This window comes from Saccharopolyspora shandongensis, assembly GCF_900106995.1.
GTDB lineage: Bacteria > Actinomycetota > Actinomycetes > Mycobacteriales > Pseudonocardiaceae > Saccharopolyspora > Saccharopolyspora shandongensis.
In genome coordinates this window covers 114,787-171,231 of the sequence record NZ_FNOK01000005.1, presented here as the reverse complement: position 1 = coordinate 171,231, position 56,445 = coordinate 114,787, and the positions used below count along the sequence as shown (strand labels likewise).

The 56,445-nt window shown below is 70.8% G+C and carries 57 protein-coding genes (2 of these 57 cut by a window edge); 18 read left to right on the top strand and 39 right to left on the bottom strand.

The window, feature by feature from the left end; genetic code table 11:
* Both smc and BLW84_RS07345 read right to left on the bottom strand, forming a co-directional pair.
* Positions 1-2,451, bottom strand: the 5' portion of a protein-coding gene (gene smc / locus BLW84_RS07350) for a chromosome segregation protein SMC (RefSeq protein WP_245760996.1). It extends 1,272 nt beyond the left edge of the window; 2,451 of the gene's 3,723 nt are visible here — the first part of the coding sequence; the start codon lies at positions 2,449-2,451; the stop codon falls past the left edge of the window.
* 225 nt (positions 2,452-2,676) lie between these two features.
* The gene (locus BLW84_RS07345; protein ID WP_093262731.1) at positions 2,677-2,970 is read right to left on the bottom strand and encodes an acylphosphatase; all 294 of its coding nucleotides are present in this window, start codon (positions 2,968-2,970) and stop codon (positions 2,677-2,679) included.
* A 145-nt stretch (positions 2,971-3,115) separates the two neighbouring features.
* Here BLW84_RS07345 and BLW84_RS07340 point away from each other — a divergent pair, with 145 nt between their 5' ends.
* The 3 genes from BLW84_RS07340 (at position 3,116) to BLW84_RS07330 (ending at position 4,696) form a co-directional block, all read left to right on the top strand.
* Positions 3,116-3,592: a hypothetical protein gene (locus tag BLW84_RS07340; RefSeq protein ID WP_093262729.1), complete on the top strand. Its 477-nt coding sequence runs from the start codon at positions 3,116-3,118 to the stop codon at positions 3,590-3,592.
* Positions 3,589-3,777, top strand: coding sequence for a hypothetical protein (locus BLW84_RS07335; RefSeq protein WP_093262727.1), 189 nt, complete (start codon positions 3,589-3,591; stop codon positions 3,775-3,777). The genes BLW84_RS07340 and BLW84_RS07335 overlap by 4 nt, the downstream gene beginning before the upstream one ends.
* 94 nt (positions 3,778-3,871) lie before the next feature.
* Positions 3,872-4,696 carry an NBR1-Ig-like domain-containing protein gene (locus BLW84_RS07330; protein ID WP_093262725.1) on the top strand — a complete coding sequence of 275 codons (825 nt, stop codon included), beginning with the start codon at positions 3,872-3,874 and terminating at the stop codon, positions 4,694-4,696.
* Between the two features lie 30 nt (positions 4,697-4,726).
* Here the strand turns inward: BLW84_RS07330 and BLW84_RS07325 are convergent, their stop codons facing one another.
* The 8 genes from BLW84_RS07325 to BLW84_RS07290 form a co-directional block, all read right to left on the bottom strand.
* Positions 4,727-5,149, bottom strand: coding sequence for a hypothetical protein (locus BLW84_RS07325; RefSeq protein WP_093262723.1), 423 nt, complete (start codon positions 5,147-5,149; stop codon positions 4,727-4,729).
* Positions 5,150-5,718: 569 nt separating this feature from the next.
* Positions 5,719-6,342: a nucleoside/nucleotide kinase family protein gene (locus BLW84_RS07320; RefSeq protein WP_093262720.1), complete on the bottom strand. Its 624-nt coding sequence runs from the start codon at positions 6,340-6,342 to the stop codon at positions 5,719-5,721.
* Between the two features lie 81 nt (positions 6,343-6,423).
* Positions 6,424-7,227: an ESX secretion-associated protein EspG gene (locus tag BLW84_RS07315; protein WP_093262715.1), complete on the bottom strand. Its 804-nt coding sequence runs from the start codon at positions 7,225-7,227 to the stop codon at positions 6,424-6,426.
* 2 nt (positions 7,228-7,229) lie between these two features.
* Complete coding sequence (locus BLW84_RS07310) at positions 7,230-8,474, bottom strand: PPE domain-containing protein (protein ID WP_093262713.1); 1,245 nt, start codon at positions 8,472-8,474, stop codon at positions 7,230-7,232.
* An 8-nt stretch (positions 8,475-8,482) separates the two neighbouring features.
* Entirely contained in the window at positions 8,483-9,055 is a 573-nt protein-coding gene (locus tag BLW84_RS07305; protein WP_177226335.1) for a DUF3558 domain-containing protein, read from the bottom strand.
* 41 nt (positions 9,056-9,096) lie between these two features.
* Entirely contained in the window at positions 9,097-9,468 is a 372-nt protein-coding gene (locus BLW84_RS07300; RefSeq protein WP_177226334.1) for a hypothetical protein, read from the bottom strand.
* A 112-nt stretch (positions 9,469-9,580) separates the two neighbouring features.
* Positions 9,581-9,895, bottom strand: coding sequence for a DUF397 domain-containing protein (locus tag BLW84_RS07295; RefSeq protein WP_093263084.1), 315 nt, complete (start codon positions 9,893-9,895; stop codon positions 9,581-9,583).
* Between the two features lie 23 nt (positions 9,896-9,918).
* Positions 9,919-10,710, bottom strand: a complete 792-nt coding sequence (locus tag BLW84_RS07290) for a helix-turn-helix domain-containing protein (RefSeq protein ID WP_245761011.1) — start codon at positions 10,708-10,710, stop codon at positions 9,919-9,921.
* 185 nt (positions 10,711-10,895) lie between these two features.
* On the opposite strand from BLW84_RS07290, the gene BLW84_RS07285 reads away from it, so the two are divergent.
* The 5 genes from BLW84_RS07285 to BLW84_RS07265 all read left to right on the top strand — a co-directional run bounded on the left by BLW84_RS07285 (position 10,896) and on the right by BLW84_RS07265 (position 14,218).
* Positions 10,896-11,141, top strand: a complete 246-nt coding sequence (locus BLW84_RS07285; RefSeq protein ID WP_093262710.1) for a hypothetical protein — start codon at positions 10,896-10,898, stop codon at positions 11,139-11,141.
* Between the two features lie 202 nt (positions 11,142-11,343).
* A complete protein-coding gene (locus BLW84_RS07280) occupies positions 11,344-11,835 on the top strand; it encodes an SseB family protein (RefSeq protein ID WP_093262709.1) in 492 nt (163 codons plus the stop codon).
* Positions 11,836-11,861: 26 nt separating this feature from the next.
* Positions 11,862-12,182, top strand: coding sequence for a hypothetical protein (locus tag BLW84_RS07275; protein ID WP_143060882.1), 321 nt, complete (start codon positions 11,862-11,864; stop codon positions 12,180-12,182).
* Positions 12,182-13,747, top strand: coding sequence for a putative T7SS-secreted protein (locus tag BLW84_RS07270; protein ID WP_093262707.1), 1,566 nt, complete (start codon positions 12,182-12,184; stop codon positions 13,745-13,747). The genes BLW84_RS07275 and BLW84_RS07270 overlap by 1 nt, the downstream gene beginning before the upstream one ends.
* Positions 13,748-13,804: 57 nt before the next feature.
* Complete coding sequence (locus BLW84_RS07265) at positions 13,805-14,218, top strand: hypothetical protein (RefSeq protein ID WP_093262706.1); 414 nt, start codon at positions 13,805-13,807, stop codon at positions 14,216-14,218.
* A gap of 61 nt (positions 14,219-14,279) precedes the next feature.
* Here BLW84_RS07265 and BLW84_RS07260 read toward each other — a convergent pair whose 3' ends face one another.
* The 7 genes from BLW84_RS07260 to BLW84_RS46045 all read right to left on the bottom strand — a co-directional run bounded on the left by BLW84_RS07260 (position 14,280) and on the right by BLW84_RS46045 (position 22,432).
* Positions 14,280-14,960, bottom strand: coding sequence for a response regulator (locus BLW84_RS07260; protein WP_093262705.1), 681 nt, complete (start codon positions 14,958-14,960; stop codon positions 14,280-14,282).
* Positions 14,957-17,506, bottom strand: a complete 2,550-nt coding sequence (locus BLW84_RS07255) for a sensor histidine kinase (protein WP_093262704.1) — start codon at positions 17,504-17,506, stop codon at positions 14,957-14,959. The genes BLW84_RS07260 and BLW84_RS07255 overlap by 4 nt, the downstream gene beginning before the upstream one ends.
* A gap of 136 nt (positions 17,507-17,642) precedes the next feature.
* Complete coding sequence (locus tag BLW84_RS07250) at positions 17,643-18,245, bottom strand: potassium-transporting ATPase subunit C (protein ID WP_093262703.1); 603 nt, start codon at positions 18,243-18,245, stop codon at positions 17,643-17,645.
* Between the two features lie 86 nt (positions 18,246-18,331).
* The gene (kdpB, locus tag BLW84_RS07245) at positions 18,332-20,401 is read right to left on the bottom strand and encodes a potassium-transporting ATPase subunit KdpB (RefSeq protein WP_093262702.1); all 2,070 of its coding nucleotides are present in this window, start codon (positions 20,399-20,401) and stop codon (positions 18,332-18,334) included.
* Entirely contained in the window at positions 20,398-22,059 is a 1,662-nt protein-coding gene (kdpA, locus tag BLW84_RS07240; RefSeq protein ID WP_093262701.1) for a potassium-transporting ATPase subunit KdpA, read from the bottom strand. Before kdpA ends, kdpB begins: the two co-directional genes overlap by 4 nt.
* Complete coding sequence (kdpF, locus tag BLW84_RS07235; protein WP_093262700.1) at positions 22,059-22,154, bottom strand: K(+)-transporting ATPase subunit F; 96 nt, start codon at positions 22,152-22,154, stop codon at positions 22,059-22,061. The genes kdpA and kdpF overlap by 1 nt, the downstream gene beginning before the upstream one ends.
* Positions 22,151-22,432, bottom strand: a complete 282-nt coding sequence (locus BLW84_RS46045) for a hypothetical protein (RefSeq protein WP_143060881.1) — start codon at positions 22,430-22,432, stop codon at positions 22,151-22,153. Before BLW84_RS46045 ends, kdpF begins: the two co-directional genes overlap by 4 nt.
* 154 nt (positions 22,433-22,586) lie before the next feature.
* Here BLW84_RS46045 and asnB point away from each other — a divergent pair, with 154 nt between their 5' ends.
* Entirely contained in the window at positions 22,587-24,422 is a 1,836-nt protein-coding gene (asnB, locus tag BLW84_RS07230) for an asparagine synthase (glutamine-hydrolyzing) (protein WP_093262699.1), read from the top strand.
* A 354-nt stretch (positions 24,423-24,776) separates the two neighbouring features.
* Here the strand turns inward: asnB and BLW84_RS07225 are convergent, their stop codons facing one another.
* The 5 genes from BLW84_RS07225 to BLW84_RS07205 all read right to left on the bottom strand — a co-directional run bounded on the left by BLW84_RS07225 (position 24,777) and on the right by BLW84_RS07205 (position 31,561).
* Positions 24,777-26,225, bottom strand: coding sequence for a sensor histidine kinase (locus tag BLW84_RS07225; protein WP_093262697.1), 1,449 nt, complete (start codon positions 26,223-26,225; stop codon positions 24,777-24,779).
* The gene (locus tag BLW84_RS07220) at positions 26,222-26,938 is read right to left on the bottom strand and encodes a response regulator transcription factor (RefSeq protein ID WP_093262694.1); all 717 of its coding nucleotides are present in this window, start codon (positions 26,936-26,938) and stop codon (positions 26,222-26,224) included. The genes BLW84_RS07225 and BLW84_RS07220 overlap by 4 nt, the downstream gene beginning before the upstream one ends.
* Positions 26,939-27,109: 171 nt before the next feature.
* Positions 27,110-29,251, bottom strand: coding sequence for an ArnT family glycosyltransferase (locus BLW84_RS07215; protein ID WP_093262692.1), 2,142 nt, complete (start codon positions 29,249-29,251; stop codon positions 27,110-27,112).
* Positions 29,248-30,501 carry a bifunctional glycosyltransferase family 2/GtrA family protein gene (locus BLW84_RS07210; protein ID WP_093262690.1) on the bottom strand — a complete coding sequence of 418 codons (1,254 nt, stop codon included), beginning with the start codon at positions 30,499-30,501 and terminating at the stop codon, positions 29,248-29,250. The genes BLW84_RS07215 and BLW84_RS07210 overlap by 4 nt, the downstream gene beginning before the upstream one ends.
* A 460-nt stretch (positions 30,502-30,961) precedes the next feature.
* The gene (locus tag BLW84_RS07205; protein ID WP_093262688.1) at positions 30,962-31,561 is read right to left on the bottom strand and encodes a CGNR zinc finger domain-containing protein; all 600 of its coding nucleotides are present in this window, start codon (positions 31,559-31,561) and stop codon (positions 30,962-30,964) included.
* A gap of 62 nt (positions 31,562-31,623) precedes the next feature.
* Here BLW84_RS07205 and BLW84_RS07200 point away from each other — a divergent pair, with 62 nt between their 5' ends.
* On the top strand, positions 31,624-32,025 hold the full coding sequence (locus BLW84_RS07200) for an SRPBCC family protein (protein ID WP_093262687.1): 402 nt from the start codon (positions 31,624-31,626) through the stop codon (positions 32,023-32,025).
* A gap of 99 nt (positions 32,026-32,124) precedes the next feature.
* On the opposite strand, the gene mutM is transcribed toward BLW84_RS07200, so the two are convergent.
* The 8 genes from mutM to rsmD form a co-directional block, all read right to left on the bottom strand.
* The gene (gene mutM / locus BLW84_RS07195) at positions 32,125-33,015 is read right to left on the bottom strand and encodes a bifunctional DNA-formamidopyrimidine glycosylase/DNA-(apurinic or apyrimidinic site) lyase (protein ID WP_093263081.1); all 891 of its coding nucleotides are present in this window, start codon (positions 33,013-33,015) and stop codon (positions 32,125-32,127) included.
* A gap of 53 nt (positions 33,016-33,068) precedes the next feature.
* Positions 33,069-33,815: a ribonuclease III gene (gene rnc / locus BLW84_RS07190; RefSeq protein ID WP_093262686.1), complete on the bottom strand. Its 747-nt coding sequence runs from the start codon at positions 33,813-33,815 to the stop codon at positions 33,069-33,071.
* Between the two features lie 14 nt (positions 33,816-33,829).
* Positions 33,830-34,012, bottom strand: coding sequence for a 50S ribosomal protein L32 (gene rpmF, locus BLW84_RS07185; RefSeq protein ID WP_093262685.1), 183 nt, complete (start codon positions 34,010-34,012; stop codon positions 33,830-33,832).
* A 2-nt stretch (positions 34,013-34,014) separates the two neighbouring features.
* Positions 34,015-34,587, bottom strand: a complete 573-nt coding sequence (locus BLW84_RS07180; protein WP_177226333.1) for a YceD family protein — start codon at positions 34,585-34,587, stop codon at positions 34,015-34,017.
* Between the two features lie 163 nt (positions 34,588-34,750).
* Positions 34,751-35,485: a DivIVA domain-containing protein gene (locus BLW84_RS07175; RefSeq protein ID WP_093262684.1), complete on the bottom strand. Its 735-nt coding sequence runs from the start codon at positions 35,483-35,485 to the stop codon at positions 34,751-34,753.
* 197 nt (positions 35,486-35,682) lie between these two features.
* Entirely contained in the window at positions 35,683-36,108 is a 426-nt protein-coding gene (locus BLW84_RS07170) for a guanyl-specific ribonuclease (RefSeq protein WP_093262683.1), read from the bottom strand.
* 111 nt (positions 36,109-36,219) lie between these two features.
* Positions 36,220-36,702, bottom strand: a complete 483-nt coding sequence (gene coaD, locus BLW84_RS07165) for a pantetheine-phosphate adenylyltransferase (protein WP_093262682.1) — start codon at positions 36,700-36,702, stop codon at positions 36,220-36,222.
* Between the two features lie 77 nt (positions 36,703-36,779).
* Entirely contained in the window at positions 36,780-37,340 is a 561-nt protein-coding gene (gene rsmD / locus BLW84_RS07160; RefSeq protein WP_093263076.1) for a 16S rRNA (guanine(966)-N(2))-methyltransferase RsmD, read from the bottom strand.
* Between the two features lie 197 nt (positions 37,341-37,537).
* On the opposite strand from rsmD, the gene BLW84_RS07155 reads away from it, so the two are divergent.
* The 6 genes from BLW84_RS07155 to BLW84_RS07135 all read left to right on the top strand — a co-directional run bounded on the left by BLW84_RS07155 (position 37,538) and on the right by BLW84_RS07135 (position 43,550).
* Positions 37,538-39,592 (top strand): HelD family protein, encoded by a 2,055-nt coding sequence (locus BLW84_RS07155; protein WP_093262681.1) that lies wholly within the window; start codon positions 37,538-37,540, stop codon positions 39,590-39,592.
* Between the two features lie 60 nt (positions 39,593-39,652).
* The gene (locus tag BLW84_RS07150) at positions 39,653-41,068 is read left to right on the top strand and encodes an alpha/beta fold hydrolase (RefSeq protein WP_093262678.1); all 1,416 of its coding nucleotides are present in this window, start codon (positions 39,653-39,655) and stop codon (positions 41,066-41,068) included.
* Between the two features lies 1 nt (position 41,069).
* The gene (locus tag BLW84_RS07145; RefSeq protein ID WP_093262674.1) at positions 41,070-42,152 is read left to right on the top strand and encodes a sensor histidine kinase; all 1,083 of its coding nucleotides are present in this window, start codon (positions 41,070-41,072) and stop codon (positions 42,150-42,152) included.
* Entirely contained in the window at positions 42,149-42,802 is a 654-nt protein-coding gene (locus tag BLW84_RS07140) for a response regulator (protein ID WP_093262669.1), read from the top strand. The genes BLW84_RS07145 and BLW84_RS07140 overlap by 4 nt, the downstream gene beginning before the upstream one ends.
* Before the next feature lie 89 nt (positions 42,803-42,891).
* Entirely contained in the window at positions 42,892-43,131 is a 240-nt protein-coding gene (locus BLW84_RS46040) for a DUF6364 family protein (RefSeq protein ID WP_143060880.1), read from the top strand.
* Positions 43,128-43,550: a PIN domain-containing protein gene (locus BLW84_RS07135; protein ID WP_093262668.1), complete on the top strand. Its 423-nt coding sequence runs from the start codon at positions 43,128-43,130 to the stop codon at positions 43,548-43,550. The genes BLW84_RS46040 and BLW84_RS07135 overlap by 4 nt, the downstream gene beginning before the upstream one ends.
* A gap of 53 nt (positions 43,551-43,603) precedes the next feature.
* Here the strand turns inward: BLW84_RS07135 and BLW84_RS07130 are convergent, their stop codons facing one another.
* Positions 43,604-46,981: a pyruvate carboxylase gene (locus BLW84_RS07130; RefSeq protein WP_093262667.1), complete on the bottom strand. Its 3,378-nt coding sequence runs from the start codon at positions 46,979-46,981 to the stop codon at positions 43,604-43,606.
* Positions 46,982-47,294: 313 nt separating this feature from the next.
* Here BLW84_RS07130 and BLW84_RS47280 point away from each other — a divergent pair, with 313 nt between their 5' ends.
* Positions 47,295-47,453: a hypothetical protein gene (locus BLW84_RS47280; RefSeq protein WP_177226332.1), complete on the top strand. Its 159-nt coding sequence runs from the start codon at positions 47,295-47,297 to the stop codon at positions 47,451-47,453.
* Positions 47,454-47,564: 111 nt separating this feature from the next.
* On the opposite strand, the gene recG is transcribed toward BLW84_RS47280, so the two are convergent.
* The 6 genes from recG to BLW84_RS07100 all read right to left on the bottom strand — a co-directional run bounded on the left by recG (position 47,565) and on the right by BLW84_RS07100 (position 54,424).
* Positions 47,565-49,802 (bottom strand): ATP-dependent DNA helicase RecG, encoded by a 2,238-nt coding sequence (gene recG / locus BLW84_RS07125; protein ID WP_093262665.1) that lies wholly within the window; start codon positions 49,800-49,802, stop codon positions 47,565-47,567.
* A gap of 84 nt (positions 49,803-49,886) precedes the next feature.
* The gene (locus BLW84_RS07120; protein WP_093262664.1) at positions 49,887-50,348 is read right to left on the bottom strand and encodes a hypothetical protein; all 462 of its coding nucleotides are present in this window, start codon (positions 50,346-50,348) and stop codon (positions 49,887-49,889) included.
* Positions 50,349-50,448: 100 nt separating this feature from the next.
* Positions 50,449-51,333: a CPBP family intramembrane glutamic endopeptidase gene (locus BLW84_RS07115; RefSeq protein ID WP_093262662.1), complete on the bottom strand. Its 885-nt coding sequence runs from the start codon at positions 51,331-51,333 to the stop codon at positions 50,449-50,451.
* 11 nt (positions 51,334-51,344) lie between these two features.
* Positions 51,345-52,295 carry a DUF1648 domain-containing protein gene (locus tag BLW84_RS07110; protein ID WP_093262660.1) on the bottom strand — a complete coding sequence of 317 codons (951 nt, stop codon included), beginning with the start codon at positions 52,293-52,295 and terminating at the stop codon, positions 51,345-51,347.
* A 50-nt stretch (positions 52,296-52,345) separates the two neighbouring features.
* Positions 52,346-52,684 carry a GntR family transcriptional regulator gene (locus tag BLW84_RS07105; RefSeq protein WP_093263073.1) on the bottom strand — a complete coding sequence of 113 codons (339 nt, stop codon included), beginning with the start codon at positions 52,682-52,684 and terminating at the stop codon, positions 52,346-52,348.
* A gap of 189 nt (positions 52,685-52,873) precedes the next feature.
* Positions 52,874-54,424, bottom strand: coding sequence for a DAK2 domain-containing protein (locus BLW84_RS07100; protein WP_093262658.1), 1,551 nt, complete (start codon positions 54,422-54,424; stop codon positions 52,874-52,876).
* Positions 54,425-54,713: 289 nt separating this feature from the next.
* Between BLW84_RS07100 and rpmB the strand changes: the two genes are divergently transcribed.
* Positions 54,714-54,905 carry a 50S ribosomal protein L28 gene (gene rpmB, locus BLW84_RS07095; protein WP_093262649.1) on the top strand — a complete coding sequence of 64 codons (192 nt, stop codon included), beginning with the start codon at positions 54,714-54,716 and terminating at the stop codon, positions 54,903-54,905.
* 59 nt (positions 54,906-54,964) lie between these two features.
* Here the strand turns inward: rpmB and BLW84_RS07090 are convergent, their stop codons facing one another.
* Positions 54,965-55,552 carry an Rv1733c family protein gene (locus BLW84_RS07090; protein ID WP_093262647.1) on the bottom strand — a complete coding sequence of 196 codons (588 nt, stop codon included), beginning with the start codon at positions 55,550-55,552 and terminating at the stop codon, positions 54,965-54,967.
* 346 nt (positions 55,553-55,898) lie between these two features.
* On the bottom strand, positions 55,899-56,445 hold the 3' portion of the coding sequence (locus BLW84_RS07085; protein WP_093262645.1) for a uracil-DNA glycosylase. Its footprint extends 128 nt past the window's final position; 547 of the gene's 675 nt are visible here — the last part of the coding sequence; its start codon lies off the right edge, out of view; the stop codon is at positions 55,899-55,901.

Sequence of the window (56,445 nt, the reverse complement as noted above, 5' to 3'; positions counted from 1 at the left end):
CAGCTGGTCGGCGCGTCCTTGCACGGCCCGGGCGCGCTCCTCGGCGGTGCGCTGTCCGAGGCGGGCGTCCATTTCCTGCTGCCGCACGGCGTTGAGCTCGGTGCCCAGCCGGTCGCGTTCGCCGGTGTCCGGCTCCGCCGCTTCGTCCTGTTCGGACTTGACGATGCTCAGCCGCTCTTCGAGTTCGGTGAGCTTGACCAGGGCTTGTTCGCGGGATTGCTCGACCTTCACCCGCTGCTGCCGGATCCGGTCGACGTCGGCGACGGCGGCGCGGGCGGCGCGTTGCAGGCTGGAAAGCCGTTCGGTGCTGCGGGCTCGCCGCACCTTGGCGTCGTTGATCTGCTCCTGCACGGCCCGCACTTCGGCGCGCCGCGCTTCTTCTTCGGCCCGCGCGCCTTCCAATGCGGCGGAGTGCTGTTCCAGGCGGCGCCCGGCGGCGGCGAGTTCGCGCTCGGCTTCGTCGACAGCGGCCTGCACCTCGATGGTGCTCTGCCGGTCTTCGGAACCGCCGATCGCCCAGTGCGCGCCGAGCACGTCGCCGTTCGCCGTCACGGCGCGGACTTCGGGGTGGCGCTGCACGAGTTCCTGCGCGTCGGCCAACTCGCCGACGACCGCGACCTTGTCGAGCGCCCTGGCCACAGCCCCGCGCATCCCGTCTGGCGCGGTGACCAGGTCAACCGCCCAGCGCGCGGAGCCGGTCAGCTGCGGCCATCCAGATCGGTCGACGTCCACGGCGGAACTGATGAGCAGCCCGGCCCGGCCCGCCTCGTCCGCCTTGAGCAGTTCCAGGGCCGCCACCGCGTCTGTGACACCGCGAACGGCGACGGCGTCGGCGACCGCGCCCAGCGCCGCGGCGAGCGCGGCCTCCGCACCCGGTTCGACGCTGAGCAGCGCCGCAACCGTGCCGAGCAGGCCCGGCACGCGGTCGCCCGACGACATCAGCGCGCCGGCGCCGTCCTTGCGCTGCAGGCCCATCGACAGCGCTTCGACCCGCGCCTTCCAGGACGCGATCTCCCGCTCCGCGGTCCGCTCGGCCTTCACGAGCTCCTCGACGCGGGCGCGCGCCGCGTCGCGCGCTTCGGCTGCGCCTTCGCGGCGTTCCTGCAGCCCGGCGTCGTCGGAGTCGTAGCCGCCGCTCTCCTCTTCCGCGTCGGCCTGCGCGCGTTCCGCTTCCTCGGCCCGCCCGGTGGCTTCTTCCAGCGAATCGGACAGCCGCTCGATCTCGTCGGCCGTGTCGCTGACCTTGCTGCGCAGCGATTCGACCTGGCCGGACAGCCGGGCAGCGCCCTCTCGGCGGTCGGCGATCGCCCGCACCGCGGCGAGGTGCGCCTGTTCGGCCTGCTTCAGCGCGGATTCCAGCTCCGAGCGGCGCAGCACGACCTCGTTGAGCACCTCGCGGGCCTCTTCGACCTGCTCGCGGAGCTCGATCTCCTGCTCCGCGGCCTCTTCCGCCTCGGCGTCGAGCTGATCCGGGTCGCGGCCGGGGCGGTGCTCCTCGGTCTGCGCCGTCAGATGCCGGTGGCGCTCGGCGGCCAGCCGCAGCGTGCCGTGCAGCCGCTCTTCCAGCGCCGACAACCGGTACCAGGTCTCCTGCGCGCGGGTCAGCCTCGGCGCGTCCGCGGCGACCTGCTCTTCGAGGGTCTTCTCCTCGGACTGCGAGAACTGCAGGGCGCGCTCGACCTCGGTGCGCTTGGCGCGCGCGGTTTCCTGGTCCGCTTCGTCGCGGGCCAGGTCGGCGCGCGCGGTGATCAGGTCGTCGGCGATGAGGCGCAGCCGGGAATCCCGCAGGTCGGCCTGCACGGTCTGCGCCTTGCGGGCGATCTCGGCCTGCTTGCCGAGCGGTTTGAGCTGGCGGCGCAGCTCGCTGGTCAGGTCGGTCAACCGGGTCAGGTTGGCCTGCATCGCGTCGAGCTTGCGCAGCGCCTTCTCTTTGCGCTTGCGGTGTTTGAGCACGCCCGCGGCCTCTTCGATGAGCCTGCGGTTCTCGTCCGGCTTGGCCTGCAGGATGCTGGCCAGCTGGCCCTGCCCGACGATGACGTGCATCTCGCGGCCGATGCCGGAGTCCGACAGCAGTTCCTGCACGTCCATCAGCCGGCAGGTGTTGCCGTTGATCTCGTACTCGCTGGCGCCGTCGCGGAACATCCGGCGGGTGATGGAGACCTCGGTGTACTCGATCGGCAGCGCGCCGTCGGAGTTGTCGATGGTCAGCGTGACCTCGGCGCGGCCCAGCGGGGCGCGGCCCGCGGTGCCCGCGAAGATCACGTCCTCCATCTTGCCGCCGCGCAGGTCCTTGGCGCCCTGCTCGCCCATCACCCAGCGCAGCGCGTCGAGCACGTTGGACTTGCCCGAGCCGTTGGGGCCGACGACGCAGGTGATGCCGGGTTCGAAGCGCAGCGTGGTGGCCGAGGCGAAGGACTTGAACCCCTTCAGCGTCAGGCTCTTCAGGTGCACGGCTGCGATCGGCCTTCCCGTGTTTCGTCCGGTTCACCGGCGGTCACGTCCGGTGAAGCCTACCGCTGCAGCCCCTCGCGACTGCGCAGAACCGCTGGTTGCGGCGATTTTCCCCGCGCACCGGGCACCGGAAGATCAACGCCGGGTGCGCCCCGGACCCGTGCGTACTTTTGGTTGTTATAGCGACACAAAGTACGCACGGCTTCCGACCAGGCGAAACCGCTGTTAGCGCTCGACGAAACCGGTCAGCCCGCCCTTGGGCTCGGACCACTGCTCGGCGACGTGGTCGACGTACCCCGGGGTTTCACCGGAGCGCAGCGCCGCCAGGAGCTTCGCGCAGGCCTCGCGGGACCCTTCGGCGACCACCTCGACCCGGCTCCCCGGCCGGTTGGTCGCGCTGCCCACCAGGCCGAGCTCCAGCGCCCGGGAACGCGTCCACCAGCGGAAACCCACGCCCTGCACCCGCCCGTGCACCCAAGCGGTCAGTCGTGCCTGTTGCGAATCGGTCACGCCCGGCATGATGCCGCACGATCACCGCGCGCGCGGCGTTGGCTCGCGTCGACGACCGCGGTTGCTCGGGCTGTCGGTATGATCCGCCCGATTCGGCTGGGAGCCTGGGGTTTCGGGGCACCCGGCGCAGGCCGCCCGACGAGTGGGGCACGCAATGGACCCGATGTTGCCGGACGACCCGGACGCCCGGCCAAAGCAGCTGGTGATGCTGGCCGCGGCCGGCATCGCGGTGGCCACCGTCTTCGCGACGACCGCCGCGATGGTCGCCGGTGCGCAGCAGCACGACGAGGCGACGCCGGACTTCACGCTGAAGCCGACCGCCACGTCGCGGCCGGCGGAGACGTGGACCACGCCGCCGCTGATGCCCCCGGCGACGTTGAGCGGCAGCGCGACTTCGGAGACGTCCACGACCGCCAGCCGGACCACGTCGTCGACCACGCTGACGAGCACCGAAGTCTCCAGCGACTTCCCGGTTCCGCCGTCGCCGCCGGAGCAGCCCGCGCCGCCGACGCGGCCGACGGTCACCCCCACCAAGCCGCCGACGACGAGCAAGCCGACCCCGACGACCACCACCGAGGACCCGGTGCCGACGGACACCACCGGGTGGGAACCGACCGGGGACGACGCGTGACGCTGGCCGTCCACGCGTGCCGGTCGCTGTGCTCGTGGCATCGGACACCCAAGGAGCTCAGCGGGTTTCCGCTGCTGGCCTGCCGCGGCTGCGGCTCCCAGTGGATCCGCAGCGAGCCGTGGACGCCGATCGACCACACCGGCCGGATCCCCGACGACGTGCGGGCGGAACTCGCCGAGCGCTGACGCTACGCGCCCACCCGTGCACCCATCGTCACGGAACCGTGCTAGTAAATGTCGCGTGGCGGTCAGAACACCAGCGCACGGGCGAGGTCGAACGATGGACGAGGCGGCGGCGAGCACCGGCAAACGCGGCCGGAAGCAGCAGCGCCCCGACCCGGCGGACGGCCCGGTCGCCGAATTCGCGTTCCGGCTGTGCGAGCTGAAGGAGGCCGCGGGCGATCCGTCCTACGACCGGATGCGCGCCGAGTTCGGCGCGGCGGCGTCGAAGTCGGCGCTGTCGGCGGCGGCCCGGGGCCGGGATCTGCCGTCGTGGGAGACGACCTGGGAATTCGTCCGCAGCCTCGCGGTGAACGCGCTCGGCCAGGAAGCCGAGTCCGTCCGTCGCGAGTGGACTCGCCACTGGGAGGAGGCCCGGGCGAGTGGTGCTGCCGAAGTGGTTCCCGATCCTGCTCCGACTCCTGCTCCTGCACCGAAGCGGCGCTGGCCGCTGATCGTGCTCGCGGTCCTGGTCGTGCTGGCGGCTGGTTCGGGCGTGTTCTTCTGGCTGTCGCCGCCGCAGCGCCCGATCCCCGGCGACGCCTCGTTCATGCTGGGCGAAGACCCGCCGGACGGGATCGAGGTCAAGGCCGGCGGGAACTTCGTCAAGACCTGGGAACTGCGCAACATCGGCCAGGTCCGCTGGACCGGCCGCTACCTCGAGCAGGCCGGCCGCGAAGGCGGATCGCAGTGCACCGCGCCGCACCGGGTGTCGATCGCCGTGGTCGAGCCGGGGCAGGCGGTGCGGCTGAGCGTGCCGGTGGCGGCGGGCAGCGTGCCGGGGCGGTGCAAGATCGCGTGGAAGATGGTGGACGAGAACGGGGTGCTGTTCTACCCGGCGAGCGCCCTGCGCCCGATCTACTTCGACGTGGCGGTGGTGCCGTGAGCCCGCCGCCCGGGCTCACGGCACGCCCGGTCACTTCTTGATCTCGATGCAGGCGTGTTCCGCCCGGACCTTGCCGTTCTCGACCAGCGCGCCGCACACCTTGGTGCCGTTCTTGAACTTGCCGCCGCCGGGCTTGAAATCGACCCAGACCCGGCCGAGGCCGCACTTGGCGTGCCCGGTGTCGGAGTACTTCCGGCCGTCCGCGTAGGTGCCCCAGACCTTGAAGTCGGCGTTGCAGGTGTAGTTCTTGATGTCGATCGAGGCCTGGATGTTCTTGACCGTCGTGCTCTCACCGTCGACGGTGGTGCACAGGAGAGCCGGATCGGTGCGCAGATTGGTGCCCGTGCATCCCTGCGCACTCGCCGAAGCAACCGGCGCGACGACGAGCATCCCACCCAACAGCACAGCACCCGAAGCGCCGATTGCGAAAACGCGAGCCAGCTTGCTGGTCATGATTGTTCACTCCTCGCTGAGACCGTTCACCCGGGAGCTTCGCGATTCGGCATCTCCGCCGAACGCAATCGCTTCTCCGGGCTTTGGAAATGCCGTCCGGAACCGGACTGGGGCCAACATAGCCAGCATTCCGGCGGACTTTCCAGCCAACAATGAGCGAATGAACGAACCAATTGACCAGCGGCCAATCATCAATGTTTTCGCAGCTCAGCAAGTTGTCCAATAGATCACCTGGACATTGACGACGAGCCACTCCACAGGCCCGCCGACAACATACTACCCCATTTTTGAAATTTATTGAGGGTTTTTCATCCTGGTCAACCCGCAGCCGCGGGCCACAAAGGTGCACATCGATGGGGTGCCGCATGCGCCGCAGGCGCATAGCCCACCTACGACACCTGCACCGCCGCGGGTTCTCAGAGGCTTCCTGGCGAGGACGGCCCCTCCGCCGTGTATTGGACATACATCAGGAGGGGCACCCACAGACCAGGGAGCCTCTGAGGTTCCGCCACCCGCACCGCCACGCAAACTGAGGTTGGAAAAACCTCATTCAGATACGATTCGTGAAATCATTCGGGGTCGCCGGCGACGACCAGATCGGCCCGGTCTCGACTCGCCGAGATGATGGCGGCGTTGCGCTCGTCGCTGCGGTGAACCCATTCCTCGGCTTCCTCCGGAGTCCGCCCGTAACCGATGTGCCGATCGATGAGCCGCCGCACCCGGACATCGTCGTCGGGCGCGAGGAACCACGCCTCGTCGAGCAGTTCCCGGACCGCCGACCACGGCGGCGAATCCAGCAGCAGGTAATTGCCCTCGGTGATCACCAGCGGCACATCGGGATCGACGGCGATGGCCCCGGCGTAGGACTCCTCGATCTCCCGGTGGAACTCGGGGGCGTAAACGGTGCCGGGCCCGCATTCCCGGATCCGCCGGAGCAGCGCGACGTACCCGGCGGCGTCGAAGGTGTCGGGAGCGCCTTTCCGGTCGGCCCGCCCGAGCCGCCGCAGCTGGCCGTTGGCCAGGTGGAAGCCGTCCATCGGCACGAGAACGGCGGCGCCGCCGAGCTCTCGGACGACCCGCCGGGCGACGAACCCCTTCCCGGCCGCGGGAGCCCCGGCGATCCCCAAGATCCGCCGCTGCCCGCTGCCGGCCAGCGCCCGAGCCCGCTCGACCAACTCCGAATACCCGACCACACCACACCTCCACCGAGTCCCGCCCAGGCTAAGAGATGGCTCTGCGCGGCGGAACAGGATGTGCCAAGCGGCGGCGACGACTCAGTCGTCCCAGATCTCGGCCAGGAGTTCTCGGGTGTACTCCGCGATTCTCGCGTTGTCCGCCGGGGCTATCGTGCTCCAGCGGCGGCCGTCTCCGCTGGGGCGGACCACGTGGCTGTAGCGGCCCTTGCCCGTGTCGTGGAACGCCACCACCCTGTTCGCCCGCTCCGGCCTTCCGCCTCGGTTCGGGCAGACCTCCACGCCGAACTGGCCCCGGATTCCCATTCCGTCCGCCATGTTCGCCACGTCCGCCGCGTCGTCCGGGGCGATGCCCAGGGACCGGAGTTCGTCGGTGAACAGCAGCGGGTTGTTCGGGCCCGCGTAGTCGCTGGCTTCGCGGAGGATCTCGTTGGGCAGGCTCACCGCTCGGCCCGGCCCCGGCGCCATGTCGCCCGCCACCGACACCGCCGCCTCCACCAGCGAACTCGCCCGGATCGGGGTCAGCTCGACGATGTCACCATCCACAATGGCCAGCAGGCCGGTGCCGCCGTTCGCCGACGCCAGGGCACGAATCGAGCGGTCCGCCCAGATCCGCACGTCGATGCTGCGCTGCGGCCGGTCCAGCAGGCCCAGCAGGTCCGCGAAGTCGACGTCGACGCGGTCGCGGTGCGGCTCCGCCAGGCGGCGCTTGCGGAGCCCGGCCCACACGTCCGCGACGAGCTGCGCGCGCTCCGAGTAGGTCGCTCCCGGGCTCGGCACGTTGAGGATGATGTGCCGGCGCTCGGTGAGCTTCTCCGCCTCGCAGACCACATCGAATTCCAATGCGGACAGCACGATCGGATCGGCTTCTGCTCCAGGGCGCAACGTCAGTCCCGCTTCTTCGGCTCGTCGTCGGGGGAATCCTCGTCGGCTTCGTCGTCGGGCTCGAAGTGCCCGAGCACCGGCGGTGCGACCAGCCGCTCGTCGTCGAACGGGGTTTCGTCGGCGACGTACTTGTTCTCGTGCTCCGCGTCTTCGCTGCGCTTGTCGCCGCGGGTCGCCGCCGGTCCCATCATCGAACCGGCCGCCGGGCGGCTGCCCGGCGTGTTGCCCGCGGACCGCCCGGCCACCGTGTCGCCGGGCCCGCCGCCGATGCCGGACGAACCGCCCCGGCTCAGCCCGGAAGCCGAGCCACCGCCGGCCGATGCCGCGGCCGGGCCCCGGCCGCCGAGCATCCTGCTCGCGGCGTAGGCGCCGATACCCGCGACCGCCGCACCACCTGCGGCGATGCCGAGCACCGTGCCGGGGTTGATGCCGCTGCTCGTCGCGGCGGCCTCCGGAGTCTGGTCCGCCTCGCCGCCGGTCTCGCGCTCGTCCGGGTGCCGACCCGTGCTGCTGCGGTCGGCGGGATCCTGCGCACCCACGCCGTCGCCGCGCTTGATTCCGCCGCCGATGTTACCGCCGCCGACGACGACACCGGACGTGCCCGGGTCGACCGCCGAGCCGCCGTAGTAGCCGCCGACCGAACCCACGCCGACGGTCGGCATGCTCGTCCCGGACGCCGACTGCGCGGACACCGTCGCGGGCGGCATCTCGGGCAGCGGCTGGTAGGAATCGGCCTGGCTGACCGAGGTGTTGCGGTACGAGCTGAGCGCGGCCTGCGCGGCCTGCTTCTGGCCCTCGATGTTCTTGGCTTCTTTGTCGTAGTCGCTCTCGTAGCCGAAGGCACCACCGGCCCATTCGAGCGCGTTCTCCGACTGCTTGTGCTTGAGCTCGTCGTTGTTCGGCAGCCCGTTGCGGGCGGACTCGTAGCCCCGGCCCTGCGCGTCGACGCTGTCCGCGGATGCCTTCAGGGGATCCGGGGCATCGGCCATGAAGACGGACTGCTGCTGGGTCGCCGCCGCCGCGAGGCTGCCGGCGTTGCCCTCCCACGCGATCTGCAGCTTGCCGAGCTCGCGCCGCAGCGTGTCGTCGAGATCGACGACCACCTTCACGCACTCGTCCAGCGCGCGCACCGCGCCCTGCATCGACTCCGCGCCGCGCCCCTGCTTGATCTGCGTGATCCATTCCTGGAGCTGGGGGATGTCCATCCCCTCGAACCGGATGTCCCGGATCGGATCGATGCTGGTCACGACTCCCCCTAGCTACCCTGCAAGGTCGTCACGGCCGCCTCGGCGGCCTGCTTCGCCCGCTCGCACATCTGGTCGTTGTCCATGCCGCCGGGGGTTTGGAGCATCATGTTGATCCAGAGCGTCTGGCCTTCGGCCGCGTCGACGAACACATCGCAGCCAAGGCTTTCGCCACCAGCGATCTGTCCCTGCACGGCGCCGAAGCCGTTGATCTCGAACGCCTTCTCGGATTCCGGCGACGAGTTGACCTCCGACATGAACGACTGGATTCCCTCGGGCACCACCCGGAGAGCAAATCCGAACTGGGCATTTCCGGCTTCGCCGAGGAAAGCGCAGCCGTTGTAGTTGTTCCCGTTCCTCTGCACCGGCCTACCGGAGCCACCGATCTGCAGCGACTGCTTCTGCTCCGACTTCAGCCAGGCGCAGATCTCGGCGTCCTGCTTGCCGGCGATCGCCAGATCTCGCGGCCGTTGCGGCAGATCCAGTGAAGAGCTCTTCGTCGTCGGAGCCGAAGTGGCAGGCGGCTCGGAGTCCGGGTCCGGGCCGTTCACCGTGCAACTGGTCAGCGCTGCGACCGCAGCCACCGCGATCAATCCGTACCCAAGACGCGCCCGCACCAGACCCCTCACATCTGCCTCTGCTGCATTTGGAACGACGCCTTGATCTCATCGTCGGTGAAGCCGTACTGCTTGGCCGCCTCGCCGACTTGGTCTCCCAGGTCGATGACGTTCTCCACGTACTGCACCAGCCGCTGGAAGTGGGAATCCGGATTGCCGATGAGATTCGCGGTCCAAACCGACGAAGCAGTCTTGCTGATGTCATCCGCAGCAGGCGATGACACCCGCAGGCTGGGTGCAAGCTCCATCAACTTGAACTTGGCGTCCTCCGCTGCCATCAGGATGGCCTTGCGGACCTCGAGGACGTTGTCCTTGTTGACGGTGATGGTCTGACCGGCGCCACCGGGAACCGGCGGCGAAGGTGGTGCTGGCGTCGTCATCGCGGGAAACCCCCAGGTCGCGGCGTCTGATCACCCGGTCGAAGGCCGACCCTAGCAGCGCGACTTCCCGCCACGCACCAACTCTCAAAAACTTCACACCAACCCAACGGGCCTATGCGCGGACCCGCATGAGCCCACCGACGAAGTCGGCCCACCGAGCAGCGGAAAAGACCAGCACACCGCCACCTCGATCCTTCGAGTCCCGAACCCCGACGACAGCGTCCCGCCGGGCGACCTCGACCCAGTTGGCGGTGTTCGCGCTACGACTCGACTTCTGCCAGGCGACTTCCACGCAGTTGGAGTTGGCTGAGCTGCGGTTGGACTTCTGCCACACGTCCCCGACAAATGCGACTTCCACGCAATTCGAACTTGCAGTACTGCGGCTCGACTTGCGCCAGACTGCAGCAGATAGGCCACGAGGACTCATGTCTGCATGATGGCACGCGGCGATCACCCCATGAGGGCTTGAACGAACTTGATCGAGTCATCCGGTTCTCTCGCCTTGCTGACAAGCTGATCCCACGCTGACGAGTACACGGCCAACTGGTCTTCCTCGTCCATGAACAAGTTGACCGTCTTGTGCTCGAGCAGCACCAAGCTCGCTTCAGAGCCGTACTCCAAGATCGCGAAGGGGCCGTTCAACCCCGGATGCAACCCAACGTCGTGGGGCATCACCTGGATCGTGATGTGCGGCCGCGATGCCGCATCAACCAGATGCCGAAGCTGTCGCTCGAGCGCGCCACCTGGACCGACCGGACGGGTCAGGGCGGTCTCTTCGATGATCGCGTGCAAGTGAACCGGCTCCTCCTTGTCGAGGAGGCCTTGCCGAGCCATCCGCGCAGATACCAGCGAATCAACTTCCCGAGGACTCAACTGGCCAGTCGCGTCGATGATCGCCCTGGTGTACTCCGGCGTTTGCAGCAAACCAGGAACAACCAGGGGCTCGTAGTTCAAGAGCGCGTTTGCTTCGTCTTCGAAATCAACCCAGGTCTGCCAGTCCTCCGGTAGATTCGCATTACTCAGCCGCAGCCAGCCGCGTTCCTCGGCATGACGGGCTATGTCCAGGAGCTCGACGCGACGTTTCTTCGACAGCCGGTAGAAGTCGAGCAGTTTCTCCAGGTCGTCCAGGTAGATCCCACTCTCGCCGCTCTCGAAGCGACTGACCTTGCTCGCCGACATTCCGATCGCCCTCGCGAGCTCAGCCGCAGTCAACCCCGCAGCGATGCGCTGCTTGCGCAGCACATGCGCCAACCGCCGAGAGCGAACCGAAGGGCCTGCACGACGCGCCATTGAAACCTCCTTGCATCGATGGAAAACGGTATCGCCGCGACCTCCGATGATCCATCACCGAATCGTGTACTTGAGAGAAGAAATGCACGCAACCGATTATTTCTAGTGTCCACCGGATTCAACATCGGGAGGTTGAGATGGCCAGCAGCGCTGGGGAGTCTCCGGTCCAGGAGTCGCAGCCGCGGCGGGAGTGGTTGTTGCGGTGCCGGGATTCGCGCGGGGAGCTCGCGGTGTGCTCGATCGGCGTCGGGGCGGGCGAGCTGGGGGTGTGCGGGCCGGACGACACCGAGTCCTTCCGCCTGCACCCGTGGGAAGTAGCGGCGTTCCGGCGCGCCTTCGACGAGGCCATCGCCCAGGTCGAGGCCGACCTCGCGGCCCGCTGACCAGGCGCATCACCACCCGTGCGTACTTGGTGTCGCTATAGCGACACCAAGTACGCACGGGTCACTTACCGCCGAACGGAGCAACTCGGACCGTGATCTTCTCGGCACGGTGAGTGATGATCAAATGGGCATCGACACCTGTCCGCTTGGGTACTGTTCCGCCCCGTTGATTCCATGATCCGCGCTGGGGAGGCGTGGCTCCATGACGCTTGCACAATGCCGTCCTGGCACGGGTTTTCCCAGCCAGGGCGTACTCCGGCTGACCGGTTCGATCTTCGACGAGCCGGAGCCTGGACCTGCCGCCGAGTTGCTCGACGCCCTGCGCCTGTTCCGCACCGACCAGGCGACCATCCCGCAGCTCGCCGCTGCCCTGCGCGGCACGACGGTCTACGTGGCGGTGTCCGATGAGGACGGTGGCTTCGCGCTGCCGACCGGTCGTGACGGCGGGCTGTCCTGGCTCGGGGTGTTCACCTCGCTGAGCCGGATGGCCGAGTTCTACCGCGCCGCCGGCCGCGGCGCCGACACCGTGCGCTATGGCGAGCTGACCGGCGCCGAACTCATCGACCAGTGCCTTCCCGCGCTGCCCAGGGGCACCGGACTGGTCCTCGATCCGGGGAGCGAGCACGGCACGGCGCTCGCGCCGGTTCGCGGGCTCGTGCCCGACGAAATCGCACTGACTGAAAGCGGAAGGTGATGGCGCACAACGGTTTCACCGTAAACGTGGGCGCCCTGGAGAGCGCCGAATCGGGCATCCGGGACGCCGTGGCCGAGCTCGGCGAGATGGCCGGGTGGGGATTCGCATCCGGTGGCGCGCAGGGCATGGGCGTGCGGGAGAAGATGCTGGACTCCGCCCCGCACATCGGGCCCGGCTCGCTCGGCGCCGCGCTGCTGGCTTTCGGCGACGCCTGGGAATTCGGCATCCGGTACCTGGTCGAAGACGGCAACGCCGCCGTCGACGCGCTCGGCGAGGCGCGCGCCGCCTACCAGCAGATGGATGCCGAGGCGCAGCAGAAGCTCGTCGAGACGTTGCGAGAGGGCTGATGGTCAGCAACAGCACCACCTTCGAACAGGACGTCGCCGAGGCCGGGCACGAACTGCACAAGCTCGGCCAGCTGGCCGGACTGGTCGCACAGGACGTCATCCCGGGTGATCCGGCTACGGTCGCCGAAGTCGGCGAACACCTGACCAAGCTCGGCGGCGCGTTCGACCGCGCCGGTCAGGGCATCAAGTCGATCGACTCCGGCGGCTGGACCGGCCAGGCGGGCGACGCTTTCCGGGAGAGCTACCTAGACAAGGCCCCGGCGGAGTGGTTGGCGGCGGCCGACGCGTTCGGCGACGCGGGCAAGGCCGTCCTCGACTACCAGAAGGTCCTCGCCGAGGAGAAGGAGAAGGCCGCGCGCGCCAAGGAGGAACTCGACCGCGCGAACGAGGCGTCCCTGGCCGCGGCGAAGCAGCACAACGCGGCGGTCAAGGCGTACGAATCCGGGAGCTCGGACGTCGCGCCGGGCGCGTTCGCCGATCCCAACGCCGAGGTTCGGGCCCGGGCCGAAGCCCAGATCGCCGCGGCCAAGGCTGCCGTGCAGGCGGCGGACGAGCAGGCCACCCGGATCGTCCTGGAAGCGGTCCAGGCCGCGCCGGCGAAGCCGAGCAAACTCGCGCAGATCGGCGCGAACCTCGTCGACGGTTTCCAAGGAGCGGGAGATCTGCTCTACGACTTCGGCGCGGGCGCCGTCGAGGGCGTCGTGGGCGTGGGCACGGGCCTCTGGGGCCTCGGGGAGGCATTCCTCTACAGCCAGCCCGGCATGTGGGGCATCGACCCCGAAGGCAAGGCGGCGTTCGACAAGGCCGCCTCGACCACGTTGATGTCGGTGGTCGAGAACCCCTACCAGGCGGTCAAAACGGTCGTCGACGTGGACGGCTGGAAGCAGAACCCGGCGAAGGCCCTCGGCTCGATGGCCCCGGACGCGGTCGCCTCGGCCTTCGGCGGCGCCGGCGTGGCCACCAGGGCGACCAAGATCGCCGGCAAGATCGGCGAAGGCCTCGGTGACATGGGCAAAGCCACCGACGTGGCCAAAACGGCGGACCGCCTCGGCGACACCGCCCGCCACGCCCCGGAAACGCCCACGACCCCGTGGGGCGACTACGACTCGCTGCCCACGGACCGCCCCTTCCCGGACGCGCCGTCGAATCCGTACGACAACCACGCCCCGGAACACGACAAGCCCTTCGGCCCGCAGGGCAGCCAACCCGAACCACCGCCGGAACCGTCATACAGCCCCGGCACGGACACGCCGGGCCGCCCGAGGCCGGACTGGGACGACGACATGCCCGACAGCTGGATGGACGACGGCCACCGGCCCGATCCGCACGACGCGCCGGATCCCCATCCGCACGAGCCGGAGGCGCCACAACGCCCAGAACCGCCATCCGAGCCGCTACCTCGCACCGAGGCCGATCTTCTGCAAGAACTGCGGTCCATCGAAGGGGTCAAGGAAAAGCTCTCCCAAGCCCTGGACCAGGGGCCACCGCCCGCGAGGGCGGCTGAGATCCGCAGCGAGCTATCGCGGCTCGTCGAACGTGAAAACCTGCTTCGCAGCAGGCTCTGACCAACCGAACGTCCAGGAGGAGGAAACATGCAACCGACACCGCAGGGGGGAGCTCCGGTGTCCCGGTTGGTCCGGGTGTGGGCCAAGCATCCCGAGACCGGCGAGCCAGGCGCGCTGGACGCGCGGGTGACCTGGCAGGTGATCGGCGACGACGTGCAGGTGTGGGTGACCGTGGGCGCCAACACCTACACGGAGACGAGCGCGAACCTGTTCTACGCGCTGTTCATGGTTCGGCTCAACCACCTGGAACCGAACTGGATCATGCTGCTCACCCAGGGGTGCCGCTACGACGTCTGGTCCCCGAACGCCCTCGATCCCCGGTACTTCCCCGGAGATCGGGGCGTGATCGAAGTTCCTGGGCGGGGCGTCGTCGAGACCGTGGACCTGCTCGCGCCGTCGATGCACGACTCCAACAAGGTCGTCCGCTCCGACGAGCAGATGAAGTACCACAGCCAGACCGTCGGCGCCTAGCTCCATCGAGCGAGGTTGGTGATCGGACCTCAGGCTTGGTTCCGCGCCTGAGGTCCGGAGGTCAGGGTTCGAAGCGGTAGCCCATGCCTGCTTCCGTGATCAGGTGGCGGGGGTGGCTGGGGTCCAGCTCCAGCTTCCGGCGGAGTTGGGCCAGGTAGACGCGGAGGTAGTGGGTTTCGTTCGCGTACTGGGGGCCCCAGACCTCCTTGAGGAGCTGCTTCTGGCCCACCAGGCGGCCCCGGTTCCGGGCCAGGACCTCCAGCATGCCCCACTCGGTCGGCGTCAGGTGCACCTCGACGCCTTCGCGCAGCACCTTCTTCGCCGACAGGTCCACGGTGAACGTCGCGGTCTCCACCACCGGTTCGTCGGCCGCCTCGCCGGCGCTCGCGCGCCGGACCGCCGCGCGCAGGCGCGCCAGCAGCTCGTCCATGCCGAACGGTTTCGTCACGTAGTCGTCCGCCCCGGCGTCCAGGGCGTGCACCTTGTCCGTGGAGTCCGTGCGCGCCGACAGCACGATGATCGGCACCGTCGTCCAGCCGCGCAGGCCCGCGATCACCTCGTTGCCGTCCATGTCCGGCAGGCCGAGGTCGAGGATCACCACGTCGGGCTTGCCGTCGATGGCCGCGCGCAGCGCGGACGACCCGTCCGTGGCCGTCAGCACCTCGTAGCCGCGCGCGGTCAGGTTGATCCGCAAGGCGCGCAGCAGCTGCGGCTCGTCGTCGACAACCAGGACCCTCGTCATCGCTTCCCCTGTCCGTCAGCGGCGACCACCGGGAGTGAGAGCACGATCGTCAACCCGCCGCCGGGGGTGTCCTCGGCCCGGATCGTGCCGTGCATCGCCGTCATGAAACCCTGCGCCACGCTCAGGCCGAGCCCGACCCCGGCCACCCCGGTGTCGCCGCGCTCGCCGTGCTCGCCGAGCCGCTCGAACGGCGCGAACGCGGACTCGGCCGCGTCTTCCGGCAGGCCCGGCCCGTGGTCGACCACGCGCAGCTCGACCCGCGCCGCGTGCTCGCTCGCCCGCACCCTGATCCGGTCGCCGTTCGTGCGCCCGTACTTCAGCGCGTTCTGCACCACGTTGGCCACCACGCGCTCCAGCAGCCCGACGTCGGCGAGCACCGGCGGCAGGCTCTCGTCGATGTCGACGTCGATGTGCTGCTGCCCGTCCAGCCCGGCCAGCGCGCCCGCGACGACCTCGTCGTAGCTCACCGGGCGCAGCCGCGGGGCGATCGCGCCGGTCGCGAGCCGGGAGGAATCGAGCAGGTTGTCCACCAACTCGGTCAGCCGGTCCGAGGATTCCTCGACGCCGGCGAGCAGGTCGGCGGTGTCCTCTTCGGACAGCTGCAGGTCGGCGGCGCGGAGGCTGCTCACCGAGGCCTTGATGGACGCCAGCGGGGTGCGCAGGTCGTGGCCGACCGCCGACAGCAACGCGGTGCGCAGCTGGGTGGCGTCCGCTCGCCGCTGGGCCTCCTGCGCTTCCGCGGCCATCCGCTGCTGGCGCAGCGCGACCAGCGCCTGCCCCGCCGCGCCTTCCAGGACGGCGCGCTCCGCGGCAGGCAGCGGCCTGTTGCCCGGGCGCTTGAGCACCAGGTGGACGTCCGGGTTGACCTCGATGTCCACATCGGACTGCTCGGGTTTGGTGCAGGGCGGCGCCCCGGTGGAGGCCGCCACGTGCCAGCCGTCCTTGGTGCGTTCCAGCAGCGCCGCCGAGGTGAGGCCGAAGTTCTCCACCACCTTCTCCAGCAGCCGCGCCAGCGGATCGGGATGGGTGAGCACGGTGCGGGCGTAGGACGTGAGCAGCGCGGCTTCGGTGCGGGCGTTGGTGGCCTGCTCCGCCAGCCGCGCGGCCCGGTCGACCATGATCGCCACCAGCATGCCGACGATCATCATGGCGACCAGCGTCACGAGGTTCTGCGGCTCGGACACGGTCAGCGTGTACAGCGGCGGCGTCAGGAAGAAGTTCAGCAGCCCGCCGGAGAGCAGTGCGGCGACTATCGCCGGGGCCATCCCGCCGACCAGCGCGACGATGACGGTGGCCAGGAAGTAGCCGACGACGTCCGTGGACAGCGCGACGTCGCCGAAGAAGTAGGCCACCGCGGTGACCGCGCTGGGCACCAGCACCGACAGCGCCCAGCCCCACAGCTGGCGGGCCGACGACAGCGGATTCCTGGTGATCTTCCGGAGGAATCGCCGCCCGCCGGCCTCGGCGTGGGTGACCATGTGCACGTCGATCGGCCCGGACTTCTGCACCGTGGCGGCGCCGATGCCCTCGTCGAACAGCCGCGCCCAGCGGGACCGCCGCGAGGTACCGACCACCAGTTGCGTGGCGTCGGCCGCCCGGGCGAATTCCAGCAGCGCCTCGGGCACGTCGTCGCCGACGACGCTGTGGAAGCTGGCGCCCACGGCGTCGGCGAGTTTGCGGGCTCGCGCTATGCCGGTCGGCGACGCCCCGGCGAGCCCGTCGCCGCGCAGCACGTGCACCACCTGGAGCTCCGCGCCCGCGCGGGCCGCGATCCGGCGGGCCCTGCGGATCAGCGTCTCGCTCTCGCGGCCGCCGGTGACCGCGACCACGACGCGTTCGCGGGCCTCCCAGGTGTCGGTGATCTTCTTCTCCGCGCGGTAGCGGCGCAGCGCCACGTCGACCTGGTCGGCCAGCCACAGCAGCGCGAGCTCGCGCAGCGCCGTCAGGTTGCCGGTGCGGAAGTAGTTGCCCAGCGCGGCATCCACCCGGTCCGCCGCGTAGACGTTGCCGTGCGCCATCCGGCGGCGCAGCGCTTCCGGGGTGATGTCGGCGAGTTCGATCTGCTCGGCGCGGCGCACCACCTCGTCGGGCACGGTTTCCTGTTGCCGGACGCCGGTGATCGTCTCCACCACGTCGTTGAGGGTCTCCAGGTGCTGCACGTTGACCGTGGACAGCACGTTGATCCCGGCGTCGAGGAGTTCATCGATGTCCTGCCAGCGCTTCTCGTTGCGGGAGCCGGGAACGTTGGTGTGCGCGAGCTCGTCGACGATGGCGACCTCCGGCTTCCGGGCCAGCAGCGCATCGAGGTCCATCTCGGTGAGCTCGACGCCGCGGTGGCTGACGCGCCGACGCGGCAGGACGTCCAGGCCGTCGAGCAGCGCGGCGGTCTTGGCGCGGCCGTGGTCCTCCACGAAGCCGACGACCACGTCGGTGCCGCGTTCCGTGCGGCGCCGCGCCTCGTTGAGCATCGCGTACGTCTTGCCGACCCCGGGCGCCGCGCCGAGGTAGATCCGCAGCTCGCCGCGCCGTCGCCCCTTCTCCGCCACGCTTCCAGTCTCCTACGACCCGATGTTATTAGCGGTTGCCTTCATCGAATACCGCCTCTGGCCCGTGCGTACTTTGTGCCGCTCTGGCAACCAAAAGTACGCACGGTCCCTGACCAGGCAACTTACCCCGTCGGCATCACCTTGCCTGGTGGACGGCGACGTTGAGGGTCGTCACGTTCACCACGCGCTCGGCGACGATCCCACCGCTGGTGTTCTCGGCGATCAGGCGCCGGACCTCCTCCAGCGGGATGCCGGTGACGCGAGCCACCCGGGCCGCCTGCAGCTCCGCGTAGGCCGGGCTGATGTCCGGGTCGACGCCGCTGCCCGACGCCGTGACGGCGTCCGTCGGCACCTGCTCGGGCCGCACGCCCTCGCGGGCGGCGATGCCGTCGCGCCGCTCCTGCACGGCCTTGAGCAGATCCTCGCTGGCTCCGCCGTAGTTGGAGCCGCCGGTGCTCGCTGGGTCGCCCGGTCCCAGGGCGCCCTCCGCGGAGGCCGCGGGGCGGGTGTGGAAGTAGGGGTCGTGGGCCGGGTCGACCGGGACCGGGTCGATGCCGATCAGCGATGAGCCGACGACCCGGCCGTCCACCACGATCTGCGATCCCTCGGCGTTGGCCTGCAGGCCGGGGATCCGGCTGATGCCCCAGATCGCCAGCGGATACGCCACGCCGAGCACGACGGTCGCCACCAGCAACAGCCGCAACCCCGCCAGCGTCTGGCGCAGCAGTGTGCTTTTCATCAGTGCCTTCCTCGAATGGCAGTGTTGCCGTTGGGGGTCGTGAGCGCTTTGGATCGCCGGGGCGCTCCAAAGCGCTCACGACGGGTTCAGCCGATGCCCGGGATGAAGCGGATGACCAGGTCGATCAGCCAGATCCCGAGGAACGGCGTGACGATGCCGCCGAGCCCGTAGACCAGCAGGTTGCGCCGCAGCAGCGCGCTCGCCGTGGTCGGCCGGTAGCGGACCCCGCGCAGCGCCAGCGGGATCAGCGCGATGATGACCAGCGCGTTGAAGACGACGGCCGACAGGATCGCCGACGTCGGGGTGGCCAGCCGCATGATGTTCAGCGCGTCCAGCTGCGGGTAGATCGCCACGAACATCGCGGGCAGGATCGCGAAGTACTTGGCCAGGTCGTTGGCGATGCTGAAGGTTGTCAGCGCGCCGCGGGTGATCAGCAGCTGCTTGCCGATCTCGACGATCTCGATCAGCTTCGTCGGGTCGGAGTCGAGGTCGACCATGTTGCCGGCCTCTTTGGCCGCCGCCGTGCCGGTGTTCATCGCCACGCCGACGTCGGCCTGCGCGAGCGCGGGCGCGTCGTTGGTGCCGTCGCCGGTCATCGCGACCAGGCGGCCACCTTCCTGCTCGGCCTTGATCAGGGCCATCTTGTCCTCGGGCTTGGCCTCGGCGAGGTAGTCGTCGACGCCGGCCTCGGCGGCGATGGCCTTGGCGGTCAGCTCGTTGTCGCCGGTGACCATCACGGTGCGGATGCCCATCGCGCGCAGCTCGGCGAACCGCTCCTTCATGCCGGGTTTGACCACATCGGACAGCCGGATCACGCCGACCACGCGGGTTTCGGCGCCGCTGCGCTCGGCGACCACCAGCGGCGTGCCGCCCTCCGAGGCGATCGCCTCGGTGATTCCCTCCACTTCGGACGAGATGCCGCCGGCCCATGCGCGCACCGCGCTGGTCGCGCCCTTGCGGATCTCGCGGCCCTCGATGTCGATGCCGCTCATCCTGGTCTGCGCGGTGAAAGCGACCTCTTCGGCGTGCAGCTCCGAGCCCTGCGGCCGGGTGGGCAGGCCGTACTGCTCGGCGCAGTACGCCACGATGCTGGTGCCCTCCGGAGTCTGGTCGGCGAGGCTGGACAGCCGCGCGACCTCGGCCAGCTCGCCGAGCGTCGCGCCGCCGACGGGCAGCAGCTCGGTGCAGCGCCGGTTGCCGAAGGTGATCGTGCCGGTCTTGTCCAGCAGCAGCGTGTCCACGTCGCCCGCGGCCTCCACGGCGCGGCCGGACTTCGCGAGCACGTTGCGCTGCACCAGCCGGTCCATGCCCGCGATGCCGATCGCCGACAGCAGCGCGCCGATCGTCGTCGGGATCAGGCACACCAGCAGCGCGGTCAGGGTGATCACCGACAGCAGCGAGCCGGAGTAGCTGGCCATCGGCTGCAGGGCGACCACCGCGAGCAGGAAGATGATCGTCAGCGTGGACAGCAGGATCGTCAGCGCGATCTCGTTCGGCGTCTTCTGCCGCTGCGCGCCCTCGACCAGCGCGATCATCCGGTCGACGAACGTCTCGCCCGGCTTGGTGGTGATCTCCACGACGATCCGGTCGGAGAGCACCGTCGTGCCGGCCGTGACCGCCGAGCGGTCGCCGCCGGATTCCCGGATCACCGGGGCGGATTCGCCGGTGATCGCCGACTCGTCGACGGTCGCGATGCCCTCGACCACGTCGCCGTCGCCGGGGATGACCTCGCCGGCCTCGACCACGACCCGGTCGCCGATGCGCAGCGCCGTGCCCGGCACCTGCTCCTCGACGCCGTCGACCAGCCGCCGCGCGACCGCCTCGGTCTTGGTGCGCCGCAACGATTCCGCCTGCGCCCGGCCGCGGCCTTCGGCGACGGCTTCGGCGAGGTTGGCAAACAGCACGGTGAACCACAGCCAGGCGGCCACCGAGATGCTGAACGCGTTCGGTTCGGCCACGGCGAGCACGGTGGTCAGCACCGAACCGGCCCACACCACGAACATGACCGGGTTGGCCAGCTGGTGCTTCGGGTTCAGCTTGCGCAGCGCCTCCGGCAGCGACGTCCACAGCTGGCGCGGGCTGAACGCGCCCGCGGACATCTTCCGCGGCCCGGTTTCCCGCTGCGATTCCTGGGGTTTCTCCAGCGTGGTGGTCATGCGAGGGCCTCCGCGATCGGTCCGAGGGCGAGCGCGGGCAGGAAGGTCAGCGCCGCGACGAGGATGACGGTGCCGCCGAGCAGCCCGGCGAACAGCGGACCGGTGGTGGGCAGCGTGCCCGCGGTGGCGGGGACGCGCTGCTGCTGGGCCACCGCGCCGGCCAGCATCAGCACCGCGAGGATCGGCATGAACCGGCCGAAGAGCATCGCGAGGCCGAGCGCGACCTGGAAGAAGTCGCTGGTCACGGTCAGCCCGGCGAAGGCGCTGCCGTTGTTGTTGCCCGCCGAGGCGAAGGCGTAGAGGACCTCCGACAGGCCGTGCGCCCCGGTGTTGTTCAGGGCGTCCCCAGTGGACGGCAGCGCGAGCGCGGTGCCGGCCCCGAGCAGCACCATCGTGGGCATCACGAGGATCGACAGCGCCGCCGCAGTAACTTCGCGCCGCCCGAGCTTCTTGCCCAGGTACTCCGGCGTGCGGCCGACCATCAGCCCGGCCAGGAACACCGCGATCACGGCCAGCACCAGGATCCCGTACAGGCCCGCGCCGACACCGCCGGGTGCGACCTCGCCGAGCAGCATGTTCAGCAGCGGCACCAGGCCGCCGAGCCCGGTGAAGCTGTCGTGCATCGAGTTGACGGCGCCGGTGGAGGTGCCGGTCGTGGCGACCGCGAACAGGCCGGACAGGAACAGCCCGAAACGGGTTTCCTTGCCTTCCAGGGCACCGCCGGCGGCCAGTGTCGCCGGGCCGTTGGGGTGGCTTTCGGCCCACCAGACGACCGCGGTCATCACGGCCATGATCGCGACCATCACCGTCAGCAGCACCCGGCCCTGGCGGCGGTCGCCGACCATGGTGCCGAAGGTGCGGGTCAGGGCCAGCGGGATGACCAGGATCAGGAAGATCTCCAGCAGGTTGCTGATGCCACCGGGGTTGGAGAACGGGTGCGCCGAGTTGGCGTTGAGCACGCCGCCGCCGTTGGTGCCGAGCTCCTTGATGACCTCCTGGCTGGCGATCGGCGCGGTGGCGATCGTGTGCGCCTGGCCGTCCAGGCCGATGACGTGGATGCCCGAGGCGAGGCTCATCGCCCCGCCGAGCGCCACCAGCAGCACCGCCGCGACAACCGCGATCGGCAGCAGCACGCGGGTGCAGCCGCGGGTGATGTCCACCCAGACGTTGCCGAGGCGGCCGGTTCCGGCGGCGGTGAAGCCGCGCACCAGCGCGATCGCCACGGCCATGCCGACGGCCGCCGAGACGAAGTTCTGCACGGTCAGCCCGGCCATCTGCACGGAGTGCCCGAGCGTCGTCTCCGGCACGTAGGACTGCCAGTTCGTGTTGGTCACGAAGCTGACCGCGGTGTTGAACGCCGTCGCCGGGTCGACCGCGCCGCGGCCGAAGCTCAGCGGCAGCAGCGGCTGCAACCGCTGCATCAGGTAGAGCAGCGCGACGGACATGACCGAGAAGCCGAGGACGCCGGCGGCGTAGGTGGTCCAGCGCTGCTGGGCGTCGCCGTCGATGCGCACCAGGCGGTACACCGCCTTCTCGACGCGCCAGTGCTTCTCGCTGGTGTAGACGTGGGCCAGATAGTCACCGAGGGGCCGGTAGACCACTCCGATGGCCAGGATCAGGAGGCCGACCTGCACCAGGCCGACCATGGGGGAACTCATCAGAACTTCTCCGGCCGGATAAGCGCGACGAACAGGTAACCGATCAACAGCAGCGCCAACACGCCTCCGGCGACGTTGGCTAGCAAGGTGCTCACAAGCGCTCCAAACCGCGGAGGGTCAACGCCAGGACGAGGAACCCGCCGATCAGCAGCACGGCGTAGGCGAGATCAGCCACCGCTGCGCACTCCTTCACTCGAAATCGGGCCACCGGCTCGTGGTGACCGCCTATGTCCAGCGAAATCCCCGCGACGGGCGCGGCCAAGGCCCATGACGGCTCCTTGATGCCCGCCCCCGAACGCATTGATGCGTTCTTGATGCGCCCGATCGAGTGAACTGGCGGCGCCGGTTTTCGGGCGGTTTCACTGATCCGCACGCTTTGTGAGTGGGTGACTTCACTCCGCAAGTTGGTTTCGTCGATGCAACGATCTAGTTAACATGGCTAATGAAAGCGCGCGTGGCGCGGAGCACCCGGAACCCGGTGCCCGCGACCCACCGCGAGGTCAAACCGACACGGAGGAGAACCCGAAATGTGCGGCATCTCCGGCTGGATCGACTTCCAGCGCGACCTGACCCGCGAACAACCCGCCATCGACGCCATGTGCGCCACCATGACCTGCCGCGGCCCGGACGCCGGCGGCACCTGGGTGCGCCCGCACGCCGCCCTCGGCCACCGGCGGCTGGCCATCATCGACCTGCCCGGCGGGGCGCAGCCGATGGCGGCCGCGACGCCCGACGGCGAGGTCGCCATCGTCTACAGCGGCGAGGCCTACAACTTCACCGAGCTGCGCGACGAACTGCGGCGCCGCGGCCACCGCTTCGACACCGACAGCGACACCGAGGTCGTGCTGCACGGCTACCTGGAGTGGGGCGCGCAGGTCGCCGAACACCTGAACGGGATGTTCGCCTTCGCCGTCTGGGACACCCGCAGCGAACAGCTGCTGCTGATCCGCGACCGGATGGGCATCAAGCCGCTGTACTACTACCCGACCGAGCAAGGCGTGCTCTTCGGTTCCGAGCCGAAGGCGATCCTGGCCAACCCGCTGGCCGAGAAGGTCATCGACGTCGACGGGCTGCGCGAGATGTTCGCGATGGTCAAGACGCCGCGGCAGGCGATGTGGTCCGGCATGCGCGAGGTGGAGCCGGGCACCGTCGTCACCGTCGACCGCAAGGGCCTGCGCGAGCACACCTACTGGCGGCTGCGGGCCGCGGCGCACGACGACGACCAGCAGGCCTCCGTCGCGCACGTCCGCGAACTGCTCGACGACATCGTCGCGCGGCAGCTGATCTCCGACGTGCCGCGCTGCGTGCTGCTCTCCGGCGGCCTGGACTCCAGCGCCATCACCGCGCTGGCCGGCCGCCAGCTGGCGCGCAGCGGCGAGCAGGTCCGCAGCTTCGCGGTCGACTTCGTCGGCCAGACCGAGAACTTCGTGCCCGACGAGATGCGTGGCACGCCCGACACGCCGTACGTCCACGACGTCGCCGAGCACGTCGGGTCGCTGCACCAGGACATCGTGCTGGACCCCGACGCGCTCGCCGATCCCGCCGTGCGCCGCGCCACCGTGCAGGCCCGGGACGTCCCGCTGGGGATGGGCGACCTCGACCAGTCGCTCTACCTGCTGTTCAAGGCGATCCGCGGCCACTCGACCGTGGCGCTGTCCGGCGAGTCCGCGGACGAGGTCTTCGGCGGCTACAAGTGGTTCCACGACCCGCAGGTGCGGCAGGCCGAGACCTTCCCGTGGATCGCCGCGGTACGCACGCACTCCACCGAGCGGGCGGAGATCCTCAGCCCGGACGTGGCTGCGGCGCTGGACCTGGAGTCCTACGTGGCCGACAGCTACCGCGACGCCATCGGCTCGGTCCCGGTGCTCGACGGGGAGGGCGACTTCGAGCGCCGGATGCGGGAGATCTGCTACCTGCACCTGACCCGGTTCGTCCGCATCCTGCTGGACCGCAAGGACCGGATGAGCATGGCGGTCGGTCTGGAGGTGCGGGTGCCGTTCTGCGACCACCGGCTGGTGGAGTACGTCTTCAACGCCCCGTGGTCGCTGAAGACCTTCGACGGCCGGGAGAAGAGCCTGCTGCGGCACGCCGCCGCCGACGTGCTGCCGAAGTCGGTGGTGGAGCGGGTGAAGAGCCCGTATCCGTCCACACAGGACCCGAAGTACGCGGCGGTGCTGCAGCGCCAGGTGGCGGACCTCGTCGCCGCGGGAGACCCGGCGCTGGCGCTGCTCGACGAGCGGTGGCTGGCCGGAGCGCTGGCGCAGGACCCGGCACGGATCGACCAGCTGGCGCGCTTCACCTTCGAAAGAGCCCTCGACCTGTCGACGTGGTTCGACATCCACAACCCGACGATCAAGCTCTGACGCCGCGGCCGAGCCGCGGAGGACCGCAATTTTAATGGAAATCGAAGGTCCGACTTCCATTGAGCGTTTTTCGTCTTGGCTGGTGACCGCAGCCGCGACAGCCAACGGACCGTATCCCGAAAGCAGTCGCATGCGCCGCAGGCGCATAGCCCACCTACGCAGCTTGCACCGCCGCGGGTTCTCAGCGTTCGCCTGGCGAGGACGGCCCAACCGCCGTGTATTGGACATACATCAGGTTGGGCACCCACAGTCCAGGCGGGCGCTGAGGTTCCGCCACCCGCACCGCCACGCAAAACGAGAATGAAAAACCTCATTGAAATTGCGGCGAACGGAACCCGGGTTCCGCGCTGTGGGTCAGGTCAGGGGCAGGAGGAGGCGGAAGGTGCTGCCGCCGCCGGGGCCGGCGTGCAGTTCCACCCGGCCGTTGTGGGCCTCGGCGATCGCCGTCGTGATCGCCAGGCCGAGGCCCGTTCCGCCGACGTCGCGGTGCCGGCCGTCGTCGACCCGGTAGAAGCGGTCGAAGATCCGCGGGGCGTGCTCCGGCGGGATGCCCGGGCCGGTGTCGGTGACCGAGATCAACGCCACCGGGGTGCCCGCCGGCAGCTCCGCGCCGGCCGCCGCGAGCGCCCATCCCCCGGCCGAACCCCGCGCGACCTCGACGGTGACCGGCGAGCCCGGCGGCGTGTGCATCAGGGCGTTGTTCACCAGGTTCGTCAGCACCTGGCGGAGCCGGGGGCTGTCGGCGAGCACCCGCAGCGGGCGCCCCCCGTCCCGCAGCTCGATCTGCCGCTCGGGGTCGCGCGCCCGCCCGTCCTGCACGACGTCCTGCACCAGCGGCACCACATCGACGCCGACCAGGTCGATGGTGCGCTCCCGGTCCAGCCGGGCCAGCAGCAGCAGGTCGTCGACGAGGCCGCCCATGCGCACCGCCTCGGATTCGATGCGCCGCATCATCATCCGCACGTCCTCCTCGCGGTGCTGATCGCTGCGCCGGTACAGCTCCGCGAAGCCCCGGATCGACGTCAACGGCGTCCGCAGCTCGTGCCCGGCGTCCGCGACGAACCGCCGCAACCGGAGCTCGGAGTGCTCCCGCTGCTGCAGCGCGTCCACCAGTCGCCCGAGCATCGTGTTCAGCGCCGCGCCGAGCCGGCCCGTCTCGGTGCGCGGATCCTGGTCCGGCACGCGCCGGTCGAGTTGCCCGGCCGCGATGGCATCGGCGGTGTGCTCGATGCGATTCAGCGGCCGCAGGCTCAGCCGCACCGTCAGCGCCGCCGCGACGGCCAGCACTAGCAGCACCGCGGCGCCGACGACCAGCTCGATGACGATCAGCTGGCGCACGGTCGCCTCGACGTTCGCCAGCGACAGCGCGAGCACCACGTACCGCCCGTTGGGCAGGGCGACAGTCCGTATCCGCCAGTCCGAGCCGCCCGCCCGGTCGGGCACGGTCTTGATCGCCTGCCCGTGCTGCGGATCCCGCAGCACCGGACCGCCCTGGTCGCTCTGGGGCTGCCCGATCACGGCGCCGATCTGGCTGCCGCCGGGATCGAAGATCAGCACCCGGAACTCGGTGGGCAGCTCGCCGCGTTCGAGGGCCGGGCCCGGTGGCGGCCGCGTCGGGTCCGGTGGTTCGAGCAGCCCGTGCTCCCACGGCCCGGACAGCGCCGCCAGCCGGTCGTCGGTGCGCTCGACCAGCGACCTGTTCAGCAGCGCGGTGCTGGTCACCCCCACCAGGAACAGGCCGACCACCAGTGCGCCGACCAGCACGAGCACCAGCCGCCCGCGCAGCGTCCGCAGCACCGTCATCGCTGCTCCGGCGGCAGGCGCAGCACGTAACCGACGCCGCGGATGGTGTGGATCAGCGGCGGCGCGGCGGAGTCGACCTTGCGCCGCAGGTAGCTGATGTAGGACTCGACGATCCTGCTGTCCCCGCCGAACTCGTAGTTCCACACCCGGTCCAGGATCTGCACCTTGCTGACCACCTTCTCCGCGTTGATGAGCAGGTAGCGCAGCAGCTTGAACTCGGTCGGCGACAGGTTCACCAGGCTGCCGCCGCGGCGGACCTCGTAGGTCTCCTCGTCCAGCTCCAGGTCGTGGTAGCGCAGCCGCGAGTCGTTGGCCTGCGCGGGCTGCACCCGGCGCAGTATCGCGCGAAGCCGCAGCACCACCTCGTCGAGGCTGAACGGCTTGGTGACGTAGTCGTCGCCGCCCGCGGTCAGCCCGGCGATGCGGTCCTCGACGGCGTCCCGGGCGGTCAGGAACAGCACCGGCACGGCGTTGCCGTTGGCGCGCAGCTCGGAGGCGACCGAGAACCCGTCCCGGTCCGGGAGCATCACGTCGAGCACCACGATGTCCGGCCGGAACTCCACGGCGGCCCGCAGCGCGTCGGCGCCGGTGCCCGCGCCGTGCACCTCGAAGCCGCTGAGCCGCAGCGCCGCGGTCAGCAGCTCCAGGATGTTGGGCTCGTCGTCGACGACCAGGACGCGCGCGCTGTTGGTATCCGCCACGCCGTCAAGCATCGCCCACCTCCCTGGGAAAAGCCTGGAAGAGGCCTGGGAACCGGATGGGCCGGTGTTCCGGTGCCGCGAGTGGGTCGGGGTGCTGTGGCGCCCCAACCCACTCGCGAGCCCTGACCAGGCAGAACAGCACCCGGGTGAGTGCGCGGCCGAGGCCGCGCACTCACCCGAGCGTCAGCTGCACCGGTAGAGCTGCGCCGACGTGTCCGCCGAGCCTCCCCAGGCGGCCGGGTCGACGAGGGTGCAGTTCTGCTTCACCCACGCGTCGCGCTCCTGCGCGATCTGGCCACCCCGGCCCGGCATGCCGCCGGGAAGCTGCACGCCATCCGGTGCCTCGCCCATGCCGTCCCGATCGCCCATGCCGTCGCGGCGCTGCATGCCGCCCGGGCCGCCCGGGCCACCCATGCCGCCGAGCTGGACGAAGCCGAGCTGACCGGCCCGCTTCCGCTCGGCCAGCTGCGCCACCGACGGGGCTTCGTCGCTGCTGCTGAACCCGCCCATGCCGACCACCGTCACGTCCGAGTTGATGATGTAGGACGAGGCGCCCATCGAGCCGCCCTCCACCGCCAGCGGCACGTCGAGATCACCCGCGTTGGCCTGCACGTAGTCGAGCATTTTGCGCTGCTCCGCGCTCAACGACTCGCCGCCGCCCATGCCGCCGGTGGAGAAGATCGGCCCTTGCTCGGGGGCGCCCTGCTCGACCGAGTTCTGCCCGCCGTCCTGACCCGGCCCGTCCGGGGGCATGCCGTCGTCGCCCGCCGCCGGGAACCGCATGACCCCGCCCGGTGGGCGCATGCTCGTCTCCGGCCCGGCCATCGGGTTCGCACCGCCCATGCCGTTCTGGGTGCTGACCGCGCCGATCGCCGACCACGCCGTCGGCACCGCCAGGGCCGCGGCCAAGCCCAGCACCAGGCCGGTCCTGGCCAGCGCCGCCTTGCCGCGCCGACCGACCAGCAGCACGACCAGCGCGAGCACGCCCAACCCGACGGCCGCGTACCCGGCCCACGCGTGCCAGCTCAGGTCGCGCGCGACGATGGCCATCGCCCACGCCACCGTGATCGCGACGCCGACCGGAAGCAGCAGCCACGCCTTGCCGTGCGGCTCGCGGTACCAGCGCCAGAACCGGACGACACCGGCCCCGACGACGGCGCCGACCGCGGGCGCGAGCATCGTCGTGTAGTAGGGGTGCATGATGCCCTGCGCGAAGCTGAGCATGACGCCGACGACCACCAGCCAGCCGCCCCAGAGCACCCAGCCCCCGGTCTGCTCCCGGTCCAGCGGCCGGCCGCCGCGCCACCGCCGCACCCCGGCGACGAGCATCGCGACCAGCACCAACGCGCACAGCGGCAGCAGCCAGCTGATCTGACCGGCGAGCTGCTCGTTGAACATCCGCAGGATTCCTGACGAGCCGGAGAAACCGCCGCCACCACTCGGCGCTTGGAAACCGCCACCGGTGCCGCCCGGCGGCTGGAAGCCGCCTCCCGGGTTGCCGCCGGGGTTCCCGCCGTTGCCGAAGATCCGCCCGAAGCCGTTGTAGCCGAACACGAGATCCCAGGCGGAACCGTCCGAGCTGCCCCCGATGTACGGCTTCGGCGAAGGCCACAGCGCGGTCGCGGCGACCCACCAGAACGAGCCGACCAAGACCACCACGGCCGCCACGCCCAGGTCCAGCAGGCGCCGCCCCCAACCGGCACGGCTGCCGACCAGGTAGGCCGCGATGAAGGCGGGCAGCACCATCCACGCCTGCAACATCTTCGTCAGGAAGCCGCAGCCGACCAGGAACGCCGCCAACGCGACCCACCAGGTGGCCCTGCGGGACTCGAACGATCGCGTCATCGCGTACGCGGCCGCCACGACCAGCAGCACGAGCAGCGTGTCCGGGTTGTTGTCCCGGTTGATCAGCACCGTGATCGGGGTCAGCGCCAGCACCAGCGCGGCGATCAGCGCGGCGTGCTCCCCCGCCCACCGCCGGACCGCGCGGTGCAGCAGGAAGACCGCGGCGACGCCCGCCACCACCTGCGGGAACAGCACGGCGAACTGGTTGAACCCGAACACCTTCACCGAAAGCACCTGCAACCACAGGGCCATCGGCGGCTTGTCCACGGTGACCACGCCGGCCGGGTCGAAGGAGCCGAAGAAGAAGTTCTCGAAGCTCTGCGACATCGACTTCACGGCCGCCGAGTAGTACGAGTTCCCCCAGGAACCGCCGATCCCCCAGCAGTACAGCACCCCGGACAGCACGCAGATCGCGGCCAGCGAAAGCCGCTGCAACGGCGCGGCCGCGCGCTGCGCGTTCGTCGCATCAACCGACGTCATCCCTGTTCCTCTTCCTCAGGCGGTGCCGCGGGCCGGAAGACCCACGACCTCAGCAGCACGAACCGCAACCCGGTTCCGATCATCGAAGACACCACGAGCACGAGAACTTCCAGCCACCGCGACGAATCCGGCTGCCAGGCGTCCAACCCGAGCAGCGCGCCGGAGGTGACGACGTAGTAGAGGGCGAACACGACCAGGCCCTGCAGGTGCACGCGGCCGGACGAGCCCGGCCGGCCGAGGAAGGTGAACCGGCGATTGGCCTCGGTGTTCCACAACGTCGTGACGGTCAGCGCCACCAGGTTCGCCAGCAGCGGCGGCCACCAGGAGCGCAGCACGGCGTACAGGACCGAGGTGAGCACTGTGGACACCAGGCCGATCACGCCGAACGAAACCAGCTGCCACAGCAGGCCGTTCTCCCGCTTCGCCAGCACCGCCTGCGGGTGCGCGGCGCGCGGCGCGGGCCGCTGCGGCAGGCCGGGAACCCTCGCCGCGCCGGTGATCTTGGCCCGGGCCACCCGGACCAGGCCCGCGACGTCGTCGACGGCGGTCCGCACCACGTTGACCCGGGTGTCGACGTCCTCGACCCAGTCCACCGGCACCTCGTGCACCCGCAGCCCGTTGTGCTCGGCCAGCAGCAGGAGTTCGGTGTCGAAGAACCAGGAATCGTCGCTCACGTGCTTCAGCAGCGGCTTCACCACGTCTGTGCGCGCCGCCTTGAAGCCGCACTGCGCGTCGGTGAACCGCGCACCGTGCGTCCAGCGGACCATCTTGTTGTAGCAGCGCGAGATCAGCTCCCGCTTGCCGCCGCGGACCGTGCGGGCGCCGGTCGCCAGCCGGGAACCGATCGCCAGGTCCGAATGCCCGTTGACCAGCGGGGCGACCAGCGGGAGCAGCGCGTCCAGGCCCGTCGACAGGTCGACGTCCATGTAGACCACGACATCCGCGTCGCTGTAACCCCACGCGGTGCGCAACGCCAGGCCGCGCCCCTTGCGGTCCAGGTGCAGCACCCGCACGCCGTCCATCGAGCCGGCCAGCTCGCGGGCGACGCCCAGCGTGCCGTCCGTGCTCGCGTTGTCGACCACCGTGATGGTCCAGGCGAACGGAAAGCCTTCCGACAGGTGCTCGCGCAACACCTCCAGGCATCCTGGGAGCGTTCGTTCCTCGTTGAAAACCGGGATCACCACGTCGATCGTCGCGGTCCGGCGAACCACGCGATGCGCGGCGACGCCGAGCTGCGGCACAGCATTCATCTCCCACCACCTCGCTTCCGGCGTCAATCAAGCCGGGACGACGTGCGAGGGCCGTGGAAACCGGCTGGGAAAACCCTGGGAATCGGCGGCCACGACCGGGCCCGATCGCATTTCCGCAGCTCAGCCAGCACCGTTCCGCCCGTGATCAGCGGACTTCCGGCAATTTCCCGAGCATTTCCCAGAAACGGCTTCTCACCGCAGAATCCGCCAACGACCACTGTGGACGACGATGCGGAAGGCCGGGAAGTCCCCGATTTCGCCGGGAACCCCTACAAGCGGCTCGGACTCCCGATTCCAGGGGTCGCCAAGCTCGGATGCGGGCGCCTGTGGGACGTGGCCACCCGAGGCGCAGGGCGGCGATTTCGCGCGAAATCGCCGCCGGCGTCAGGCGCCGGACGCCTTCGGGGCGAGCCAGGCTGAACGAACTCCCGGGCGAGGTCGGGAGGCCTACCCGCGGACGTCAGGTCTGGCGGGCCCGGTGGGCGTTCACCTTGTGGCGGTTCCCGCAGCGCTGCATCGAGCACCACCGGCGGGAGCCCGGCCGGGAGGTGTCGAGGAAGAGCAGCGAGCAGTCGTCCGCCGCGCATTCCCGGAGCCGCTCGACTCGCTCGCCGCCGAGCAGCTCGATGGCTTCGCGAGCCGCGGCGCCGAGGATCTGGCCGCCGGTGACGGGCGAGGCCCACTGCCGGACGCCCGTCGCCGGGTCCAGCCGCGGCCGGGGCGGCGGCTCCGCGCTGTCGTTGAGCACCTCCAGGTCGGCGCTCGATGGGCGCTCGCCGTGCGCCACGGCCTTCGCGACCGACCACATCGTGTCCCGGAACCGCTTGATGCGGCGGAGTTCGGCGGGCTGGATGCGGATGTCGTCGCCGCTCAGCGGCGCGACTTCCGCCAGCCGCGAGCCCTCCAGCCAGCGCGCCAGATCCGCCGGCTCGTGCAGGATCTCGTAGCGCTGGTACGGCCCCGGCCCGCCGGTGATCAGCAGCTCCAGGCAGAAGCACCCGGCGTCGAACCGGAACCGTTCGCCGGTCGCCGCGGTCAGCAGCCTTGTTCCCACCCGCATGTAACCACTATATTCGGTTTCTCTTCCACTTTAACCGGTTACACCGAGGACGGGGCGCGGACATGATCGGCCAGACCAAGGACGCCGGCTTCCAGATCGGGGTCTCCAAGACCGTGCCCCACCCGCCGGACGAGGTCTGGGGCTTCCTCACCAGCCCGGCGGGCATCGCGCTGTGGCTCGGCGCGGGCGCCACCCTGGAGAAGGGCGACACCTACCGGACGGCGGACGGCACGACCGGCGAGATCCGCAGCCACCGCGAGCTCGACCGGGTCCGGCTCACCTGGCGACCGGCCGACTGGGACCACGACACGACGGTGCAGCTCGCGATCGTGGGCAAGGGCGACCGCACGCAACTGCGCTTCCACCAGGAGTGGCTGGCCGACGCGGACGAGCGCGCCCGCCAACGAGACCACTGGCGGAGCACGATGACCGCCGTGACAACAGCCCTGGGAACGGAGCAGTGAGCCCTCGTTGACGCCGTTTTCGCGCGAAAACGGCGCTCGCCACGCCTGACGGACGCCGTTTTCGCGCGAAAACGCCAGAACTACCCGGAAGGATGAACGTCAGAGGTGGGCGTTCCGGGGCTTGGGCTGGCACACCGGGCAGGTGTAGGACGAGCGGTTCATGAACGGATCACGTCGCACCGACGCCCCGCACCGCGGGCACGGGTGCCCCGCCTGCCCGTAGACCGCCAGCGACCGGTCGAAGTAGCCGGATTCGCCGTTCACGTTGACGTACAAGGCGTCGAACGAGGTGCCACCGGCGTGCAACGCCTGCTGCATGACATCGGTGACGGCGCCGAAGAGCTCGCGGATCTTGGGCCGCGTCAGCGTCCCCGTGGGCCGGGCCCAGTGCAGCTTCGCCCGCCACAGCGCCTCGTCCGCGTAGATGTTGCCGACGCCGGAAACCAGGCTCTGGTCCAGCAGCGCCCGCTTGATCCCGGTGCGCCGGGCCCGCAGCCGGTCGGCCACCGCATCGAGGTCGAACACCTGCTCCAGCGGGTCGGGCGCGATGTGCGCCACCGGCTTCGGCAGCGCGATCCCGTCCACCTCGACCAGATCGGCCAGGTGCAGGCCGCCGAAGGTGCGCTGGTCCACGAACCGCAGCTCCGAACGGCCGTCGGCGAACATCATCCGGACCCGCAGGTGCTTCTCGTCCGGGGCGTCGCCGGGCTGCACGAGCAGCTGACCGCTCATCCCCAGGTGCACGACGAGCGCTTCGCCGCCGGACTCGGGCGCACCGGCCTCGTCGCCGAGCTCCAGCCACAGGTACTTGCCGCGCCGCCGCGCCGCGCTCACACAGCGACCGGCGAGCCGACCGGCGAAATCATCGGGACCGGGCACGTGTCGGCGGACAGCGCGCGGATGCAGGACCTCGACGCCGGACAACGTCCGGCCGACAGCATGTTCGGCGACACCGCGCCGGACGACCTCGACCTCAGGCAACTCGGGCACGAAAACATCTTCGACCACCCGCGCCGGACCCCGGCGCGCGGCCCCGGATTCCGCTACGTGGAAGGGGTCTCGGCGTCTTCGGTGGTCTGCTCGGAGAGCTGGCGCCAGGCCGCTTCGGCGGCCTTCTGCTCGGCTTCCTTCTTGGTGCGGCCATCGCCGCGACCGTAGGTCTGCCCGCCGACCGCCACGTAGGCGCTGAACTCCTTGCGGTGGTCCGGGCCCTGCTCCTCGACCCGGTACTCGGGCACGCCGAGCCCCGCCGACGCGGTCAGCTCCTGCAGACTCGTCTTCCAGTCCAACCCGGCCCCGCGCTGCGGCGCCTCGGCCAGCAGCGGCTCGAACAGCCGGTGGACGACGCCGCGGGCGACGTCGATGCCCTCGGCCAGGTACACCGCGCCGAGCACGGCTTCGAGGCCGTCGGCGAGGATGCTCGCCTTGTCCCGGCCCCCCGTGAGCTCCTCGCCCCTGCCCAGCAGCAGGTACTCGCCCAGACCGCCCTCACCGAGCTCGCGGGCGACGCCGGCCAGCGCGTGCATGTTGACCACGCTGGCGCGCAGCTTCGCGAGCTGCCCCTCGGGCAGGTCCGGGTGCTCGGTGTACAGGTGATCGGTGATCACCAGGCCGAGCACCGCGTCGCCGAGGAACTCCAGCCGCTCGTTCGGCGGCAGGCCACCGTTCTCGTAGGCGTACGAGCGGTGGGTGAGGGCAAGGGTGAGCAGCTCGGCGTCGAGCTCGACGCCGAGCGCTGCCAACAGCGGAGCCCGATCGACCTTCCGGACCCGCGACTGCTTTCCCCCCACTGCGCGACCGCCGATCAGGCGGGCTGGACGATCTGGCGGCCGTCGTACTGGCCGCAGGCCGGGCAGACGACGTGCGGCAGCTTCTGCTCGCGGCAGGAGCGGTTGGAGCACTGCACCAGCGTCGGCGCAGAGGTCTTCCACTGCGACCGGCGGTGACGGGTGTTGGCCCGGGACATCTTGCGCTTCGGGACGGCCACGACTACTTCTCCTCCTCGGTCCCGCCGAGCTGCTCTTGCAGCGCAGCCCAGCGAGGATCAATGGTCTCATGCGTGTGATCCGGGGCGAGTTCGGCCCACTTCACGCCGCACCCGGAGCACAGCCCCTGGCAGTCCGGCGAGCACAACGGCGCCGAGGGCAGCGACAGCAACATCGCGTCCCGCACCACCGGTTCGAGGTCGATCAGGTCGTGCACGACCCGCTCCACCTCGTCGTCATCCGTGCTGACGTCCGTGGCGCTGTCCGGGTAGGCGAACAGCTCCCGCACCTCCACCTCGACCTCGTCGGAGATCGAGTCCAGGCATCGGACGCACTCGCCTGCCAGGGTGGCCACGGCGGTGCCGGACACCAGCACGCCCTCCACCACCGACTCGGCCAGCAGGTCGAGCTGCACCGGATCGCCCTCCGGCACTTTGATCATGTCCAGCCCGAACCCGGTCGGCGCCGGGGCGCTGCGCGTGTAGGCACGGCTGCTGCCGGCCCGGTGGCCGATCTCCCGGGTGTCGATCACCCAGGGGCCGACGTGCGCGGTGTGCGCTGCATGGTTCTGAGACATCACAAGTTTCGGTGGTCAATTCGACAGGGCGGTGCGGCATAGGCGGATGAGAAACTGCGCATCATCCCCAGCCAGCTTTCCCAGCGTACGCGACCCCCTTCCAGCCGCGACACCAGGCCCTCCACGAACAGGACTGCGTCCGGCGCGATCCCCGGCGCGGGGATCAGTTGGCGCCGGGCTTGTTGCCGGCGTGCCACTCCTCGTAGTCGAAGGGGGCGCCCATCGGGCTGCGCAGCTGCTGGCGGCCCTTGCCGACCGTGCGCAGCGTGCGGCTGAGCAGGTCCTCGAAGTCCGCGAGCCGGGAGTCGACGTAGGCGTCGCACTCGCTGCGCAGCCGCTCGCCGTCCTCGTTCGCCTCGTCGACGATGCGCTTGGCCTCGGTGTTCGCCGCCTGCACCACCTCGGTGTCGGCCACCAGCCGGGCCTGCTCCGCCTTGCCCTCGTGCACCGACTGCTCGTAGGCGGCGCGACCGGCCTGCACCATGCGGTCCGCCTCGCTCTGGGCGCGGCCGACGTACTCCTCGTACTCGCGGCGGCCCGCGGTCACCGCCTGCTCGGCCTGCGCCCGCGCCTCGGCCAGCAGCTCGTCGGCCTGCTCCCGGGCGTCGGCGAGCAGCTGCTCCGCCTCGGCGCGCGCCGAGCCGACAGTGCGGTCGGCCTCGTTGCGGGCGTCGGTGACCGACTTGTCGGCCTGCGCCTCCGCGGTGGACACCACCTCGTCGCGGTGGTCGAGCACGTCCTGGGCGTCGTCGAGTTCCTGCGGGATCGCGTCCCGCACGTCGTCGAGCAGCTCCAGCACGTCGCCGCGGGGCACCACGCACCCCGACGTCATGGGCACGCCACGCGCTTCTTCGACGATCGTGACCAGCTCGTCGAGCGCCTCGAACACCCGGTACACCTTGATCTCCCTGCCGTCGTAGCCGCCGCAGCGGCAAGCATCTCAGAACACCCACAACCGCCGATCATGGGTTTGTCCTGCTATCAGTCTGCCCGGGCAGGGCAGTGCGACGGGGGAAATCCAGTTCCGCGTGTCAAGCCCCCGAACGCGCTCGTGCGCGTCCCGGACGGCCCGGAACGCGCACGGCTCGCAGTGGACTACGCGTTGATGTTGGTCAGCTGGAAGCTGTCGTAGTGGTCCTGGGTGTAGAAGTACTCGCCGCCGTCGCCGACCACGAAGCGGCGGGCGCCGCGGTCGTCGCTGCCGGGGGTCTTGACGGTGTACTCGTGGTAGTAGCCGCTGGCGCACTCCGGCAGGATCCCTTCCCGGTTCTGGAAGACCGTGCCGTCCTGCGGGTACGGGTAGGGGCCGCCCTTCTTGATGAGGTTGACCGTGTCGGTCGCCTCCTTCGGCAGCGCCGACAGGTTGACCTTCTGGAAGCCCGAGGTGTCCCCGCACGGCGCCTGCGCGACGGCAGCCGTCGGCGCGGCGGGCAGGGCGCTCGCCTGGAACCCGACCAGTCCCACCACGGCGATCAGACCGGCCAACAGGACCTGGAGTGTCTTCGACGTGATCCGCTTCATGGTCGAGCACGCTACGTCGATGACCTGATCACGTACTGAAGCTGACGTGAACCCGAAACGTCACGTGGCACCATCGTGGGACACGAGTTGAGCCGATCGGCCCAATCGCGGTCAGTTCTGCTCGGCCAGCCGGTCGAGGAGCCGCCGCTCGATCGTCGGCGGCAGCAGGTTCGACACGTCGCCGCCGTAGGTGGCGACCTCCTTGACCAGCGAGCTGGCCAGGAAGCTGTACAGCGGGTTGGTGGACATGAACATCGTCTCCACCCCGGACAGCTGCTGGTTCATCTGCGCCATCTGCAGCTCGTAGTCGAAGTCGCTGACCGCGCGCAGGCCCTTGACGATCGCGCCGATGTCGTGCGCCTTGCAGTAGTCCACGAGCAGGCCGTGCCAGGCGTCGATGCGCACGTTCGGCCACTGGGCGGTGACCTCGCGCAGCATCTCCAGCCGCTCTTCGACGCTGAACAGGCTCTTCTTGTTCTTGTTGATGAGTACCGCGACGACGACCTCGTCGAACAGCTTCGACGCTCGCTCGATGATGTCCAGATGACCGTTCGTCACCGGGTCGTAGGAGCCAGGACACACGGCACGCCTCATGAGCTGGCACGTTAGCAGCAGGCCGGGGCTGCCCCCAGGACGACGTGGCGCGGGTCACCGGCGCGGGCAAAGGGCTTTCACAACTCCTCGTGCGTGGCCCAGTGGACGGCGGTGTCGCCGTAGCGCTTGGTGCGGAAGGCCCGCAGCGGCGGCGGCCAGTCCGGTTCGCCGCTGCGCACCGCGCGCTCGACGATCACGAGGCTGCCCGGCGCGGTCCAGCCGTTGGGGGCCAGCCCGGCCAGCACGCGCTGCAGCAGCTCCGGCGCGAGGTCGTAGGGCGGGTCGGCCAGCACCACGTTGAACGGCTGCGCCGTCGGGGTGCCGATCAGGGTTTCGGCCTTCGCCTGCTCCACCCGGACGTCGCGGAAGCCGAGCGACGCGGCGTTGCGGCGCAGCAGCTGGGCGGCGCGCCGGTCGGATTCGACGAACGTGGCGTGCGCGGCGCCGCGGGAGAGGGCTTCGAGACCGAGCGCCCCGGAGCCGCCGTAGAGGTCGAGCACCCGCGCGCCGGTCAGCTCGATGGCCGACTCGAGCGCGCTGAACAGGGCTTCCCGCACCCGCTCCGAGGTGGGTCTGGTGCCTCGCGGGGGCACGTCGATGCGCCGCCCGCCCACGCTTCCGGCCACGATCCGAGTCACCCGACCATCGTCGCGCACCCGCGTTCGTCCGGTGCCCCGCGGGCCCGCCAAGCGCTCCCGCGCGGCGGGTTCCGGTGTTCGCCGCAGTTTACGCCTGGGTATGCACGTTCTTAGCTCCTGGGAGCAGCAAGCCGTTGCCGCGGCGGGCCGTAGGCTGATTGGTCTGCCCACTGCACCACACGGGGAGAACGACACAGGTGTCCGAAGCGTCCACCAAGCAGGCCGAGATCGCGGTCGAGCAGCAGCACGTCGACCGGGTTTACGCCCGGCTCGACGAACTGCGCGCCGAAGCCGAGGCGATGCGCGACAAGAGCTACGAGTACGGCCTGGAGGCCACTCCCGAAGCGCTGAACGAGCGCGACGTGATGCTGTACCACGCGAACCGGACGCTGCAGGCGCTGAACGCGGAGTCCGAGGGGCTGGTGTTCGGCCGCCTGGACTTCGCCGGCGGCGACGCCGTGCACATCGGCCGGCTGGGCATCCGCGACCCGCAGTTCGACAACCTGCTGGTGGACTGGCGGGCCCCGCTGGCGGCGGCGTTCTACCAGGCCACTCCCGAACAGCCGCTGGACGTCGTGCGGCGCCGGGTGATCCGCTCCTCCCGCGAGCGGGTCGTCGACCTCTCCGACGACCTGCTGGACCCGGACCGGGCACCGGCGGACATGCGGGTGATCGGCGACGGCGCGCTGATGGCGGCGCTGACCCGGTCGCGCGGCGACTCGATGCGCAACATCGTCGCCACCATCCAGAAGGAGCAGGACGACGCGATCCGGGCGCCGGAGGGCGGGGTCACCGAGATCACCGGCGGCCCGGGCACCGGCAAGACCGCGGTGGCGCTGCACCGCGCCGCCTACCTGCTCTACCGCGAGCAGCGCCGGCTCGGCGGCCCCGGGGTGCTGGTGGTCGGCCCGTCCCCGGTGTTCATGTCCTACATCTCCCGCGTGCTGCCGTCGATGGGCGAGCACAACGTCGAGCTGCGGGCCCTCGGCGAGGTGCTGGACGGCATCGGCACGGCCAAGATCGACGACCCGCGCACGGCGGAGATCAAAGGCTCCTCGCGGATGGTCAAGGTGCTCCGGCGGGCGCTACGGCTGCCGCCGCCGGACGCCCCGGACCACCTGCAGATGTTCTACCGCGGCACGGTGCTGAAGCTGCAGGCCGACGAGCTGAAGCGGATCCGCCGCTCGCTGCACAACAAGGGCGGGCAGCCCAACCGGTACCGGATGCGCGCGGCCGACGCGCTGCTGGAAGCCCTGTGGCAGCAGGCGAAGCAGGCCGCCGACGAGAACTTCCAGCCCGACCGGGACCGGCTGATCACCGAGATCGGCGAGCGCATCGAGTTCCACCGGTTCCTGGTCGCGTGGTGGCCGCCGCTGTACCCGATGCAGGTGCTGCGCTGGCTGTCCGATCCGGCGCGGCTGTCCCAGGCAGCCCGCCGGTTGCTGTCGGCCGAGGAGGTCGACCTGCTGGCGAAGTCGTGGTCCGAGGTGACCGAGTGGACGGTCGCCGACATCGCGTTGATCGACGAGCTGCGGGTGCTGGCCGGGCCGCCGCCGAAGCGCCGCCGCACCGCCCCGGAGGCGGAGCAGGCGCGCCGCGCGGTCAACTACGACGAGTACGCGCACGTGGTGGTCGACGAGTCGCAGGACCTCTCGCCGATGCAATGGCGCATGGTGGGCCGCCGCGGGCGGCACGCGAGCTGGACGATCGTGGGCGACCCGGTCCAGTCGTCGTGGCCCGATCCGGCGGAGGCCGCCGCGGCGCGGCAGGAGGCGTTGAGCGCTCAGCGCACGCACCGCCGGTTCACGCTGCGCACCAACTACCGGAACTCGGCGGAGATCTTCGCGGTCGCCGCCGACGCGGTCCGCGACCTGGTCCCGGCCGACGACTTGCCGGTCGCGGTGCGCACGACCGGCATCGAGCCGGCGGTGCGCGAGATGGCCGCCGACGAGCTGCCGCAGGCGGCGCGGTCGGCCGCGGTGGAGCTGGTGGCGGCGGCCGAGGGCACGGTGGGCGTGATCACCACGATGGCGCGCCGCGACGAGGTCCGCGAGTGGCTGTCCACTGTGGATGGGTCCGACTCGGACCGGCTCCGCGTGGTCGGCAGCCTGGAGGCCAAGGGCATGGAGTACGACGCAGTGGTGGTCGTCGACCCGGACGGCCTGGCCGCGGAATCCAGCACCGGCCGCCGAGCCCTCTACGTCGCCCTCAGCCGCGCGACCCAGCTGCTGACGGTCCTCAAGACGCCGTAGTCCGCGAAGATCTATCGAAAGTTGGACGCCTGGCGGGGCGGCTCGCGAAAGCCTGGGCGCATGAGGAAAATCATCGCCGCGTTGCTCGGCGCCGGGCTGCTCGCGACGGGGACGGTGCCCGTCGCATCCGCCGGGCCCGGACCGTCCTGGCAGGACTGCGGGGACGGCCTGCAGTGCGGCCGGATCGAGGTGCCGGTCGACTGGGCCGACCCCGGCGGCGGCCGGATCGAGCTCGGCCTGGCCAGGCTGCCCGCGCAGGATCCGGCCAACCGCAAGGGCACCCTCCTGGTCAACATCGGCGGTCCGGCCCAGCAGATCTCGGTGCTGCGCGGGTCGAAGGCCGCCTTCGCCGACCTCACCCGGTGGTTCGACGTCGTCGTCTCCGACCCGCGCGGCTTCGAAGCGAGCTCGGGCGTGCAGTGCCCGGATCCGATGCCCATGCCGGAGAACGCGCAGTGGGTGTTCCCGGACCGGGCCACCTATGACGCCTACGCCGCCGAGAACCGCCGTTTCGGCACCGGCTGCGCCGAAGCGGCCGGGCCGCTGGCGGGCAGGCTGAACACGTGGCAGGTCGCCCGCGACATGGATGCGATCCGGACCGCGTTGGGCGAGGCGAAGCTGAACTACTACGGCAACTCGTACGGGACGGTGTTCGGGCAGGCCTACGCCGAGTTCTTCCCGGACCGCATCGGCCGGATGTACCTGGACAGCGTCATGGACCACACCAACCGGTCCTGGCTCGGCTGGCTGCTGCCGCGCGCGAAGACCATGGAGGCGAACCTCGAACGATTCGCGTCATGGTGCGCCGGAGAACCGGGATGCGCGCTGCACGACCGGAACGCGCTCGAAGTGTGGGACGAGGTGCTGGCGCGCGCCGAGCGCGACCCGATCCCCGCTCCCGGCGCCGGGCCGGGCGCCACGGCGGGAGCGGCGCTGATCGTCTCGCGCGCCAATCCCGGCTACGAGGGGCGGTGGCCGGAGCTGGCCGCATCCCTGCTGGAGGCGCACGCCGGTGACGCCACCCGGTTCGCCAGAACGCCCAGCGGCGGGATGGATCCCGCGCTGAGCCGGATCATGTTCTGCGCCGACTTCCCGTATCCGACCGAGTACGACGAGGTCGAGGGGCTGGAAACCGCGCTGCGGAGCCGAACGCCGCGAATCGGCTGGGCCACCGCGTGGCAGATGTCCTACCACTGCGCGGGTCTTCCCGGGACGGTGAACTTCCGGCCGCACCCGATCCGCCCGCAGGGCCTCCCGCCGATCCTCGTCGCGAGCGGCGAGTACGACAGCACCACCCCGCCGCAGGACGCGCGCCGGGTGACCGCGCAACTCGAAGGCGCCCGCTACCTCCCCGCGAAGGGCGCCCATGCGCTCTACCTCAGCGGGCACCCCTGCGTGCGGGACCGGGTGCACCGGTACCTGACGAGCGGCGAGCTGCCGCCGGAAGGCACCGCGTGCGGTGCTGCATCCTCTTGATATGCGCTACGTGCGGGAAATCCTGCTCATCGCGGGCGTTTCGACCGCGCTGATGCTGGTGGCGTGCTTGGAGCGGCGGGTCCCCGTGGACCTGCCGCTGCTGGCCGCCTTCAGCATCGGCGTCTGCCTCCCGCTGCCGGCCCGGCGGGCGCTGCCGCTGACCGTCGCGGTGGCGTCCGCGGTGATCGCGCTGCTGGGCATGGCTTTCCTGCCGAACTGGCCCGGAATGCTCGTCGCGATGGGGGCGTTCTGCGCCGCCGTCTACCACCGGCCGCGGAACCCGTTGCTGGTGCTGGCGATCGCCACCTGCTGGTCGGTGGGCACGCTCCTGGTGGCCGGCGGGCCGGTGCAGGTCTTCACCGCGACCGACCTGGTCGTCATGGCCATCGCCCCGGTCGCCACGGGCTACGCGTTGCGGCTGCACCGCGAGCGGGCGGGCCAGGCGCTCCGGCTGCAGCGCGCCGAGTCGGATCGCCTGCTGGCCGAGGAACGGGCCTGGCTCACCAGGAACGTGCACGACAGCGTCGGCCACCACCTGACCGCGATCCGGTTGCAGGCCACCGCGACCCGCCGGGCGCTCGACGGGGCTTCGCCTGCCGCCGACCGAGCGCTGGGCACGATCTCGGAGCTCTCGCGGACCGCGCTCGGCGAGGTGCGGAACCTGCTTCGGGAACTTCGGGAGGAACCGGCCGCCACCCAGCCGGGCCTGGCCGACCTGGACCGGCTCGCCGACCGGCTCTCGTCCCAGGAGCGCAAGGTCAGCCTGCACCGCACCGGCATCGCGGCCGGGCTGCCGCCGGCCGTCGACCGAACCGCGTACCGGGTGGTGCAGGAGGCCCTGACGAACGCCGCGCGCCATTCCGGTGCGGCGGAGGTCGTCGTCCGCCTGCGGCAGGACGAGCGGAGCCTGCACATCGAGGTCACCGACGACGGCCCGCCGACCGCCGCGGAGGCCGAGGGCCAGGGCATCCGCGGCATGCGGGAACGCGTGCACCTGCTCTGCGGGACGCTGTCGGTGGGCCCGGCTCGTCCGAACGGCTGGCGGGTGGCTGCCGAACTGCCGGTGGGGAGGGCGGTTCGGTGACGATCCGGGTGCTGGTGGCCGACGACCAGGAGGCGGTGCGCGACGCGCTCCGCTCGATCCTGGACGGCGAGCCGGACATCGAGGTCCTCGACGTGGCGGCCAACGGGGCCGAAGCGGTCCGGCTCGCGCGGTGGCGACGGCCCGACGTCGTGGTGATGGACCTGCGGATGCCGCACCTGGACGGGATCGCGGCGATCCGCGAGCTCGCGGGCGCGCAACCCGCCCCGAGGGTGCTGGCGCTGACGACCTTCGACCTCGACGAGTACCTCTTCGGCGCGCTGCAGGCGGGCGCGGCCGGTTTCCTCCTCAAGGACAACGAACCCGACGTGCTGGTGGCCGCGGTCCGCGAGCTGCACCAGGGCCGGGGGCTCATCGACCCACAGGTCACCGGGCGCCTGATCAGCCGCTTCGCGGCGCTCTCGCCGAACCCGGCGCCGCCGGAGCTGGACCGCCTCACGCCCCGCGAGCACGACGTGCTGCGCCTGGTGGCGCGCGGGATGAGCAACGCCGAAATCGCCGCCGCCTGCACGATCGAAGAAGGCACCGTGAAGACCCACGTGAACCGGATCCTGGCGAAGCTCGGCCTGCGAACCCGAGTGCACGCGGTGATCTACGCCTACGAACACGGCCTCGTCCAGTCCGACCAGTGACCGCGCCGCAACACTCGAACGGGCGCAAAATTGCACCTCAACTCACTTTCCACGTCAAAGTCACGTGGCGCACGTGATATCACGTGGCCATGGGTAGCAGAAATGTGACAGTCCAGCTGGACGAAGCAGTAATTCGGCGCGCGAAAATCGCAGCAGCGCGAAGGCACACGTCGCTAAGCGGACTTCTGGCCCAGCAGATCACCAAGATCGCCGACTCCGATGAGCGCTACGAACGCGCCAAGCACGAAGCCCTCGCACTTATGGACGAGGCCGCGCGGTCGACCGAAAGCGCACCATCATGGACCCGTGAGGAGCTTTACGACAGGTGACCGCTGAACTCACATTCATCGACACGAACATCCTTGTCTACGCCCACATCGTGCACGACGGCGACCTGCGCGCCAGCCAGTCGCGCCAACTGCTGAAAGAGCTCTGGGCAACGGAAACCGGTGTGCTGAGCACCCAGGTGCTCCAGGAGTTCTACTCCGTAGCCACCCGAAAGACGAAGCTGCCCCGCGGAACCGCCCGCCAGGTGGTGGCGAAGTACGCCGAGTGGGACCCGGTTCGCATCGACCCGCTGTTGATCGTCTTGGCCAGCAAGCTGGAAGAGGACCACACGGTCGCGTTCCACGACGCGCTCATCGTCGAAGCAGCGCTGAGAGCCGGGGCGACGAAGCTGCTCACCGAGGACATGCAGCACGGTCGGCGCTTCGGGAATCTCCTGATCGAGAACCCGTTCCGCCCCTGACACGCCGAAAGCGGGCCGCCTTCTGGGGAAACGGCCCGCTTTCGTGGTTCCGATCAGCCGAGTTCGATGATCAGGTCGCCGCCCTCGACCTGCTGGACCGCGCCGATCGCCAGGCGCTTCACCCGGCCGCCCTGCGGGGCCGTGATCGCCGCCTCCATCTTCATCGCCTCGATGGTGGCGATCGTCTGGCCCGCCTCCACGGCGTCGCCTTCGCCGACCGACAGCGTCACCACGCCCGCGAACGGCGCCGGCACGTGGCCGGGGTTGGACCGGTCGGCCTTCTCCGCGACCGGCAGGTTCGTGGCCACCGAGCGGTCGCGGACCTGGATCGGCCGCAGCTGCCCGTTCAGGGTGGCCATCACGGTGCGGATGCCGCGCTCGTCGGGCTCGCTGATCGCTTCCAGGCCGATCAGCAGCCGCACGCCCGGCTCCAGGTCCACCGAGTACTCCTCCCCCGGCCGCAGCCCGTAGAAGAAGTCCTTGCTGCGCAGCAGGGAGGTGTCGCCGTACGCCTCGCGGTGCTCGGTGAACTCCTTGGTGGGCTTGGCGAACATCAGCCGGTTCAGGGTGCTCCGGCGGTCCGAGGCGAGCCCCGCGTGGTCCTCATCGGACAGTTCCGCGAGCTTGCGCACCGCGGTGCGGCCCGCCAGCGCGCGGGTGCGGAACGGCTCCGGCCAGCCCGCCGGCGGCTCGCCGAGCTCGCCCTGCAGGAACCCGATCACCGAGTCCGGGATGTCGAACTTGCGCGGGTCGGCCTCGAAGTCGGCCGGGTCCACGCCGGCGCCCACCAGGTGCAGCGCCAGGTCGCCGACCACCTTCGAGGACGGGGTCACCTTGACCAGCCGGCCGAGGATCCGGTCGGCCGCGGCGTACATCGCCTCGATCTCCTCGAACTTGTCGCCCAGCCCGAGCGCGACCGCCTGGGTGCGCAGGTTCGACAGCTGACCGCCGGGGATCTCGTGCTTGTACACGCGCCCGGTCGGCGACGCCAGGCCCGCCTCGAAGGGCTGGTAGACCTTGCGCACCGACTCCCAGTACGGCTCCAGGTCGCACACCGCCTGCAGGTCCAGCCCGGTGGCCTGCTCGGTGTAGTCGGTGGCGGCCACCACCGACGACAGCGCGGGCTGCGAGGTGGTGCCGGCCAGCGACGCCGTCGCCGCGTCCACCGCGTCCGCCCCGGCCTGCACGGCCGCCAGGTAGGTGGCCAGCTGGCCGCCCGGCGTGTCGTGGGTGTGCACGTGCACCGGCAGGTCGAACTCCTTGCGCAGCGCGGAGATCAGCTTCGCCGCCGCCGGCGGGCGCAGCAGCCCGGCCATGTCCTTGACCGCCAGCACGTGCGCCCCGGCGTCGACGATCTGCTCGGCCAGCCGCAGGTAGTAGTCCAGCGTGTACAGCTTCTCGTCCGGGTTGGACAGATCGGCCGTGTAGCACAGCGCGACCTCGGCGACCGACTTCCCGGTGGCCCGCACCGCCTCGATGGCCGGGCGCATCTGCTCGACGTCGTTGAGGGCGTCGAAGATGCGGAAGATGTCGATGCCGGTGTCGGTGGCTTCCTGCACGAAGTGCTCGGTCACCTCGGTCGGGTAGGGCGTGTAGCCGACCGTGTTCCGGCCGCGCAGCAGCATCTGCAGGCAGATGTTGGGCACCGCCTCGCGCAGCTTCGCCAGCCGCTCCCACGGGTCCTCGGCGAGGAACCGCAGCGCCACGTCGTAGGTCGCGCCGCCCCAGCACTCCAGGGACAGCAGCTCCGGCGTCAGCCGCGCCACGTGCGGCGCGACCGCGAGCAGGTCGCGGGTGCGTACTCGGGTCGCCAGCAGCGACTGGTGGGCGTCCCGGAAGGTGGTGTCGGTGACGCCGACGGCCTTGGATTCCCGCAGCCAGCGGGCGAATCCCTCCGGGCCGAGCTCGGTGAGCCGCTGCTTGGAGCCGGCCGCCGGCGGCACCGACAGGTCGATCTTCGGCAGCTTGTGCACCGGGTCCGGGGTGGTCGGGCGCTCGCCGTTGGGCCGGTTGACGGTGACGTCGGCGAGGTAGTTCAGCAGCCGGGTACCGCGGTCGGCCGAGTGGCGCGCGGTGAGCAGGTGCGGCCGCTCGCCGATGAACGACGTGGTGACCTTGCCCGCGGCGAAGTCCGGATCGTCCAGCACCGCCTGCAGGAACGGGATGTTCGTGGACACGCCGCGGATGCGGAACTCGGCGACCGCGCGGCGGGCGCGGGCGACGGCGGTGGCGAAGTCGCGGCCCCGGCAGGACAGCTTCACCAGCATCGAGTCGAAGTGCGCGCTGACGCTGGTGCCGGCGAACGCGGTGCCGCCGTCGAGCCGGATGCCCGCGCCGCCCGGCGAGCGGTAGGCGCTGATCATGCCGGTGTCCGGGCGGAACCCGTTGGCCGGGTCCTCGGTGGTGATGCGGCACTGCAGGGCCGCGCCGCGCAACCGGATCGCGTCCTGCGTCATGCCGAGGTCTTCGAGCGTCTCGCCGGCGGCGATGCGCAGCTGCGACTGCACCAGGTCGGCGTCGGTGACCTCCTCGGTGACCGTGTGCTCCACCTGGATGCGCGGGTTCATCTCGATGAACACGTGGCGGCCCTGCTCGTCGACCAGGAACTCCACGGTGCCCGCGTTGACGTAGCCGATCTTGCGGGCGAAGGCGACGGCGTCGGCGCAGATCCGCTCCCGCAGCTGCGGGTCCAGGTTCGGCGCCGGGGCGATCTCGATGACCTTCTGGTGGCGGCGCTGCACGGAGCAGTCGCGCTCGAAGAGGTGGATCACGTTGCCCGCGGCGTCGGCGAGGATCTGCACCTCGATGTGCCGCGGGTTGATGACCGCCTGCTCCAGGAAGACCGTCGGGTCGCCGAAGGCCGATTCGGCCTCGCGCATCGCGGCTTCCAGCGCCTCGCGCAGCCCGGCGGGGGCGTCGACGCGGCGCATGCCGCGCCCGCCGCCACCGGCGACGGCCTTGACGAACACCGGGAACGTCATGCTCTCGGCGGCCGTGAGCAGCTCGTCGATCTCGCGGGACGGCGCCGAGGAGTCCAGCACCGGCACGCCGGCCTCGCGGGCGGCGGCGACCGCGGTCGCCTTGTTGCCGGTCATCTGCAGGATCTCGTGGCTGGGGCCGACGAAGGTGATCCCGGCTTCCCGGCAGGCGCGCGCCAGTTCGGGGTTCTCGGAGAGGAACCCGTAGCCGGGGTAGACGGCGTCGGCGCCGGCCTCGCGCGCGGCTTTGACGATCTCCTCGACGGACAGGTAAGCGCGGACCGGATGCCCAGGCTCGCCGATCTCGTACGACTCATCGGCTTTCAGGCGGTGCAGCGAGTTGCGGTCTTCGTGCGGGAACACCGCGACCGTGCCCGCGCCTAGCTCGTACGCGGCGCGGAACGCGCGGATCGCAATCTCGCCGCGGTTCGCGACAAGGACCTTGCGGAACATGCCGGCTCCTCCTGGGCAGGTGTCGGTCGGTGTGAGCACCGTACCGCGAAAATTCCCTTAACCGGGAGAACCTCTCAGGTGATGGACACCTCGTTACCTTTATGACCTGCCCAAATGCCGGAACGAGACAAGGTCTGGACCAAAAGAAATCAGCGCTAATTTTTCTTATGCCGAATTTTCGATCTCTTACTGGCGCTCAGGCGTGGCGCCCGCTCCGGACTGCCGCCCGATCGGCGGCCGACGGCCCCAGAAGACCACAAGACCGTGGATGGCGCTGAAAACCCGACCGCGACGCCGCACCGGGGAGCCACCGATGCCACCGCGCCCTCACGCCCTCGACACCGGGGCCGCCGACGTCCACGCCGAGGCCGCCGCCCTGCGGGACCTGCGGGTCCGGCCGAACTCCCGGGCAGGGCTGCGCCCGGTGGCCTCGTTCCTCTCCACCGACCACCGAGAACTACCGGCCACCTGACGCCCTAAGCCCCGCACCTATCCCTGGGCGCTGACACCGGCACGGCCCGCATCGCTCCCCCGAAGCGAACGGCCCGTTCACCTCACCGACCGAGGCGAACGGGCCGTTCGCTCAGCTCTTCTCCAGGTACTCCGCGCGTTCGGCGTCGACGACCTCCGCGACCATCCGGGCCAGGCCCGGGTGGTTCCGGAGCTGCGGGTCCTCGCCGACCACCCGGTCCGCCTCCTCGCGGGCCTGGGCGATCACGTCCTCGTCGCGCAGCAGCGACAGCATCTTCAGCCCCGACTTCCGCCCGGACTGCGCCGCGCCGAGGATGTCGCCCTCGCGACGCAGTTCCAGGTCGAGGCGGGCCAGCTCGAAGCCGTCCGTGGTGGAGGCGACCGCGTCCAGCCGGTCCCGCGTCGTGGTACCCGCCATCGCCTCGCTGACCAGCAGGCACAGGCCCGGCGCGCTGCCCCGGCCGACGCGGCCGCGCAGCTGGTGCAGCTGGCTGACGCCGAACCGGTCGGCGTCCATGATCACCATGACGGTCGCGTTCGGGACGTTGACGCCGACCTCGATGACGGTGGTGGCGACCAGCACGTCGAGCTCGCCCGCGGCGAAGGCGCGCATCACCGCGTCCTTGTCGTCGGCGGCCAGCCTGCCGTGCAGGATGCCCAGCCGCAGGCCCGCCAGCGGCCCGGCCGCGAGCTGCTCCGCGACGTCGAGCACCGCCAGCGGCGGCCGCCGCTCCTCGCCGTCCTCCGGCGGCGGCTCCTCGCCGCCGCCGTCGCTGTCGTCCACAGCGGACTTCGCCGCTTTCTTCTTGCCCTTGCCCGGGTTCTCCTCGTCGTCGCCGATCCGCGGGCATACCACGTAGACCTGGTGCCCGGCCGCGACCTCCTCGTGGATGCGTGCCCAGGCGCGATCCAGCCAGGCCGGTTTCTCCGCCACCGGAACGACGCTCGTGCTGATCGGCGAGCGGCCGCGCGGAAGTTCCCGCAGCGCCGAGGTTTCCAGGTCGCCGTAGACCGTCATCGCCACCGTGCGCGGGATCGGCGTCGCGGTCATGACGAGCACGTGCGGCGACACGTCGTCTCCGCCGCGCGCCCGCAGCGCATCGCGCTGTTCGACGCCGAAGCGGTGCTGCTCGTCCACCACGACCAGGCCGAGATCGGCGAACGACACCCGGTCCTGGATCAGCGCGTGCGTGCCGACGACGATCCCGGCTTCGCCGGAAGCCGCCTCCAGCAAGGCCTTCTTGCGCTGCGCCGCGTTCAGCGAGCCGGTCAGCAGCGTCACGCGGGTGGCGTTGTCCGCGCCGCCGAGCTCGCCGGCCATCGCCAGGTCGCCGAGCAGTTCGCGCAGCGAGCGGGCGTGCTGCGCGGCGAGCACCTCGGTCGGCGCGAGCATCGCCGCCTGCCGGCCGGAGTCCACCACCTGCAGCATCGCGCGCAGCGCCACCACCGTCTTGCCGCTGCCGACCTCGCCCTGCACCAGGCGGTTCATCGGGTGCTCGGTGGTCAGGTCGGCGGCGATCTGCTCGCCGATCTCCTGCTGCCCCTTGGTCAGCTCGAACGGCATCCGCTGGTCGAACGCCACCAGGACGCCGTCGTCGCGCATCCGGCACACCGGCGCCGGGTGCGACTTCGCCGCGCCGCGCAGCTGTGCGAGCGCCAGCTGCACCGCCAGCGCCTCGTCCCACTTCAGCCGGTCCTGCGCGGCCTGGACGTCGCCGAAGTTCTGCGGGCGGTGGATCTTGCGCAGCGCCGACTCGAGATCGGCCAGCCCCATCCGGTCGCGCAGCTCCACCGGCAGCGGGTCTTCGGCGCCGTCCCAGACGTCCAGCACCTGGCTCACGCACTGCGCGATGGACCACGACGGCAGGCCCTGCGCGGCCGGGTAGACCGGGAGCACCGCGGCGGCGAATTCCTCGGCCGCCGAACCGAGATCGGTCTTGTCCGCGTCGAAGAGCTGGTACTCGGGGTGCGCCAGCTGCAGCTGGTCGCGGAAGGCGGTGACCTTGCCCGCGAACATGCCGCGCCGCCCCGGCAGCAGCTCGCGCTCCCGCCACGCCTGGTTGAAGAACGTGCAGCTCAGCGAGCGGTGGCCGTCGGTGATCCGGGCCTCGACGATGGTGCCGCGGCGGGACTTCATGGTGCGCTTGCTGACCCGCTCGACCTGCGCCAGCACCGTGGCGTGCTCGCCGAGCTCCAGCCCGGCGATCGCGGTCAGCTCGCCGCGCTCGGCGTAGCGGCGCGGGTAGTGGCGCAGCAGATCCCCCACCGTGGCGAGGCCCAGCGCCGAATCGAGCGCCTTGCCGGTCTTGGCGCCGAGCACCCGGTCGAGCTTCGCGTCCAATGTGGTCACTGCATGTCCTCCGCCGTGCGCATCGTCACCGGTCGTCCCGCCGGGCAGGCACCCGCAAGCTATCGGACGGCACCGACGAGTCGATCAGTCGGTGGCGGCGACCCGCGCGCTCTGGCTGCCCAGCCGCCAGCCGAGCCAGCCCGCGAGCGCACCGCCCAGCAGCAGCCAGCCCTGCGCGTGGAGGTCGACGGTGTCCCGGAAGTCCGGGGCGTTCAGGTTGGTGAGCGTAGTCAGCACGACGGTGCCGAGCATCAGCGAGCCGAATACGCCCAGCGCCGCCCCGGCCCAGGCCAGGCCGCGCCGCCGCAGCACCCCGCGGACCCCGAACACGCTCCACACCGCGGCGACCGCCAGCCACCAGACGAGCTTGTCGAACAGGAAGTCGCGCAGCGAGCTGGAACTCTTCGGCGCGCCCGACGACGTCCACTCGATCGCGATGGGCTCCGGCAACCGGGTGCGCAGCAGCAGCGGGACGGCGATCATCAGCAGCGCGATGAGCACGGTCCAGCCACCGACGAACCACAGATACCGGCTTCGGACACTCACTTGGACGCTCCCGGGACAGTCGACGACCAGTAACGACAGTAGCGCCAGGTCGCCGCCACCGGTCGGCCCGGCCGGGCATCGCCGACCGGGCCGGGGCTGGTCAGGCGGCCGCGACCGGCTGCGGGGCCCGGTCGAGGGGCCACCGGCGCATCACGAACAGCGCCAGCGCGGCCATCGGCACCCAGCCGACCAGGCCGGTGATCCCGGCGACGACCACGTTCGGCGGCTCGGCCGCGGAACCCAGGATCATCGGCAGCCCGGCGGACGCGTTGAACGAGCCGTGGCACAGCACCGCGGGCCAGACGCTGCCCGAGTACAGCCGCAGCCAGCCCATCAGCACCCCGTAGATCACGCAGAACCCGGTGAACAGGAGCGCAGACCAGGGGCCGAGCTGCGGGTAGTTGTAGCCGAGCAGCGTCAGCGGTGCGTGCCAGACACCCCAGATCAGGCCGGAGAGCAGCAGCGCGGGCCAGGTGCCGAACCCCTGCAGCCGCGGCAGCAGCCAGCCCCGCCAGCCCCACTCCTCGCCGAAGGCCGGCACCGAGTTGATCAGCGGCGCCAGCAGGACCATCGACACCAGCTGGATCAGCACGACGGTCCCGACGCCGATCGGCGGGGCGCCGCCCATCGCCTCGCGCATCAGGCTGAAGTCGAAGTCCACCGCGAGGACTCCGATGGCCGCGCTCAGCGCGACGGCCGCCGCGCTGAGCAGCGGCGTGCCGAACCAGGCGGCCAGCAGCAGCACGACCGTGCGCCCTTTGTCCGGCCCGAAGGTCAAGCTGGTCGCGCGGGCCCATTCGCGGGCCGGCACGCGGCGGTCCAGCAGCCGCACCGCGAGCACGCCCAGCGTCGGCGTGAACATCATGACTCCGGCGAGCCACGGGAAACCGCTGCCGAGGCCGCCCGCGAGCCACAGCGGCAGCGCCACCAGCCACGCGCCGCCCAGCGCCACCAGTAAGAACACCCACAGATCACGACGTCCCACGATGTTTCCCCTCACAGCGCCGAGCGTTCGGTGATGAGCGCGTTGACCAGTTCCGCGCCGCGTTCGGCGTGGTCGACGCTGATGTAGAAGTCGCGGCCGGACGTCAGCCGCAGGACTAGGCACTCGCCGCCGCGCAGCATGATCGCGGTGCTGCTCGGCAGGACCCGGTAACCCCAGCCGCCGACCTCCAGCGGCCGCCGGGTCTCGACCCGCACGCCGTCGATCTTCGCCAGCGGGATCAGCCGGGCCGGCCAGCGCTGCGGCCCGAACGCGACCCGGACCCCGCGCTCGTCGATCTGCACCCGCGCCGAGGACAGGGCCAGGCAGGCCGCACCCGCCAGCAGCGGGGCCAGCACGATCGGCCAGGGCTGGAAGACGGCGGTCGCGGCCGCGACCAGCAGCAAGAGCCAGCCGCCCGCGCTGAGCGCCCGGCTCGACACCGACGCCAGCCACACCGCCCGCTGGCCCGGCTTCAGCGCCAGCTCCGGCCCCTCGGCTGCGTCTTGCGCGGCCTCGTCCGGCCCCCGGTGGTAGGCGAACCAGCCGAGCCGGCCGGCGAGCGCTGCGATCAGCAGCACCGGGATCATCTGCCAGTTCATCGACCGCGCCTGCCGCCACTCGGCGACGTCGAGGTTCGACCACACCGTCAGCGCCGCCAGGCCGATCATGAACACCGCGCCGGCGGTGAGGATGGCGCCCGCGGCGGCGCGGGTGCGGCGTCGCCGCCAGCCGCGCGCGGCGTACCCGGCGACGGCCGACCCGAGCACCAGCCAGCCGACCGACACGAAGATCAGGAATACCGCGACCGGCGTCGAGTCGTCCGGCGCGCCGGAGAAGCCCCAGTGCGACGCGATCGGATCGGGCAGCCGGTCGCGGAAGGCCCGGATGCCGAAGAAGAGCACCGCCGTCACGGCCACGACCCAGAGGCCCCAAACGGCCAGGAACCGGGTGCGGTAGGTCATTTCGCCTCCTGCGTCCGATGGGCCGCCCGACTCCGGCCTGGATGAATCCCTCATCTCTCCCCCTGCCTGATCCACTCGATGACGTCGTCCGGCCGATAGCCGTGGCGCTCGGCCTCGGCCAGCAGCTCGCCGAGCTTCCGCTGCAGCGCCGCCTTCGCATCCGGGCGGCGCAGCACCGTGACGCCGCGCCCGCGGCGGAACTCCAGCAACCCCTCTTCGCGCAGCTCGCGCAGCGCGCGCAGCACGGTGTTGGGGTTGATCTGCAGCGCGACCGCCAGGTCCCGAGCGGGCGGCAACCGATCGCCCGGCTCGACCTCGCCGTCGGTGATGGCGCGCCGGATGGCGTCGGCGGCCTGCTCGTGCAGCGGCCGCTGATCGTGCAAATCCAACGAAAGCAACATGATGCTAATGACACTAGCACCATTCACTTCTTATCTGCCAGCAGCCTCACCGTTCGCGCAGGCCAGGACCCGTGCGTACTTTTTGTCGCCATAGCAGCAAGAAGTACACACGGGTCTGACCAGGCAAAATGCGACCACATCGGAGCGATGCTGGTGCTGGCGAACGCGGCAGAGGTGCTACTCGACGCCGATGAGGAGCAGGGCGTCGAGGTTCCCGCCCGGGTAGTGGGCGAACTCGACCTCGGGATGGGCGTGGCGGAGGTGTCCGGCCAGCGCCTCCGGCAGGCCCGCCGGCGCATCGGCCCGGACCAGCGCCGTGAGCAGCTCGCCACCGGTGGCGAGCATCCTGGTGGCGAGCTCGCGGGCGGCGGCGGGCACGTCGTCGCCGATGAGCACGACCTCGCCGTCGATCAGCCCGAGCACGTCGCCAGGCAGGCAGCGGCCGACCCAGGTCAGCGCCTCGGCATCGGCGATGCGCAGCTCGCCGCGCCGCGTCGCGGCCGCCGCCTCGGCCATCGCCACCTGGTCGGCGGCCCGGCGCCGGGTCGGATCGTGCACCGCGAGCGCGGCCAGCCCCTGCACCGGCGACGCCATCGGCACCACGACCACGTCCTGCCCCTCGCCGATCGCGCCGACCCGCTCCACCGCGGCGGCCGTGGCCGCGCCGTTGGGCAGCACGACGACGTGCGCGGCGCCGGTCGCGACGAACGCCTCGCGGAGCCGCTCCTCGGTCAACTCCGCGCCGCCGACCAGCACATCCGCGCCCTCGGCGGCGAACAGCTCGCCCAGGACGTCGTCGGTGACGCAGGCGAGCACGGCGACGTCCCGCGCGAACGCGGCCTGCTGGTCGGCGAACCGGGTGACCTTGATCTTGTGCACGCGCCCGGTCCCGATGCCCGACTCGATCGCCGCCCCGATGTCGTCGCAGTGCACGTGCACGGCCCAGGAATCCGCACCGTCACCGACCACCGACACGCAGTCGCCGAGCGCGCACAACGCATCGCGCAGCGCCGCGACCCGGCCCTGATCGGTGTCGGCCAGCAGGTACATGACCTCGTACTCGTGCTGCGACTCGTGCTCCAGCACTCCCGAGTCGCCCGGCACGGGCGCCTCGGGCGCGAGCCGCTCGCCATCGCGCACCACCGCGTGCAACGCGTCGAGCATGATCACCAGGCCCCGCCCGCCGGCATCGACGACACCTGCGTCGAAGAGCACCGAGAGCTGGCCCGGAGTGGCGGCCAACGCGTCGACGGCGGCCCGGGTCGCGCGGTGCACGACCGCGTCGAGCTCGCCGGAACCGGCCGCGAGCGCCGCAGCGCGCAACACCGACAGCACCGTGCCCTCGGCGGGCTCGGCGACGGCCTGCCTGGCCAGTTCGTCCGCACGGGCCAACGCCGCACCCAAGGCCCGGCCGTCGGCTTCGGCGACGTCGCGCAGTGACTCGGCGATACCGCGCAGGGCCTGCGAGAGCAGCACGCCGGAGTTGCCGCACGCGCCGCCGAGCGCGCCCTTCGACAACGCGGCGAGCACGCCGCCGAGCGTGTCCGGCTCGACCGCGTCGAGCGCTTCCACCGCCGCGCGCATCGTGTGCAGCAGGTTGGTACCGGTGTCGCCGTCGGCGACCGGGTAGACGTTGATCCGGTCGATCGCCTCGCGCTCTGCCGCCAGCCCGGCCAGCGCCAGGTCGGCCCACCGGCGGGCAGCCGCCGCAGTCAGCGTCCGCAACACCCGCGACCTCCCACGCAGCCACCTACGATCGGATTGTCCGAGACTAGTCGCTGTCCGCGCCGGGTTCGGCACGCATCGGCACTCGCCCCCACCGCCGGGAGCGCCGCCATCGGGTGGGCTACACTGATCCGGTCCCAGGGTGGCGATGACCCCGGGCAACCGGGTTCTCCGGGCTGAGACCGCCGGTCACGGCGGTGGACAGTGAGCGCTCACGCGAGGCTGATGCGGCCGTGGTGCGCTTGCGGCTCTCATCGCTGTAACCGTCAAGCAAAGTTAAGGGGTGTCTGACGTGGCTGCCGTCTGCGACGTCTGCGGTAAGGGACCAGGCTTCGGCAACTCGGTCTCGCACTCCCACCGGAAGACCAAGCGCCGGTGGAACCCGAACATTCAGACCGTGCACGCCAAGATCGGCCTTTCGCAGCGCAAGCGCATGAACGTGTGCACCTCTTGCCTGAAGGCCGGCAAGGTCGTCCGCGGCTGAACTCGACTGCGCGCAAAACCCCGAGGCCCAGCGCCTCGGGGTTTTCTGCGTTCACCGGCTCATGAGGCGTGGTTGCGCCACTGGGGGCCGACCTTCTCCCACTCCGCGGCCCAAGCCGCGAGTCGCCTGCGGGTCACGATCAACCGGGCTCCCATCAGGGCGACCGTGGTGAACAGCGCGGATCCGAGCAGCACGCTCGCCCCGGCCATGCCGGCGGCCTGGGTCGCCTCAGCTCGGGTCAGCGGCGGCGAGGTCGGCTGGCCCTGCTGGTCCAGCCACACCGGAACGGTTCCGGCCGCCGGGGCGCGGGCCGGTAGCTGGATGACGGCGAAGTGCTCGTCCGGCGCCTGTCCCCAGCGCACCGCGACCGGCCGGTGGGCGGTCCCGGCGGCATCGCCGAGCTCGGCGACGACCGTCGCCACCACCTGGTGCTTGGCCGCCTGCTCGCGATCCACGTCGGCGAGCCGGCCGCGCAGCTCGGACTGCGCGACGAACAGGGCCGCCACCACGGTGGCGACCGCGATCAGCGCGACCAGCAGCAGCGCGACGGGCTCGAAGTAGTCGGTGCGCCGCCGCAGCGGGTTCGCCCCCGGAAATATCCTGCGGATCAGGCACCGCAGGTCGCTGCCATTCCGGCCGGCTCTCATGACGGGCCTTCTTCCGCCCCGAACGCATCATCCGGCAAAGGCCAATGTACGACCGGGCGGAACCGAAATCCATACGCCGCGAACAGGCAAAACGCGCCTGCGCCGGGGCTTGCCCGGCGGCACCGGGTGGTCAGGCAAGCGGCGCAGCCGCTTCCTCTTTCGCCACGCACGCAACTTGCACCGCCGCGGGTTCTCAGACTGTGCCCGCCTTCTAGGCTACTGGGCGAGGCCAGTCCCCGATGCCGCTAGGCACACGTAAGTCGGGGATCCCACAGTCCAGGCGGCGTCCGCAACTCCAGCAGGGGGCCGCCACCCGCACCGCAGAGCAAGGCGAGCAGAAACCCCTCTACGGCAGCTTCCAGTCGATGGGCTCCATGCCGCGGCGCTCGAGGATCTCGTTCACCCGGCTGAACGGGCGGGAGCCGAAGAAGCCGCGGTCGGCCGACATCGGGCTCGGGTGCGGCGATTCGACGCACTCCACGCCGGGCATCAGCGGGCGCAGATCGCGGGCGTCGCGGCCCCAGAGGATCGCCACCAGCGGCTCCTCCCGCGCGGCCAGCGCGCGGATGGCCTGCGCGGTGATCTCCTCCCAGCCCTTGCCCCGGTGCGAACCGGAGTTGCGGGGCCGGACCGTCAGCGCCCTGTTGAGCAGCAGCACCCCGCGCTCGGTCCACGGCGTGAGGTCGCCGCTGGTGGGCTTGGGGTGGCCGAGGTCCTCGGTGTACTCGCGGTAGATGTTGACCAGGCTGCGCGGCGGCGCGACGCCGGGCGCGACGGAGAAGCTGAGGCCGACCGCGTGCCCGGGCGTCGGGTACGGGTCCTGGCCCACGATCAGCACCCGCACGTCGTGGAACGGCTGTTGGAAGGCGCGCAGCACGTGCTCCGGCGCGGGC

Bases quoted from the DNA above. Each gene is read 5' to 3' on its own strand.
- BLW84_RS07215 (WP_093262692.1), bottom strand. From the start codon at position 29,251: ATGACGTCGGTTGATGCGACGAACGCGCAGCGCGCGGCCGCGCCGTTG.
- BLW84_RS07220 (WP_093262694.1), bottom strand. From the start codon at position 26,938: ATGCTTGACGGCGTGGCGGATACCAACAGCGCGCGCGTCCTGGTCGTC.
- BLW84_RS07130 (WP_093262667.1), bottom strand. From the start codon at position 46,981: ATGTTCCGCAAGGTCCTTGTCGCGAACCGCGGCGAGATTGCGATCCGC.
- BLW84_RS07180 (WP_177226333.1), bottom strand. From the start codon at position 34,587: ATGTCTCAGAACCATGCAGCGCACACCGCGCACGTCGGCCCCTGGGTG.
- BLW84_RS46040 (WP_143060880.1), top strand. From the start codon at position 42,892: ATGGGTAGCAGAAATGTGACAGTCCAGCTGGACGAAGCAGTAATTCGG.
- BLW84_RS07225 (WP_093262697.1), bottom strand. From the start codon at position 26,225: ATGACGGTGCTGCGGACGCTGCGCGGGCGGCTGGTGCTCGTGCTGGTC.
- BLW84_RS07325 (WP_093262723.1), bottom strand. From the start codon at position 5,149: ATGACCAGCAAGCTGGCTCGCGTTTTCGCAATCGGCGCTTCGGGTGCT.
- BLW84_RS07300 (WP_177226334.1), bottom strand. From the start codon at position 9,468: ATGACGACGCCAGCACCACCTTCGCCGCCGGTTCCCGGTGGCGCCGGT.
- BLW84_RS07170 (WP_093262683.1), bottom strand. From the start codon at position 36,108: ATGAAGCGGATCACGTCGAAGACACTCCAGGTCCTGTTGGCCGGTCTG.
- asnB (WP_093262699.1), top strand. From the start codon at position 22,587: ATGTGCGGCATCTCCGGCTGGATCGACTTCCAGCGCGACCTGACCCGC.
- BLW84_RS07200 (WP_093262687.1), top strand. From the start codon at position 31,624: ATGATCGGCCAGACCAAGGACGCCGGCTTCCAGATCGGGGTCTCCAAG.
- BLW84_RS07150 (WP_093262678.1), top strand. From the start codon at position 39,653: ATGAGGAAAATCATCGCCGCGTTGCTCGGCGCCGGGCTGCTCGCGACG.
- BLW84_RS07250 (WP_093262703.1), bottom strand. From the start codon at position 18,245: ATGAAAAGCACACTGCTGCGCCAGACGCTGGCGGGGTTGCGGCTGTTG.
- BLW84_RS07295 (WP_093263084.1), bottom strand. From the start codon at position 9,895: ATGAGTCCTCGTGGCCTATCTGCTGCAGTCTGGCGCAAGTCGAGCCGC.
- BLW84_RS07280 (WP_093262709.1), top strand. From the start codon at position 11,344: ATGACGCTTGCACAATGCCGTCCTGGCACGGGTTTTCCCAGCCAGGGC.
- BLW84_RS07210 (WP_093262690.1), bottom strand. From the start codon at position 30,501: ATGAATGCTGTGCCGCAGCTCGGCGTCGCCGCGCATCGCGTGGTTCGC.
- kdpA (WP_093262701.1), bottom strand. From the start codon at position 22,059: ATGAGTTCCCCCATGGTCGGCCTGGTGCAGGTCGGCCTCCTGATCCTG.
- BLW84_RS07145 (WP_093262674.1), top strand. From the start codon at position 41,070: ATGCGCTACGTGCGGGAAATCCTGCTCATCGCGGGCGTTTCGACCGCG.
- BLW84_RS07260 (WP_093262705.1), bottom strand. From the start codon at position 14,960: ATGACGAGGGTCCTGGTTGTCGACGACGAGCCGCAGCTGCTGCGCGCC.
- BLW84_RS07090 (WP_093262647.1), bottom strand. From the start codon at position 55,552: ATGAGAGCCGGCCGGAATGGCAGCGACCTGCGGTGCCTGATCCGCAGG.
- BLW84_RS07340 (WP_093262729.1), top strand. From the start codon at position 3,116: ATGGACCCGATGTTGCCGGACGACCCGGACGCCCGGCCAAAGCAGCTG.
- coaD (WP_093262682.1), bottom strand. From the start codon at position 36,702: ATGAGGCGTGCCGTGTGTCCTGGCTCCTACGACCCGGTGACGAACGGT.
- BLW84_RS07345 (WP_093262731.1), bottom strand. From the start codon at position 2,970: ATGCCGGGCGTGACCGATTCGCAACAGGCACGACTGACCGCTTGGGTG.
- BLW84_RS07110 (WP_093262660.1), bottom strand. From the start codon at position 52,295: ATGACCTACCGCACCCGGTTCCTGGCCGTTTGGGGCCTCTGGGTCGTG.
- kdpB (WP_093262702.1), bottom strand. From the start codon at position 20,401: ATGACCACCACGCTGGAGAAACCCCAGGAATCGCAGCGGGAAACCGGG.
- BLW84_RS07285 (WP_093262710.1), top strand. From the start codon at position 10,896: ATGGCCAGCAGCGCTGGGGAGTCTCCGGTCCAGGAGTCGCAGCCGCGG.
- BLW84_RS07270 (WP_093262707.1), top strand. From the start codon at position 12,182: ATGGTCAGCAACAGCACCACCTTCGAACAGGACGTCGCCGAGGCCGGG.
- BLW84_RS47280 (WP_177226332.1), top strand. From the start codon at position 47,295: ATGCCACCGCGCCCTCACGCCCTCGACACCGGGGCCGCCGACGTCCAC.
- BLW84_RS07330 (WP_093262725.1), top strand. From the start codon at position 3,872: ATGGACGAGGCGGCGGCGAGCACCGGCAAACGCGGCCGGAAGCAGCAG.
- BLW84_RS07205 (WP_093262688.1), bottom strand. From the start codon at position 31,561: ATGCGGGTGGGAACAAGGCTGCTGACCGCGGCGACCGGCGAACGGTTC.